Genomic DNA, 52475 nt, shown 5'->3' with positions numbered 1-52475 from the left:
AAGGGAGCGCCGCTGGCGCCGGAAACGTGTTTCTGGCAGCCGCCACGCGGCAGCGGGCGCATGGAAGGTCCGCCGGAGCCTACCGCACCCGCCGATCCTGCGCGCTTTTCAGCAGCCTGCTAGGCCAGCAGCGTCAGCGTGCGCGGGTCGGGCTCGCCACGGAAATAGCGGTCAAGGGCCGCCTGGAAGGGCGTCCCGCCCGGCCGCGCCGCCGCGAAAAGCGTCATGCAGGACCGGAACTTCATGTCGTCCGGGCTGCCGAAGATCGCATGCGCGGAGTGGCCCTGCACGGCGTTCACCAGCGCGGTGCATTCCTCCAGCCGCGGTCCCAGCAGCGGATGGGCCAGATAGGCCCGCGCCTCCGCCAGGGAGGCGAGGCCGTAGTGCTGCGCCATGGCGCTGTGTCCCAGGCCGCGCAATTGCGGGAAGATGAACCACATCCAGTGCGTGCGCTTGCGCCCTGCTGCCAGTTCCCGTCGCACCTGATCCAGCACGGGATCCTGCGCCACCACGAAACGCTCCAGTTGCATCGCATCCGACATGCGGAAGACCACCCCGAGGAAGCGGCCGGTCGCCATGGCGTACCAGCCTGGATCTGCGATCTGCCGGCCATTGCCTCCATGCGCGCCGGGCAGAGATCGGTCCGCGGCCGGGGGCGCGTCCTGCCATCCCGCCCTGTGATCAAGCCTGGCGCCGGCACGTGCCGGCGCGCATCTATGCCGGCTCCGTCCAGGCCGCCGCCGCCCCCAGCGTCAGCGCTGCCCCCTGGGCGAGGGTTGCCGGCAGGCCCAGCCCGGCCAGCGCCACGAAGCCGACGAACTGCCCGAGGAACACCGCCGCGCCCAGATTCAGCGCGGCTGCCGGCGCCGCCTCCTGCCGGCGCAGCGACAGCGCCGCGACCAGCCCGGCCAGCAGCGCAAGCGTCAGGAAGGCGCAGTGGGGCGCCAGCTCGTTGAGGAGATGCATGGCCCGGCAACGCCCGGGCCCGCCGCGGGTGCCCGGCCTCGCCGCCGCGTGACGCCCGGCCTATGCTCCCCGGAATGGCCCGCCGTCCCGCCGAGACCCCGCCCGCCGCCGACCTCTTCGGCGGCCCGCCCGAGCCACCGCCCGAACCCGCCCCGGACGGCCCGCGCCCGCTCGCCGATCGGCTGCGGCCGCGCAGCCTGGAGGAGGTGGTCGGGCAGGACCACCTGCTGGGACCGCAGGGCGCGCTCTCCGGCATGCTGGCGCGCGGCAGCCTGGCCTCGCTCATCCTCTGGGGGCCGCCGGGGGTGGGGAAGACCACCATCGCCCGGCTGCTGGCGCAGCGCGCGGGCCTCGTCTTCGTCTCGCTCTCCGCCGTCTTCTCCGGCGTCGCCGACCTCAAGCGCACCTTCGACGAGGCGAGGGCAAGGCGGCGGGCGGGGCAGGGGACGCTGCTCTTCGTCGATGAGATCCATCGCTTCAACCGCGCGCAGCAGGACGGCTTCCTGCCGGTGGTGGAGGACGGCACCGTCACGCTGGTCGGCGCCACCACCGAGAATCCGTCCTTCGCCCTCAATGGCGCGCTGCTCTCGCGCTGCCAGGTGCTGGTGCTGCGGCGGCTGGACGACGCGGCGCTCGACCTGCTGCTGGCGCGCGCCGAGGCGGAGGCCGGCCGGCCGCTGCCGCTGGATGACGCCGCGCGCGCCACGCTGCGCGCCATGGCCGATGGCGATGGGCGCTACCTGCTGAACCTTGCCGAGCAATTGCTGGCGCTGCCCGTGGATGCGGCGCCGCTCGACCCCGCCGGCCTTGCCGAGCTGCTGGCGCGCCGCGCCGCGCTCTACGACAAGGACCGGGAGGAGCACTACAACCTCATCAGCGCCCTCCATAAGTCGCTGCGCGGCTCGGATCCCGATGCCGCGCTCTACTGGTTCGCGCGCATGCTGCAGGGCGGGGAGGACCCGCGCTACATCGCCCGCCGCCTGACGCGCTTCGCCGCCGAGGATGTCGGCATGGCCGATCCGCGCGCCCTGCCGCTGGCGATCGCCGCCTGGGAGACCTATGAGCGCCTCGGCAGCCCGGAGGGCGAGCTGGCGCTCGCGCAACTCGTCGTGCATCTCGGCACCGCGCCCAAGTCGAATGCCGTCTATGCCGCCTGGGGCCAGGCGCGGCGCGCGGCGAAGGAGACCGGCAGCCTGATGCCGCCCGCGCACATCCTGAACGCGCCGACGAAGCTGATGAAGGAGCTGGGCTACGGCGCCGGCTATGCCTATGACCATGACGAGGCGGAGGGTTTCTCCGGGGCAAACTATTTCCCGGACGGCATGCCGCGTCAGCAATTCTACAGACCGACCGATCGCGGCGCTGAGGCCGCCATCGGCGAGCGGCTGCGCCACTGGGCCGCGCTGCGCGCGAGGAAGGCTCGTGGATGACGACGCTCACCTTCGGCCAGCTGCTGCTCGTCGCGGCCGGCGGCGCGCTCGGCTCCGTGCTGCGCTTCCTGGTCTCCACGCTGTCCGCCCAGGCCTTCGGCGCCGCCTTTCCCTGGGGGACGCTGCTGGTGAACCTGCTGGGCAGCGCGGCGATCGGGCTGCTGGGTGGCCTGGGCATCGGCGGCGCCTGGCGGCTGCTGCTGGTCACCGGCCTGCTCGGCGGCTTCACCACCTTCAGTGCCTTCAGCCTGGAGACCGGGCTGCTCTGGCAGCGCCACTGGTCGCTCGCCCTGCTCTATGTCGCGGCGAGCCTCGCGCTCGGCCTCGCCGGTTTCGCAATCTGCTACGCGCTGGCGCGCCGCATGGGAGGAATGGGATGAAGGAGAGGCTGATCGGCATCTGGCGCCTGGTGCAGGTGACGGCGCGGGATCCGGAGGGGCGGGTCATCCCCTCGGAATTCGGCCCGGCGCCGATCGGCACGGTGCAGTTCGGGGAGGAGCGGATGATGGCCGCCCTCGGCGACAGCCGTCCCCCGGCCGAGGGCGAGACGCGCTTCTGGGTGGCCTATACCGGCACCTGGCGCTTCGACGGCCAGGTCCTGTCCACGCGCGTGGACGCGGCCCATCCCCCGAACCGCATCGGCACGGACCAGGTGCGGCAGGTGCGGTGGGAGGGGGAGCGCGTGGTGCTGAGCCCGCCGCCGCGGATGGTGCAGGGGGTCATGAACCACCTGGAACTGGCCTGGGAAAGGGTGGGGTAGGGCGGGCCACCGTCACCCGCACATCCAGCGTCCTGCCAGTTGCAGGCCCGCCCCGAGCGCCTTAACGGACGGGCCGAAGCCATCGGTGACGACGGGGATGTGCCCGTACATCGGACACCCCCGCAGGTGGGGGCTCGCCGGGCATCCTGGACGCCTGCCCGCCGGGGCAGAACGGAAACCGCCGGAACCGGCCCTCGCCGCCCGTGCCGCCCGGCTCCCGCTCCCGGAACGCCTGCGGGTCAGCCCTCGGCGCGGGATGCGGCAGGGGCCAAGGCACCTCACAGGCGGGGCGGCGGCAGCCGGGGAGGGACGGGAGCGCAATTATCGTGCTGCCACCCGCTCGTCCCGATCCGGCACCTGCAGCGGCCGCACCTCCACCGGCACGGTGCCTTCGCGCTTCATGCCGAGTTGTTCCGCCGTGCGCGGGCTCACATCGATCACCCGTCCCGGCACGAAGGGACCGCGGTCTTCCACCTTCACCTCCGCGGTGCGGCCGTTCTGCAGATTCGTCACCTGCGCGGTCGTGCCCAGCGGCAGCGTCTTGTGGGCCGCGTTATTGGCGTTGGGGTTGAAGGGCCGGCCATTCGCCATGCGCCGGCCGTTGAATTTCGGCGCGTAGTAGCTCGCCTTCCCGCGCTGCGGCTTGGCCTGCTGTGCGCGCTGCGGCTGCTGCTGGGTTGCCGCCTTCCGCTCCGCCGCAGCGGCCTGGTTCATGGTGAGATCCGGGGCTCCGACGCCGAGGATCAGGAGGGCCGCGCCCGCGGCCAGAGATGCCATTCGCGTCATGGGGCGGCATGACGCTTGACGCCGGCAATGGTTCTACTTTGGCCCTGATCAGCCCACGTCGTCGTGACCGCCAGCGGCGCCCGGTACCCTGCCGCCCGGCCGGGCGCCACGCCATCTCCCGGACCGGAGCCGCTGGCCAAGGGGCGGAACCGCCCGGAGGCAGAAGCCGGCTCCGCCGACAACCCATGCGAGTGTCCTGATGCGCTTTGTCCGGCGTGAGGATGCCCGGCCCGCCCCGAGGTGGTAAGCCTCCCCCCATCATGACCATCGTCCATCGCATCGTGGCCCCCGCCGAGGCCGATACCCGCCTCGACCGTTGGTTCCGCCGCCACTTTCCCCAGCTTACCCAGGGCGCGCTGCAGAAGATGCTGCGCACCGGCCAGATCCGCGTGGACGGCAAGCGGGCGGAGGCCAATACGCGCCTCGCCGAGGGGCAGGAGGTCCGCATCCCGCCCCTGCCGGAGGGGCCGAAGCCCGAGCCGGGCCGCCGCCCGGTCTCCGAGGCCGATGCCCGGGAGCTGGAGCGGATGGTGATCTACCGGGATGCCAGCGTGCTGGTGCTGGACAAGCCGCATGGCCTGCCGGTGCAGGGCGGCCCGAACATCGCGCGCCACCTGGATGGCATGCTGGACGCCCTGCAATTCGAGGCGGAAGAGCGCCCGCGCCTGGTCCACCGGCTGGACCGCGACACCTCCGGCGTCCTGGTCCTCGGGCGGACGGTCCAGGCCGCGGCCTTCCTCGCCAGGGCCTTCCGCGGGCGGGATGTGGAGAAGACCTACTGGGCCGTGGTCACCCCCCAGCCGGAGATCCCCGAGGGCCGGATCGACCTCCCCCTCGCCAAGATCGGCGGCCCGCGCGGTGAGCGGATGGAGGCGGTGGAGGACCCGAATGAGGGCGCCCGCGCCGTTACCGATTTCCGCACGCTCGACGCCGCCAAGCGCCGCGTCGCCTGGCTGGAGATGAACCCGCTCACCGGCCGCACCCACCAGCTTCGCGTCCACTGCGCCGAGGGACTCGGGGCGCCGATCGTCGGCGACGGCAAGTATGGCGGCGCCGCGGCGCATCTGGACGGGCTGTCGAACCAGCTCCACCTGCATGCCCGTGCGCTCCGCCTGCCGCATCCGGATGGCGGGGTGCTGGAGGCGGCGGCGCCGCTGCCGCCGCACATGAAGGAGACCTTTGCCTATTTCGGCTTCGAGGCGCCGAAGACCCCGAAGCCCCGTCGCCTCGCCCCGCCCTCCCGGCGTTAGGCCCGCATGCCGCGCGAGACTGCTCTCCCCGAGCCGCAGCCCACGCCGCCCGCCCGGAGGCGCCGCTGGCCCTGGGTGGCCGCGGCCGTCATCGCCGTGCCGGTGGTGGCGGGCGCGGTCTTCCTCGCCAGCTTCGACCTGAACGACCAGAAGCCGCGCATCGAGGCCCTGGTGAAGGAGAGGACGGGCCGCGACCTGACGCTGGCCGGCCCGATCGGGATCAAGCTCTCCCTGGTCCCGACCATCACGGCGGAGGATGTCGCCCTCTCCAACATGCCGACCGGCAGCCGCCCGCAGATGGCGACAATACGGCGGGCGGAGCTGGAACTGGCCCTGCTGCCGCTGCTCTCGCGGCAGGTGGAGGTGCGGCGGCTGCGGCTGGTCGCGCCCGACATCCTGCTGGAGACGGATGCGGAGGGGCGGCCGAACTGGGTCCTCGCCCGCCCGGCCGCTGCGCCGGCGCCGGACCGGCCGCCACCCGGGCCCGCGCCGGCCCCCGCCCCGGCGCCGGAGGCAGCGCGGCCCCGCCCGGCCCTCGGCTTCGGCCGCATCAGCGTGGAGGAGGCGCGCCTCACCTGGCGCAACGGCATCAGCGGCGCCAGCCGCACGCTGGAAGCCCCCCGGCTGGAGGCGGAGGCCGGCGACGGCAACGGGCCCATCCGCGGCCGCGGGACGCTGGCGCTGGAAGGCACCCCGATCGCGGTGGAGGGAGAGACCGGCCCGCTGGCCGGCCTCATCAGCCCCACCCCCGGCACCCCCTGGCCGGTCCGCGGCACGGTGGAGGCCGCCGGGGCCCGCTTCGGGCTGGAGGGCAGCATCGGCCGCCCGGCCGAGCGGCGCGACTGGCAGGCGACGCTCACCGCGGAGGTGCCGGACACCCGGCGCCTCGTGCCGCTGCTGCCGGATGTCCCGATCCCGCCGCTGCGCGACGTGCAGGCGCGCGTCTCGCTGGCCGATGCCGGGCCGGGGCGGCAGGCGCTGACGGGCCTCGACGTCACCATCGGGTCCTCGCCGCTCGACCCCATGCTGCCCGGCCTGGAACTGGCCCGCTTCCATGCCGCGCTGGCCGGGGCGGAGGCGCCGCTGCGCTTCGAGGGGGAGGGGAGGCTGAACGGCCTGCCGCTGCGCCTCAGCGGCACCACCCGCTCCCCCATGCCGCCGCAGGGCGTCGCGGCGCCGGTGCCGGTGGACCTCACGCTGACGGGCGCCGGCGGCAGCGCGACGGTCAAGGGCATAATTGCCAATCCGCAGCGCATGAACGGGGTGGAACTGGCGCTGGCCGCCACCCTGCCGGACCTTGCCGCCCTCACGCCGCTCGCGGGCACGCCCCTGCCGCCGGTGAGGGACATCCGGGCCGAGGCGCGGCTGAACGAGCGGGGCGGCTACCGCTTCTCGGGCGGCGCCTTCCTGCGCGGCATCCAGGTCACCTCCTCGGCCGGCGACATCGCCGGGGACCTCACCTTCCTCGTCGCCATGCGGGCCGGGGTGCAGGGGGCGCTCACCTCCCGCCGGCTCGACCTCGATGCGCTGGTGCCGCCGAAGCCGCCGGAGGCCGCGCCCGCCGGCCCCGCCGCGCCGCCCCCGGCGCCGGATGGCCGGGTCATCCCGGACCTGCCGCTGCCGCTCGAGATCCTGCGCCTGACCGACAGCGATCTCCGCCTCGCGGTCGGGGAGCTGCGCAGCGGCGGCGTGACGCTGCGCGACCTCGCGGCGCATGCCGTGATCCAGGACGGCAGGGGGCGGATCGACCCGCTGACTGTCACCCTGCCCGGCGGGCGGCTCAGCCTCCGCGCCGCCGGGGATATCACCGCCAACCCGCCGGTCGTCCAGCTTGCGGCGCTGAGCGAGGGGATCGAGCTGGCGCCCCTGCTCGCCGCTCTGCGCGCGCCGGGCGGCACCACCGGGCGGGCCGAGCTCGATCTTGACCTGCGCGGCCAGGGGCGGGACCTGCGGGCGGTCGCCGCCACCGCCACCGGCCATCTTGGCCTGGCGCTGACCAACGGCCAGATGGAGGCCGGCCCCGGCAGCCTGCTCGGCCGGGCGCTGGGCGATCTCCGCCAGGCCCTGCCGCAGCTCGGCGCGCTGGCGGAGGGAGGCATCGCGCTCTCCTGCGCCGCCACGCGCTGGCGGGCGGAGAACGGCATCGCCCGCAGCGAGGTGCTGCTGCTCGATGGCAGCCTCGGCAAGGTCGGCGGCGGCGGCACGGCCAACCTGCGGGACGAGACGCTCGCCATGCGCCTCAATCTCGACCTGCGGCTGCCCATCCCGGGGCTGCCCCCGCTGCGTATCCGCGCGCCCGTGCCGCTGACCGGCAGCTTCGCCAATCCCCGGCCCGATTACCGCCAGGCGGTCGGGCGCGCCGCTGCCGGGGCGGTGGCGGAGGAGGTGCTGCGCGACCGGGCCGGCATCGCCGGCGAGGTGCTGGGCGCCCTCGGCGCCGGGCGCGGCGGGGAGGGGGGGGAGGCCGCCATTCCGGAATGCGGCCCGGCCCTCGCCCTGGCCCGCGGCGGCCGCCCCGGCCCGGTGCCGGCGCCGGGCGCCCCGCCGCCCGCCCAGGCGGCGCCTGCCACGCCTGCGCCTGCCACGCCCGCGCCGGCCCCGCTGCGGGACCTGCCGCGCGAGCTTCAGGCGCCGGCGCAGGAGCTGCTGCGCGGCCTCTTCGGGAGGGGCCGCTAGCCCGTGCCCGTGCCGCGACCCTGCGCCGTACCGAGGCCTCGCCCCTGTGCCGCGGAAACCTGCCGCCGCGGAGAGCAGCGTGACCCGCCTGGCGTCTCGCCCGCAGGCCGCTGCCAGGGCCGGCGCGGGCCGATCCCCCGTTCCCACCCGCCGGGCGCCCGCCGCCCGGCCCGACTTCGCCTGACGGCGCTCTGAGGATTGGAGCCATGAAACGCTTCTGGGACACCGCCGCAGCCGAGCCCGAACCGGGCGGCTTCCGCGTGCTGCTGGACGGCAAGCCGGTCCGCCTGCCCGGCGGCACGCCGCTGAAGGTCGAGGCCGCCGCCCTGGCCGAGGCGATCGTCGCCGAATGGGCCGCCGCCGGCGGGCAGAAGGGCGGCGAGATGTCGCCGGCCGACATCCCGCTGACACGCCTCGCCGGCACCGCGCAGGAACGCATTGCCCCCGACCCCGGCCCGACCGTGGAGGGGCTGGCGAAATTCGGCGAGACCGACCTGCTCTGCTACCGCGCGGAGGACCGCAAGCTGGCCGCCCTGCAGGCCGCGGAGTGGCAGCCCCTGCTGGACTGGGCCGCGCTGCAGCATGACGCGCCGCTCCGCGTCACCACCGGGCTGATGCCGGTGCCGCAGGACCCGGCGGCGATCGCGGCGCTGCGGCGTGCGGTCGCGGCCCTCTCGGCCGTCGAGCTCACCGCGCTCGGCGTGCTGGTCCCGGGCTTCGGCAGCCTGGTGCTCGGCCTTGCCGTGGTGCAGCGCCGGCTGGAGGCGGCGGAGGCGCACCGCCTGGCGATCCTCGACGAGACCTTCCAGGAGGAATTCTGGGGCCTGGACGAGGAGGCGGCGGCGCGCCGCCGGCGCATCGCCGCCGAGGCGGCGCAGGCCGAGCGGCTGCTGATCCTCGCCCGGACCGGCAGGGCATGAGGCCGCGGCACCTGCTGATCACCGGCCGGGTGCAGGGCGTCGGCTACCGCGACTGGATGGTGCGGGAGGCGACGCGCCTCGGCCTGTCCGGCTGGGTGCGGAACCGCGCGGATGGCGCGGTGGAGGCGGTGGTCGACGGGCCGGAACCGGCCGTGCTGGCGCTGCTCACGCTCTGCCGCCGCGGGCCGCTGCTGGCGCGGGTGGACGCGCTGGAGGAGACCTTCTGGGACGGGGAGGTGGCGCCGGGTTTCTCCAGGCGATAGAGCAGATCGCCGGAGGCCGTGAACGACCGAAGGCGTGAATCTGCTCGGAAAACAAGGAGCTACAGCGGATGAGCGTTCAGTTCTGAACGCCATCCGCTGTAGCGTCCTTCGCCGGCGATCCGCCCCGGCCGCCGGGCGGCCCTCAGCCCCCGTGCAGACGCGCCCAGCTCAGCAGCAGCAGCATCGCCAGTGCGGCGGAGACCATGCGCCAGAACAGCAGCGGGTCCCGGTCGTGCAGGGAGCGCGGCCGCGGCCGCGCCGGGGCACCGCCCGCCATGCCGCGCTCCAGCGCGAAGAGCAGTTCCACCGCATCGCCGAAGCGCTCCGCCGGATCGGCCGCCACGGCGCGCGCCAGCACCTCGTCCAGCCAGGCCGGCAGGTCCGGCCGGCGGGTCAGCAGCGAGGCCGGCGCGCCGAAGCGCGGGCGGGAAAAGGCCTCCACCTCCCCATAGGGGTAGCCGCCGCAGAACAGCCGGTAGAGCGTGACGCCGAGGGCGTAGAGGTCGGATCGCTCATCGCCCTGGGACGTGCCGGCCAGCAGCTCCGGCGCCATGTGGCTCGGCGTGCCGGGGATGTCGGCGGGCGCGGAGTCCTCGAGCCGCGGCAGCCGCGCGATGCCAGGATCGATCAGCCGCAGCCCGCCGCCCGGCGGCAGGATGACATTGTCCGGCTTGATGTCGCGGTGGATCACGCCGGCGCGGTGCAGGGCGGCCACCGCCTTGCAGAGGCCCGTCGCGATCCCGATCCCGGCGGTCAGCGAGGGCGGCGGCCCGCGCAGGATGCGGCGCTCCAGCGTCTCCCCGCCGTAATCGGGCAGCACGGCATAGAGGCAGCTCTGGCGCTCCGGCGGCGGTTCCAGCATCTCGCCCAGGAAGGGGCTGCGGATGCGCGCGGCGATCCAGCTCTCCCGCAGATGGGCCTGGCGGAAGCTCGCTTCCGCCGCGGCGCCGGGCTTCGGGAATTTCAGCACCACGGCGCGGCCCTCGGCCGAGAGGGTGTCGCGGCCGCGGAAGACCCGGCTGTACCGGCTGTCCGCCAGCATCTCCTCCAGCGCGTAGCCGTCCAGCATGGCGCCGCGCTTCGGCGGCGGGAGGATGGGGCGGGCCTCGATCGCCGCCTCCAGATCCGCCCGGTCGGGCACCGGCAGGTCCAGCAGGTCGAGCACGAGGGCGGTCGCATTGTCGCCGACCGCGGTGGCGAGGGCGGCCTCCACCAGCCGCCGCGCCGTGTCCTCCGGTGCGCCGCGGCGCGCCAGCTCGGCGGCGATCGCGGCGTCGGACAGGCCGCCATGCACGCCGTCGCTGCAGAGCAGCAGCCGGTCATGCGGCAGCGCCGCCTCCTCGGCATAGTCGACGCGCACGCTCTCCACAGCGCCGATGGCGCGGGTCAGCAGATTGGCGCCGCGTTGCGCATGGTCGGTGGTGAGCCGCGCCAGCCGGCCGTCGCGGAACCTGTAGAGGCGGGAATCGCCGACATGCAGCACATGCACCCGCCGCCCGCGCAGCACCACGGCCGTCAGCGTGCAGGCCATGCCGGCGAGTGCGGGGTCGGTCTGGCCCTTGGCATGGATCCAGCGGTTCAGCGCCTCGATCGCGCGGCCGGCGGTCCTGCGGGGGCCGAGCGCCTCGCTCTGGCCGAGCACGCCGTCGATCAGGCCGCGGACCGCAAGCTCGGCCGCCACCCGGCCGCCCCTGGCACCGCCCACGCCATCCGCCAGCGCGGCGATAGCCCCCTTGCGCCCGGGCTCGCCGAGCCAGGCGGCGGCGTAATCCTCGTTGTGCGCCCGGGCGCCGCGTTCCGAGCAGAGGCCGGCGCGCAGCGCCAGCCGGCCGGGTGGCGGCGCAGGCCGGTCAGGCGGCATGTCGCGCCGGCATGGGCGCGGAATCCGCCTCGGCCAGCGCCACCACCTCGCCGATCAGGGTCAGGGTCGGGCCCTCCACCGCGGCGTCCCGGATCGCCCCCGCGATATCGGCGAGGGTGCGGCGGATGCGGCGTTCGTTCGGAAGGGTCGCGTTCTCCACCGCTATGGCCGGGGTGCCCGGCGACATGCCGGCATGGAGCAGCGACTCCGCCACCTGCGGCAGGGTGCGCGCACCCATATACACCGCGAGCGTGCCGCCCGCAGCGGCCAGCGCCCGCCAGTCATGCTCCGGCACCCCTTCCCCGTCGCGGCCATGCGCGGTGATGAGGTGCAGGCTGCGGGAGGTGCCGCGATGCGTCAGCGGCATGCCGAGCCGCGCCGCGGTGGCGAGCGCCGCGGTGATGCCGGGCACCACCTCCACCTCGGCGCCGGCCTCGCGCAGGGCCGCCAGCTCCTCCCCGCCGCGGCCGAAGACGACGGGATCGCCGCCCTTGAGGCGGACGACATGCGTGCCGGCGCGCACCTGCTCCACCAGCAGGCGGTTGATCGCCGCCTGGCTCATGGCGTGGCGGCCGCAGCGCTTGCCGACATCGATGCGCCGCGCGCGGGCCGGCGCGAGGTCGAGCACGCGCGGGTCGATCAGCTTGTCATGGAGCACGATATCGGCGGATTGCAGCACGCGCACGGCCCTGACCGTCAGCAGCTCCGGATCGCCCGGCCCAGCGCCGACCAGGCTGGCGCGGCCGCGCGCGGCCCTGGCGGGGGCGGCGAGGGCATTCAGCAGGACGCCGCGGCGGCGCGCCTCGGCGGCGATCGCCTCGACCGTTGCCCCGCCCGGAACCCCGTCCGGCGCGACGAGGCAGAGGCGCATGCCGTCCAGGTCGGTTGCCTCGAAGGCGCGGCGGTGCAGCGCGAGGCGTCCCTCCGCCGCCAGGGTGGCGAGGGCCGCGTCGGGCGCGGGCGCCACCACGCGCAGCCTGGCGCCGGCCGCGAGCAGCCCTTCCGCGGTGGCCTGATCGCCACTGACGAGCAGCACCGGGATCTCCGTGAGGTCGAGCGAGAGGGCGAAGCCGCTCATGGCATCTCTCCTGCTGGCCTTCGGCGCCGGGCGACGGGGCGGCTTATGGCAGGCTGACGCATGTCCTGCCTCCGCCGGCGGACCTCCGGGCCTCGGCTCCGCGGCATCGGCCGCGGCGCGTCTTCGCGCGCCCGGTCCGCTCCGCGGGCCGCAGGACGGGACGTCATGCGCCAGGTATCAGGCCGCCGCTTCGGCACGGGCATCGCGCAGCACCTCCCTGATCTCCGGCAGGCAGGAGCCGCAATTGGTCCCGGCGCTCAGCGCCTCCCCCACCTCGGCGACGGTGGTCAGGCGCCGGTCCAGGATGCAGGCGCGGAGCGTCTGGATGCCCACGCCGAAGCAGGCGCAGACATTGCGCTCTGCCGGTCTCGCGGCCAGCGCCCGGCCGGCGAGCAGCCCGGGGCGCGCGGCCTCCGCCACCATCCCGTCCAGCAGCCCGGCCAGCGCGGTGCCGGAGGGCAGCGCGGCGCGGCTGCCCTCGCGCAGCAGGAAGAGGCAGGACTCCACCCGCCCCTCGGCCAGCGTGGCGAAGCGCCAGGCGCCGCGGGCGGGGTCGGCGATGTGCAGCAACTCGGCGCCCTCCGGCGCGGCCAGCAGGCGTCCGACCAGGGGCGCGATCTCGGCGGGCAGGGGTTCGGCGCCGGTCAGTTCCAGCACATGGCCGGCGGCGACCGGGGCGCGGGACCAATGGAGGCCCGGCTCCTCCGGCCGCACCGCCCGGCGGTGCAGCAGCAGGCCGCGCCAGCGCACCGGCAGGGCCTCGGCCCGCACTGGCGTCGCCTTCAGCTCCGGCTGGCCGGAGACCGGGTCCACCGCGGCGCCGACCAGCCGACCCACCGGGCCGGAGGAGGTGAAGGCATCCGTCCAGTGCATGGGCACGAAGACCTCGCCCGGGCGCTGGCCCGGATCGATGGCCACGCGCAGCACCGTCTCGCCATGCGGGGAGGCGAGGCGGAGCAGCCCGCCGGCCTCGGCGCCCAGCGCCTCTGCATCGCCGGGCGAGAGGGCGGCGGCCGGCACCGGCGCGTGTTCCGAGAGGCGCGGCACCTGGCCGGTGCGGGTCATGGTGTGCCACTGGTCGCGCAGCCGGCCGGTGTTCAGCAGCAGCGGGTAGTCGGCACCGGGCATGGCGGCGGGGCCGCGGAAGGGGGTCGGGACGAGGCGGGCGCGGCCATCCGGCGTCGGGAAGCCGCCCGCGGCGAAGAGGCGCCCGCCTTCCTCGGTGGCGCCGGCGGGCAGCGGCCAGCGGAAGGGGGCAAGCGCCTCGTAGCCCTCGTCGCTCAGCATCGCCATGGCGCCGATATCGAAGCTCCGGCTGCCGCCATTCTCGAAGCCGGAAAGGGCGGCGTGCTCGCGGAAGACCGCGGCGGGGCTCTCCCAGGCGAAGTCCTTCGCCCAGCCCATGCGGCGGCCGATTTCCGCCAGCATCCACCAGTCCGGCCGCGCCTCGCCCGGGGCGGCGCGGAAGGGACGCTGGCGGGAGATGCGGCGCTCGGAATTGGTGACGGTGCCGCTCTTCTCGCCCCAGCCAGCGGCGGGCAGGATGACGTCGGCATGGCGGGTGGTGTCGGTTTCCCAGCAATCGGAGACGACGAGGAAGGGGCAGGCCGCCAGCGCCTGCCGCACCCGGCCGGCGCGCGGCAGGCTGTCGGCGGGGTTGGTCGCCATGATCCAGAGCGCCTTCACGCGCCCGTCCAGCACCGCCTCGAACAGTTCCACCGCCTTGAGGCCGGGCCGGGTGGCGAGGTTCGGCGCCTGCCAGAAGCGACGGAGGCGGTCCGGCGCGCCCGGCATGTCGAAGCGCATATGCGCGGCAAGCTGGTTGGCCAGCCCGCCCACCTCCCGCCCGCCCATGGCGTTGGGCTGGCCGGTGACGCTGAAGGGCCCCATGCCGGGGCGGCCGATGCGGCCCGTCGCCAGGTGGCAGTTGAGGATGGCATTGACCTTGTCCGTCCCGGCCGAGGACTGGTTCACGCCCTGGCTGTAGACGGTGACGGTGCGCTCGGTCGCGGCGAACATCGCGTAGAAGCGCGCGATCTCCTCGGGCGAAAGGCCGGTCAACGCGGCGACGCGTTCGAGGGTCGGCGCCGTCTCGCGCGCCGCCGTCAGCGCCTCGTTGATCCCCGTCGTGTGCGCCGCGACCCAGCCCTGGTCCACGCGCCCAATGCCGGCGAGATGCGCGAGCAGCCCGGCGAAGAGCGCGACGTCGGAGCCGGGCGCCAGCGCCAGGTGCAGGTCTGCGCCGGCGGAGGTCGCGGTGCCGCGCGGGTCGATGACGACGAGCTTCGTCCCCCGCTCCCCGCGCGCCGCCTGCAGGCGGCCATGCAGCACCGGATGGCACCAGGCGAGGTTGCTGCCGACGAGGATGACGAGGTCGGCCTCCTCCAAATCCTCATAGAGGCCGGGCACCACATCGGCGCCGAAGGCGCGGGTGTGGCCGGCGACCGAGGAGGCCATGCAGAGGCGGCTGTTGGTGTCGATATTGCCGCTGCCGATGAAGCCCTTCATCAGCTTGTTGGCAACGTAGTAGTCCTCGGTCAGGCACTGGCCGGAGACGTAGAAGGCGACCGAGTCCGGCCCGTGCGCCGCGATGGTCTCGCGGAAGCGCGCCGCCACCAGGTCCAGCGCCGTGTTCCAGGAGGTGCGCGCGCCGGCAATGCCGGGGTGGAGGAGACGCCCGGCATCGGAGAGCGTCTCGCCCAGCGCGGCGCCCTTCGCGCAGAGCCGGCCCTTGTTGGCCGGATGCGCCGGGTCGCCCTTCAGGCTGCCGTCCGGCTGCGCCAGGACCCCGCAGCCGACGCCGCAATAGGGGCAGGTGGTCCGGACGGCCGCGGTCATGCCGCCGCCCCCGGCAGGGAGAGCAGGACGCGCCCGTCCTCGACCTTCACCGGGATGCGCTTCACGCAGCCCACATCCGGCGCTGCGGCCTCGCCGCTCTGCAGGTCGATGACCCAGTTGTGCAGCGGGCAGGTCACGGCATGGCCGTGCACGATGCCTTGCGACAGCGGGCCGCCCTTGTGCGGGCAGCGGTCCTCGATGGCGAAGACCGTGTCGTCCAGCGCGCGGAAGACCGCGATGTCGCCGATGCTGCTGGCGACGACACGGGCGCCCTGGCGCGGGATGTCCGTGAGGCGCCCGATCTCGGCCCAGCCGGAGGTCAGAACCATGCCGTCCATGTCGGTCACTCCGCCGGGACCAGGGTCTTGAAGGGCTCGGCCGGGGCGCCGCCCGCGGCGCGCTCGGCCCAGGGGTCGACCTGCGCGAATTGCTGGGAATAGAGGAACTTCGCGTGCAGCGCCTTTCGGCCCTCCGCGTCCCCGACGATCCGCTTCTTCACGTAGTCGATGCCGACGCGCTTCACCCAGGGGGCGGTGCGCTCAAGGTAGCGCGCCTCCTCCCGGTAGAGCTGGAGGAAGGCGCCGCAATATTCCAGCACCTCCGCCTCCGTCTCCACCTTGCAGAGCCTGTCGGTGGCGCGGACATGGATGCCGCCATTGCCGCCCACGCTCAGTTCCCAGCCGCTGTCCACCGCGACCACGCCGAAATCCTTGATGGTCGCCTCGGCGCAATTGCGCGGGCAGCCGGAGACGGCGAGCTTGACCTTGTGCGGGTGCCAGGAGCCCCAGGTCATCTTCTCCAGCTTCACGCCCATGGTCGTGCTGTCCTGCGTGCCGAATCGGCACCAGGTGGAGCCGACGCAGGTCTTCACCGTGCGCAGCCCCTTGGCATAGGCGTGGCCGGAGACCATGCCGGCGGCGTTCAGGTCCCGCCAGACGGCCGGCAGGTCCTCCCGCCGGATCCCGAACAGGTCGATGCGCTGGCCGCCGGTGACCTTCACCTCCCGCACCTGGTACTTCTCCGCCACATCGGCGATGGCGCGGAGTTCCTTCGCGCTGGTCAGGCCGCCCCACATGCGCGGGACAACGGAATAGGTGCCGTCCTTCTGGATGTTGGCGTGCATGCGCTCATTGACGAAGCGGCTCTGCGCGTCGTCCACATATTCGCCGGGCCAGGCGCAGAGCAGGTAGTAGTTGAGCGCGGGGCGGCAGGAGGCGCAGCCCTCCGGGTTCGTCCAGCCGAGGCGCGCCATCGCTTCCGGGATGGACTTGATCCTCTCCTCAAGGATCGCCTTGCGGACAACGTCGTGGCCATGCGTGGTGCATCTGCACATCGGCTTCTCGCCGGCGGCCTTCCGGAAGCCGTCGCCCAGCGCCAGGGCCAGCAGGCTCTCCACCTGCGGGGTGCAGGAGCCGCAGGAGGCGCTGGCCTTGGTGTGGGCGCGGACGGCGTCCAGCGTGGTCAGGCCCTTCTCGGCGATGGCCTTGCCGATCGCGCCCTTGCAGACGCCGTTGCAGCCGCAGATCTCGGCGCTGTCGGGCAGGGCGGCGACGGCCGCGTGCGGGTCCGGCGCCGCCGAGCCGAGCGCCGCGGTGGCGACGGCGCGGCCGAGGATGATCGTGTCCCGCATGGCGGAGACATCCGCCCCCTCCCGCAGCATCTGGAAATACCAGCCGCCATCGGCAACGTCGCCATACATCACCGCGCCGACGATCTTCTGCTCGCGCAGCACCAGCTTGCGGTACACGCCGCGGGCCGCATCGGCGAAGGTGATCTCCTCATCCGCCTCGTCCGCCGCGTTCAGGCTGCCCGCGGAGAAGACATCGATGCCGGTGATCTTGAGGCGGGTGGAGAGGGCGGGGGTGACATAGGCCGCCTCCTCCTCTCCGGCGAGCTGGGCGGCGCAGACCTTCGCCTGTTCCCAGATCGGTGCCACCAGGCCGAAGATCTGGCCGCGATGCTCGATGCACTCGCCGACGGCGAAGATGTTCGGGTCCTCGGTCGTCCGCAGGCCGTCATCGACGACGATGCCGCGATTCACTTCCAGGTTCATGGCGCGGGCGAGGTCGATATTCGGCCGGATGCCGATGGCGACGACGACCAGGTCGGCCTCGATCTCCCGGCCATCCGCCAGCCGCACACCGGTGGCGCGGTCCGTGCCGGTGATCTCCTCGGTCTGGCCATTGGTGAAGAAGGCGATGCCGCGCTTGTCCAGGTCGCGCTGCAGCAGCGTGCCGGCATGGGTATCGAGCTGCCGCTCCATCAGCGTCGGCATCAGGTGGACGAGGGCGACGGACATGCCGCGGCGCTTCAGGCCCCAGGCCGCCTCCAGCCCCAGCAGCCCGCCGCCGATGACCACGGCACGCCGGTGGGTCCGCGCCGCTTCCAGCATCAGCTCGACATCATGGATGTCGCGGAAGGCGCAGGTCCCGGGAAGCCCGAGGCCGGGGATGGGCGGCGCCAGCGGCTTCGATCCCGTGGCGATCAGCAGCCTGTCATAGCCGGCCGTGATGCCGGAGGCGGAGGTGACCGTCCGCCCCGGCCGGTCCACCGCCACCACGGGGTCGCCGGTGATCAGGCGGATGCCGTTCGCCGCATACCAGTCGCGGCTGTTGATGACGATCTGCTCCAGCGTCTTCTCGCCGGCCAGCACCGAGGAGAGGGCGATGCGGTCGTAGTTCGGATGCGGCTCGGCGCCGAAGACGGTGATCTCGTAGCGCTGCGGGGCGCGCTTGAGCAGTTCCTCCACCGTCCGCATGCCGGCCATGCCGTTGCCGATGACGACCAGGCGCTGGCGCCGGGGGGACATCATGTTCATGGGCGAGTGTCCTTCTGCGTCAGATGCGGGCGGAGGTGACGGCGGCGGCGCCCCAGGTGCTGCGCCAGCGGCGCTTCACGCCGGTGAGGCCCACCAGGGCGATGGCGGCGAGGGTGGCGAAGACCAGGAAGCCGGCCTGGTAGCTGCCGGTGACCTGCCTGGAGAGGCCGAGCGAGGAGGCGAGCCAGAAGCCGCCGATGCCGCCGGTCATGCCGACCAGGCCGGTCATCACCCCGATCTCGCCGCGGAAGCGCTGCGGCACGAGCTGGAAGACCGCGCCATTGCCCATGCCGAGCGCGAGCATGGCGAGGACGAAGACCGCCAGCGCGAGCCAGGCGGAGGGCAGGCCGAGGGAGATGATGCCGAGGGCGAGGGCCGCGACCGCATACATCGCGGTCAGCGACCGCACGCCGCCGACCCGGTCCGCGACCGCGCCGCCGACCGGGCGGACCAGGGAGCCGGCGAAGACGCAGGCGGCGGTGAAATAGCCGGCGACCACCGGGCTCAGCCCGTAGACGTCGTTGAAATAGATGGTGAGCGAGGCCGCGAGCCCGACGAAGCCGCCGAAGGTCACGCTGTAGAAGAACATGAACCACCAGGCATCGGCGTTGCGCAGCACGGCGGCGTACTGCGCCAGCGACTTCGCCGCCGGGCGGTCCGGCGCATCCTTCGCCATCACCAGATAGACGGCGAGGACGATGGCCAGCGGGATGGCGGCGAGGCCGAGGACGTTGTTCCAGCCGAAGGCGAGGGCGAGGCCGGGGGCGAGCAGCGCGGCGAAGACCGTGCCCGAGTTGCCGGCGCCGGCGATGCCGAGGGCGGTGCCCTGGTGTTCCGGCGGATACCAGCGGGAGGCGAGGGGGAGCGCGACCGCGAAGGCGGCACCGGCCATGCCGAGCACGACCCCGACCAGCAGCACCTGCGCGAAGCTGGAGATGCCGAACCACCAGGCGGCGGCGAGGCCGGCGATGACGATGCCCTGGCCGATGGTGCCGGTGCGTTTCGGCCCGATGCTGTCCACCAGCACGCCGTTGACCAGGCGCAGCAGCGCGCCGGCCAGCACCGGCACGGCCACCATAAGGCCCTTCTCCGCGGCGGAGAGCCGGAGGTCGGCGGCGATCTGCACGGCGAGCGGGCCGAGCAGCACCCAGACCATGAAGCTGACATCGAAATAGAGGAAAGCGGCGATCAGGGTGGGAAGATGCCCCGCCTTCAGGAAGCCCTTGTTCACGATGGGGAGCTCCGCGGACCAGCTGTCCGCGCGCGGGTCGCCTTTGGCCCGCAGGTCATGAACGGGACGGCGCCCTGGCCGCCCATGGCAGCGGCCCCCCGCCTTTGGGGTGCCTCCGGGCCGGCATCTGCGTCGGGGCTCGATCAGCGCGGCCGGCTATTGGGTAGCAGCATGCCCAGGCGGTGATCAATGCCCTTGTTTTAATCGAATATCAGGCCTTATCGCCTAATGATCATATATTGGGCATTAACTGCGCATAAATAAGCCAAATGGCGCAGGGTATGGGCAGAACTGGCCGGGTGCCTGCCGGCAGCCGGGCGCCACGCCACGCACTCGGGCACCGCAGGCCGGCCGGCACCGGCTGCGCCCAGGGGGGCCGCCCCGGTCCGGGCGGGCCTTGCCGGGCCTGCCGGAGGGCGCCTCAGCGCCGGGTCAGGCTCAGCGCTGCGGCAACTGCCGTGCCATGCGCAGATGCTCCTGCAGGACCGGCACATGGCGGGCGGCGAAGGCCCTCACATCCGGGTCGGTCCCTTCCTGGGCCTCGGTCTGGAAGGCCCGCAGGTCTTCCTCATGGTCCTGCACCATGGCCCGCGCATAGGCGCGGTCGAAGGCCGCCCCGCGGAGCTGGGCCAGGCTGTCATAGGTCGCCTGATGCTCCGCGCCCATCGTGCTCGGCGGTGTGATCTGCTTCTGCTGCGCCAGCGCCAGCATCTCCTGGTTGGCCCTGCCATGGTCCCGCATCATGGTCTGGGCGAAGCGCTTCACCGCCGGCGACCGCGAATTGCGCTCGGCCAGGCGCGCCATCTCCACCTCCGCCAGGCCGCCGCGCGTCGCGGTGGTCATGAAGGCCGCGTCGCTGGTCGAGAGCGTCGGGTTCACCTGCGCCTTCGCCGCGGCGACGGTGGTATCGGCCGCCCGCTGCGTCTCCGCGCAGCCCGCCAGCACAAGCAGGGCCAGTCCCGCGCCCCAGTATGTCCGCGCCATCCGTCTCCTCCGTTGCTGCAGGCGTCCCGGGGCAGCGGCAGCACTGCCCCATGGCGACAACGTTCGCAGGCGAAAACCGTTCAGCCCTGGCGCAGCCCGGCGCCCGGTTGACGCCGCGGCAATCCGGCTGCCAGCATCGCCGCAACGGGAGGAACGAGATGACGCAACGGCGCGGGACCTGTCGCGATGTGTGAGCCGGCACCCCCGCGCGGCACCGGCTGGCGCGGTTGGATCGATCTGCCGGAAGCGGCGCCGGTCATGCCGGACGGCCCCTGGATCGACCTCTCCCATCCGGTGGCGGAGAGCATGCCACGGGTGCCGATGTTCCCGCCGCCGACGATCCGCCGGCTGATGTGCCAGCCGGCCGATCCGATCAACGTCACCGAATTCGGGATGGTGGTGCATACCGGCACGCATCTCGACGCGCCCTTCCACTTCTTCAGCGACGGCCCGACCTGCGAGGCGATCCCGCCGGCGCGGCTCAACGGCCCCGGCGTGGTCTGGCGCCTCGACCTGCCGCCGGACAGCCTGATCGAGCCGGCGCATCTGGAGGCGGCGCGGCCGCAGCTGCGGCCGGGCGACATCCTGGCGCTCGATACCGGCTCCGCCGCGCTCGCCGGCACCCCGGCCTATGACCACCATCCCTGCCTGAGCCTCGCCGCGGCGGAGTGGCTGGTGGCGCGGCGGGTGAAGCTGCTGGCCTGCGACTTCCCGACGCCGGACCTGCCGGTGCATCGCCGCCCGGCCAGCGGCTTCGACTGGCCGGTGCATCGCAGGCTGCTGAGCGAGGGCGTGCTGATCGTCGAACATCTGCGCGGCGCCCGGCCGCTGGCGGGCCGGCGGGTGGAGGTCATGGTCGGCGCGCTGGCGATCGCCGGCAGCGATGGCGCGCCGGCCCGCATCATGGCGCGCGCCATCCAGGATCCCGCATGAGCAACACACCCACCCTGCTGGTCGTCGGCGCCAGCGGCGCCGCCGCCACCCGCGTGACCGAGCAGGCGCGGACCTCCCGCGCCTTCAACCTTGTCGGCCTCTCCCGCCGCGTGCCGGAGGGCGCGGGCGACTGGGTGCCGGCGGATCTGACGGATCCGGACGGGCTGCGCCGCGCCCTGGCGACGCGGCCGGACGTCACGCATATCGTCTATGCCTCCCGCGCCCCCTTCGGCGAGGGGGGCGTCGAGGACGTGCCCGCCAATCTCGGCATGCTGCGCAACCTGCTGGACGCGGCGGAGGCGAGCCTGCCGCGCTTCGCGCACATCCACATGATCCATGGCGGCAAGTGGTACGGGCTGCATATCGGGCCCTTCCGGACGCCCGCGCGGGAGGACGACCCGCGCCATCTGCCGCCCAATTTCTACTACGACCAGCAGGACCTGGTCGCGGCGCGGCAGGAGGGGAAGGCCTGGTCCTGGAGCGCGAGCCGGCCGAATTTCGTGCTGGATGTCGCGCCCGGCCGTGCCCGCAACATGGTCTCGACCCTTGGCGCCTATGCCGCGATCTGCCGGGAACTCGGCGTGCCCTTCGACTTCCCGGGCAAGCCGGGCGCCTGGGAGCGGCTGCACGAGGTGACGGATGCCGGGCTGCTCGCCCAGGGCGTGCTGTGGATGCTGACCGAGCCGCGCGCCGCCAACCGCGCCTTCAACATCACCAATGGCGATTGCTTCCGCTGGTGCGACCTCTGGCCCTTTCTCGCCGACCGGTTCGGCCTGCCCTGCGGCGTGCCGCGGCCGATGCCCATGCCGCGGTGGATGGCGGATAAGGGCCCGGTCTGGGAGGCGATCCGCCGGCGCCATGGTCTCCTCCTGCCGATCGAGCAGGTGGCGAGCTGGGACTTCGCCGATTTCTTCCTCGGGATGGAGTACGACGTGCTCGCCTCCATGACGGCGGCGCGCAAGGCCGGCTTCACCGGCTTCGTGGACAGCTGGGAGATGTTCGCGGCGCAGATCGAGGGCTATCGCGCGGCGCGGGTGCTGCCGCCGCGATAGCGATGCCGCATCCCGACTCTCCGCCGCGCCGGCGGGGGCGGGGCCTTGGCCCCTACGCCCCCGGCGCCAGCAGGGCCGAGAGCGCCTCGACCGTCTCCGCCTCCGGCAGGTTCAGGATGGCATCGCGCAGCCGCGCCGCCTGCGCGTCCGGCAGCACGCCCGCACAATTGCCGCGGAATTTCTCCTCCAGCTCGGCATCCGAGAGGGGAGCGCCCGGATCGCCCTTCGGCAGCAGCACCGTCTCGGTGAAGCTCTCCCCGCTGTCGAGGGTGATGGTGACGCGCGCCGGGAAATTGGCGGGGTAGAGCCGGTCCAGCGCCTCGTCGGCAATCACCTCGGTCCGGTCCAGCACCTGGCGCACCAGCGGGTCGGCGATCCGCGCCGGCGCGAATTGCGCCTGGCCCAGCGCCCGGTCCACCGCCGCGACCGCGATGCAATAGGGGACGGAGACGCGCGCGGCCATGGCCGAGCCGACCTCCTTCGCGGAGAAATGCGTCGTCACCGTTCGGTAGGTCTCGTTGGTGATGCGCGCGATCCGCCGCGGGTCGATCGGGTGCCTGTTCACGATCGCCAGGGTCGCCTGGATGGGCGAGTGGCTGGCGAGGATCGAGGGGAAATACTTGAACCCGTTCTGCAGGATCTCCCACTCCATCCCGAGGCCCGCCACCAGCGCCTCGGCCCGGGGCTCCAGCGAGAAGGCCGCGAGATAGCCCTTCGGATGTTCCAGGATCCCCGGCGGGCTGGTCATGCCGAGCCGGGCGAGCTGTGCCGAGAGCACGCCGTTGAGCGCCGCCTTCCCCGGATGCAGGCTCTTCGTCATGTCGCCGGATTCGAAGAAGGTGTTGAGCCCGGCCGCCTGGGTGCCGGCGAGGCCGAGGGTCCGCCGCACCCCATCCGCATCCAGGCCGAGCGCCTTGGCCGCCGTCGCCGCCGCGCCGAAAGTGCCGTTGGTCGCGGTGCTGTGCCAGAAGCGGTAATGCGTGGGCATCACCGCCATGCCGACGCGCACCGCCACCTCATAGCCCGCGACCAGCGCCAGGATCAGGTCGCGGCCGGAGAGCCGCCCGGCCTGCGCCAGGGCCAGCGCCGTGGGCACCACGACGGAGCCGACATGCAGCAGCGCGCGCTTGTGCGTGTCGTCATTGTCGGCGGCATTCACCAGGATGCCGTTGGCCAGCGCCGCGAAGGCCGGCTGCGCGGCGAGGCCCGCCACGCCGATCACGCCGGCGCCGGGGGAGGCCGGGTACATCGCCGCGATCCCGCGCGCGATCCGCGCTTTCTCCGGATCCTCCGCCCAGGCGGCAACGGCGCAGCCGACCGCGTCCAGGACCAACCGGCAGGCCTGCGCGACGACTGGCGCCGGCAGGTCCTCATGGCGCAGGCCGGCGGTGAACTCGGCCAGGGCCTTGGTGGTCATCGCCGGCTCAGCCCGGCAGGCGGAAGCGCTTCGCCTCCGCATCGTAATCGTCATAGCCCAGCAGGCTGCGCAGCGCCGCCGGCGGCAGCGCGCTCCCGGCCTCCGACTCGCCGGCCTGCAGCGCGGCGATGCCCGCCTGCATCCCTGCCGCGGCCGGGGAGAGCATGCCGGTCGGGAAGGTGCCGATCTTGAAGCCGAGCGCCGCCGCCTCGGCCTGGCTCGGCGTCGCCCGCGCGCCGCCGGGCGAGAGCACGACGAAGGAGGGCCGGCCCCGCGCCGCCTCGATCGCGCGGCGGATCTCCCCCTCATCGGCCGGGCTGTCGAGGAAGAGGATGTCCGCCCCTTCCTCCACATACATCTCGATGCGCGCGACGGCCTCGTCGATTCCCTGGGTCGGGCGGCAATCGGTGCGGGCGAGGACGAGGATGCCGCTCTCCTTCGCCGCCTCCACCGCGGCGCGGATCTTCATCCGCGCCTCCTCCCGCGGCAGGCAGGGCTTGCCGGCGGCGGTCAGTTCCCGCGGCGTGATCTTGTCCTCGATCAGGATGGCGGCGGCGCCGGCGCGGCCATAGGCGCGGACGGTGCGCTGCACGTTCATCGCGTTGCCGTAGCCATGGTCGCCATCGGCCAGGATCAGCGTCTCCGGTGCCGCGTTGCGCACCATCTGGAAGCTGTCGAACATCTCGGCGAAGGAGAGCAGGTCGAGATCCGGGCCGCCCAGCCGGCTGGCGGCGACGCAGGAGCCGGAGAGGAAGGCGGTGCGGAACCCGGCCTGCGCGGCGATCCTGGCGCTGAGCCCGTCCCAGGCCGCCGGCATCACGACGAAGCCCGGCTCGGCCAGCAGGGCGCGCAGGCGCTCGGGGGGTGTCATCACATCCGCTCTCCTCGGTCCGTTTCCGCCGCGCAGGATAGGGCAGTTCCGGATTCCGGCCAGGGGCGGTGTTGCAGCCCGGAGCGCAGGGCCCGGGACCGTATCTCAGGACATTGTTTGAAGGAGTGGATTCACGCCTCCGGGCGTTTCCGCCCTGCGGCGATCTGCTCTAGCCTGCCCCGGCCGGCGAGGCCCGCGGCCATCGGCCCGCCCGCCGGCGCAAGGGCGGCCGGCTTCGACCATGGCAGCCCCATCACGAACCGAAGGGAGATGCGCCATGGATGTCGGCATGATGATGATCTATGCCAGTTATGGCTGGGAGAACTGCCCGGACCAGCAGGTCTGGGACGAGGAGCTGCACCTCGCCAGCCTGGCCGCCGATCTCGGCTTCACCTGCCTCTGGTCGGCCGAGCACCATTTCAACGACTACTCCTTCGTCCCCGACAACATCCACCTGATGACCTGGCTGGCGGCGAAGCACCCGCATATCGATGTGGGCACCGCCGCCGTCATCCTGCCCTGGCACGACCCGCTGCGCGTGGCCGAGAATGCCGCGGTGCTGGACCTGCTGAGCAAGGGCAGGCTCCGCTTCGGCATGGGGCGCGGCCTGGCGCGGCGGGAATTCGCCGCCTTCCGCCTCAGCATGGATGAGTCGCGGGAGCGCTTCGACGAGGCGGCGCCGATGATCATCAATGCGCTGAAGACCGGCTTCATCGAGGGCGACGGGAAATTCTACAAGCAGCCCCGGGTCGAGATCCGCCCGCGGCCGCAGCGCAGCTTCGACGGCAGGATCTATGCCGTCGCGTCCTCGGAGGATTCGGTGAACTCCGCCGCCAAGCTCGGCGCCCATATGGTGATGTTCGCCGACCGCCCCTGGGAGATGCGCCTGCCCGTCATCGAGCGCGGGCGGGAGCTGCACCGGCAGTACCACGGCACCGAGCCGCCGCACCTGATGATGACCGAGTTCGTCATCTGCGGCGAGGACCTGGCGCAGTGCGAGGAGGAGGCGCTGCGGTACCAGGGCAAATTCGTGGAGAGCAATTTCTACCACTACGAGTTCCTGGGCGAGCATTTCGCCACCGTGAAGGGCTATGATTCCTACCAGCAGAAGGCCGACCTGGCGCGGAAGGCCGGCGGGCTGGAGGGCGCGGTGAAGGGCTTCATGCAGGCGGCAAGCTGGGGCACGCCGGACAAGATCCTGCGCGGGCTGGAGCAGCGGCGGAAGGTGATCGGCGATTTCGAACTGAACGTCTCCTTCCGCTTCGGCGGCACGCCGCTGCCGGTGGCGGAGCGCGGCCTGAAGCTTTTTGCGAAGGAGGTGCTGCCGGTGCTGAAATCCTGGGGGCCGGCGCGGGCGGCGCAGGCGGCGGAGTAGAGGCTGGCAGGAAGGGGGAGGTTGGGGGCGCTGCGGGGTCCCCATCGCGCGAGGCGCGAGGGGGTGCCCCTGCCTCCCAATCCCCCGCCAGCCCAGAACCCGGACCGGACCGGTGTGGGTTGGCGGGCTGCACCGCATCGCAGCGGAGGAGAATCTATTTTTTCCGCCTACTGCCTTGCTCTGAACCCAACCCTTGCTTTCGCACCTGCGAAAGCGCATATCGTCTGCGCCGGGGCCACCACGCCCCGGCGGTGCCCGGCCGCGTGAGCGGCCCGCGCAGCCGCCCCTTCCGGGGCCGCGCGGAAAAAGCCGAACTGCCGGCGCACGCGACAGCTTCCCACCGGACCGGCCCAGCCACGCGGGGTCTCCACCTGCAACACGCGGCGCGCCGCCCCCAAGCGGGCGCGCCTGGCGCCGCGCGACCGGAAATATCCTCACTCGTGACCACCTTCACCGATCTCGGCCTCGCCGCGCCCCTCCTGCGCGCGCTCGAGGAGGCCGGCTACACCACCCCCACCCCGATCCAGGCCCAGGCCATCCCCACCGTGCTGGCGGGCCAGGATCTGCTCGGCATCGCCCAGACCGGCACCGGCAAGACCGCGGCCTTCTCGCTGCCCATCCTGCATACCCTGAACGCCAAGGGCGGCCGCCCGCCGCGCGGCGGCTGCCGCGCCCTGGTGCTCTCCCCGACGCGGGAGCTCTGCTCCCAGATCGCGGAGAATGTCCGGGTCTATGGCGGGCATCTCGGCCTTTCGGTTGCCGTCGTCTTCGGCGGCGTGCCGCATGGGCCGCAGCGCCGCGCCCTCTCGCAGGGCGTCGATATCCTCGTCGCCACTCCCGGCCGGCTGCAGGACCACCTGGATGCCGGCACCGCCCGGCTCGACCGGGTGGAGGTGCTGGTGCTGGATGAGGCCGACCAGATGCTGGACAAGGGCTTCCTGCCCGCCATCCGGCGCCTGGTGAAGGCGCTGCCCAGCCAGCGGCAGACGCTGTTCTTCTCGGCCACCATGCCGACCGAGATCGGCCGCCTGGCGAATGAGCTGCTGCGCGACCCCGCGCGCGTCGAGGTCGCGCCGGTGGCGACGACGGCCGAGCGCGTGGCGCAGCGCATCATCCACCTGGAGCAGGGCAACAAGCGCCGGATCCTGGCGGAGCTGCTGCGCGGCGAGGGCGTCGGCCGCACCCTGGTCTTCAGCCGCACCAAGCACGGCGCCGACCGGGTGGTAAAGCAGCTCGCGCAGGATGGGCTGGCCGCGAACGCCATCCATGGCAACAAGAGCCAGGGCCAGCGGGAGCGGGCGCTGGCCGAGTTCAAGGACGGCTCGGCGCCGATCCTGGTCGCGACCGACATCGCGGCGCGCGGCATCGACGTGGACGGCGTGACCCATGTGGTCCAGTACGACCTGCCGGAAGTGCCGGAGACCTATGTCCACCGCATCGGCCGCACCGCCCGCGCGGGCGCCTCGGGCGAGGCGGTGGCGCTGGTCTCGGCCGAGGACCTGGACAAGCTCTGGGCGATCGAGAAGCTGATCCGCCAGGTGATCCCGGCCGAGGACAAGCGGGAGGACAAGTCCGGCTCCCTCGCCAAGCCCGGCCTGCTGCAGCGCCAGGGGGCGAATGCAGGCCGAGGGAATGGCGGCGGGCAGGGCAGGGGGCGTGGCCAGCCCGGCGGGCATGGCGGCCAGCGCCAGGGCCAGCCGCGGCCGCAGGGTCACGGCCAGGGCGCGCCGCGCCAGGGTCAAGGCCAGGGCGGACGCCCCCCGGCCGCCGCGAAGCCGCAGCATGCCGCGGGTGGCGAGGCGACGCGCCGCCGCAGCGCGGCCGGCGGCGGCGACGGCACCCGGCGGGACCGCGATGCCTTCCGCAGCGGCGATTTCCGCGACAACGCCCCGGCCTTCCTGACCCGCGGGCGGTAGCCTGCCCCGCCCCGGGCCCACGGACCCGGGGCGTGACCGGCGGCGCGATCTGCGCCGGGGGCGCAGGCTTCGCGCCCCCGGCCATACCGGCACGACGGTTGCCGCACAGCGCTGCCGGGCCCGGACAGGGCCGGCGCGTTCCGCTGGCGCCGGCCGCGCCGGCTCTGGCATCCTCCCGCGCAACAACACGCCTCGGGAGGCTTCGCCATGTCCATCCTCACCCGCCGGGCCGCGCTCGGCCTGCCGCTCGCGCTCGCCGCCGGCACGGGGGCAGCCCAGACCGGCTCCTGGCCGGACCGGCCCATCCGCATCATCGCGCCCTATCCGCCGGGCGGGCAGACCGACCTGGTCTCCCGCTGGCTGGCGGACCAGCTCCGCACCGTGCTGCCGCAGCCGATCGTCATCGAGAACCGCGCCGGCGCGCAGGGAATCATCGGCACCCAGGCCGCGCTGCAGGCGCCGGCGGACGGCTACACGCTGCTCTACGTCAATGCCTCCACCACGCTGATCAACCCGGTGGTCCATGCCAATCCGGGCTACGACACCTTCCGGGACATGGCGCCGGTGGTGCAGTTCGGCACCGCCGCGCTGGTGCTGACGCTGCGGCCGGACCGCGGCATCCGCAGCCTGGCGGAGCTGCTGGCGGAAGCGCGCCGCCGGCCGGGCGAACTGACCTATGCCAGCTTCGGCATCGGCTCGGCCAGCCATCTCTATGGCGCGATGCTGGAGAAGGTGGCCGATGTGCGGATGAGCCACGTGCCCTATCGCGGCTCCGCCCCTGCCGTGCTGGATGTGGTGGCGGGCAATGCCTTCCTCTCCATCAATGACGAGGCGGTCAGCGTGCCGCAGATCCGCGATGGCCGGCTGCTGCCGCTGGCGGTGACCGGGCCGCAGCGGGTCGACACGCTGCCGGAGGTGCCGAGCTTCGTCGAGCTCGGCTATCGCGGCGGGCTGGAATTGCTGGGCTTCAACGGCCTGGTCATGCGCGCCGGCACGCCGCCCGCCATTGTGGAGCGCTTCGCCCAGGCGGTGCTCGGCGTGCTGCGGACGCCGGAGGGGCGGGCGAAGATCCGGGAGCTCGGCCTAGTGCCGACCGCGCTGGGCCCGGCGGAATTCGCGGCGCAGCTCCGCGCCGATGCGCCGGTCTGGGCCGCGGCGGCGCGGGCCAGCGGGGCGAGGGTGGAGTAGCGTGCCGGCCCGTGCCGGCTGGTGCGCGGCCGTGGTCATGGCATGGTGCGGCCCAAGGACGCCCAAGGAGGAACCGCCATGCGCCGCCGCCACCTGCTCGCCAGCCCCGCCCTGTTCGCCGCGCCTGCGCTCGCGCAGGGCCAGTTCCCTGACCGCCCGGTCACCATGGTGGTGCCCTTCGCGCCCGGCGGCTCGCCCGATATCGCGGGGCGGCTGGTGGCCCCGAAGATGGCGGAGGTGCTCGGCCAGCCCGTGGTGGTGGAGAACCGCGCCGGCGCCGGCTCCACCATCGGCACCCGCAGCGTGCTGCAGGCGCGGCCGGACGGGCATACGGTGCTGATGGGCAGCATCAGCTTCATGATGGCGCCGCTCACCATGGACCCGCCGCCCTTCGACAGCGCGGCGGGCTTCCGCGTCATCAGCCTGCTGGCGACGGTGCCCTATATCCTGGTGGTGCGCGCCGATGCGCCGCCGCGCGACATCGCGGGCTTCCATGCCTGGGTGCGGGACAATCCGGGGAAGCTGAACTACGGCTCGGCCGGCAACGGCACGCCGCTGCATCTGGGCGGCGCCATCTATTCGCTGCTGACGGGGGCGCAGATGACGCATGTCGCCTATCGCGGCACCGGCCCGGCCATGGCGGACCTGCTGGGGGGCAATGTCCAGATGGTCTTCGCCGATCTGCCGGGGGCCGCACCGCATATCCGCGCCGGCACCGTCCGCCCGCTCGCCTCGCTGGTGCAGCAGCGGCTGTCCGGCTTCCCGGACCTGCCGACCATGGCGGAGAGCGACCCGCGCCTGGCCGAGTACGAGATCTACACCTTCACCATGCTGGTCGCGCCGAAGGCGACGCCGGACGGGCCGGTGAACCGGCTGCATGAGGCGCTGGCCACCGCCGCGCGCGCGCCGGAACTGCAGCCGCGCTTCGCCGATCTCGGCTTCGACATCGTCATGAACAGCCCGGCCGAGGGCGACGCCTATCTGGCGCGGGAGCAGGCGAAATGGGCCAGGCTGATCCGGCAGGCCGGCATCAGGGCGGATTTCTGAGCCTTTCGCCGACGCACCCCCCAACGCCGGCCGGCAAGGGGTCGCCCTGTGCCGGGCCGGCGGTGGCCCGGCCAGCGGCGGAGAGTGGCGGGGGAGGCCATCCGCCCATCGCGGCCTGGCTTCGCATCGCAACGCCGATCCGCAGTCAGAACAGCGTCACGCCCTGCCGCGATCCGGGCCGGGCCGCGGCATCCGCCCTTCATCCAGGGCTGGATGTTTCCAGGACGTTTCGTGACCGCACCTGGATGGGCACAATCAGAACGGAACGAATACGCCGTCCCGCCGGACCTGCCGGCGGTGCAGGCCGGGCCGGAGCTTCGCCAACGCCGCCCGGCGAACCCGGGCGCCCCGCCGGCGTTCGGCCGCCATGCGGGAAACGATTCTGGAGAAGGCGGGCGACCGCCGCGTGATGCGCACCGACGATGCCGGCACGATGGTGCTGGACGAGGCCGGCATGGTCGCCGCCCGGCACGGCACCGACATGCATGAGACGCTGCTGGCGTCGCTGCGGGAGGAGGGCTGGCAGGTGACGGCCGATGGCGACCGTGTCCCGCCCGGCGGCCCCGCGAACTCCCCCGGCGCCGTCGCCGGCGACAGCGGCGCGCCGGGGCTGAAGGCGACCGAGAACGACGCGATTTCGAGCTGACGCGCCGTCCTCGCCAGGCCTGCGCGGAGCCGCTTCCGCCGGGCGCCCGGCCCGCGGCGGACGGCGTTCACGACCGAACGCCCGTCCGCTGGTGCTCCTTGTTTCTCGGGCAGCCCCACCTGCCTGGCCGATCGCGGCCTTTCGCGATCCGCTCTACGCCGCCAGCGAGGCCAGGGCCGCGTCCACGCCGCCCGGCTGGTGCGGCACGCCGCCGACCTTTATGGCCAGTTCCACCGTCGCCAGCGTGCCGAGGATCATCGGCTCGTTCAGGTCGCCGAGATGGCCGATGCGGAACAGCCTGCCCCCCAGCGGCCCGAGCCCGCCGCCGAGCGAGAGGTTGAAGCGCTGCATCGCCACGCGCCGCAGCGCATCCGCGTCATGTCCCTCCGGCATCAGCACCGCGGTCACGCTGTCCGACATGCGCGCGGGATTGGTGCAGAAGAGCTGCGGGCCGTTGTTGCCGGACCAGTGCTGCACCGCCGCGCGCACCGCCCGCGCCAGGCGGGTGTGGCGGGCGAGGACGTTGTCCAGACCTTCCTCCTGCTCCATCAGCCGCAGGGATTCCTGCAGGCCGAAGAAGAAGCTGGTCGGGACGGTGCCGAGGAAGCTCTTCAGCGGGCGCTGCATCATGGCGCCCCAGTTGAAGTAGTGCTTCGGCAGGCGCGCGGTCTCATGCGCCTTCAGCGCCTTGCGCGAGACGCCGGTGAAGCTGAGCCCGGTGGGCAGCATCAGCCCCTTCTGGCTGCCGCCGACCGCCGCATCCACGCCCCACTCATCCATGCGGAAGTCGAGGCTGCCGAGGGAGGAGATGGTGTCGGCCAGCAGCAGGGCCGGGTGGCCGGTGGCGTCCAGTGCCGCGCGCACCTCGGGCAGCGGGATCATCATGCCGGTCGAGGTCTCGTTGTGCACCACGCCGACGGCCTTGATGGCGTGCTCGCGGTCCGCCGCCAGCGCCGCCTGCAGGTCGGCGATCTCGACGCCGCGCCGCCAGTCCGCCGCGACGGTCCGCACCTCGAGCCCGAGATCCTTCGCCATGCGGCCCCAGGACTGGGAGAAATGGCCGCTCTCCAGGATGAGGATGACGTCGCCGGGCGAGAGCAGGTTGACCAGGCTCGCCTCCCAGGCCGCATGGCCGGAGCCGGTATAGAGGAACACCTCCTGCCCGGTCTTCAGCACGCGCTTGAGGCCGGCGATGCAGGCCCAGTAGACCTCGGCGAAGGCCGGGTCGTTGAAGTCCACGGTGTGATGCGCGGTCGCCAGCAGCACGCTGTCGGGAATGTTGGTCGGGCCGGGATTGGCGAAGAACTGGCGGCCCCGGGGCTTCGGCGGCGTCTGGCTGGCGCTCATCTCATGGTCCTTGATCCGTCACGACGGCAGGCTAGACCGGGAAGGGATGCTTGCGGAGATAGGGCATGTAGCTCTCCTCCACATCCACCTCCAGCGAGGCCAGCACGCGCACCACGGCGCAGTAGAAGCCCGCGGTGACGGTCAGGTCGACGATGCTTTCGTTGTCCAGCGCCGCGCGCAGGGCGGCGAAGGTCTCGTAGCCGATTCCCGGGCCGGCATAGACCTCCCGCGCCGCCTTCAGCACCAGGCGCGCCAGCGGCTCGAGCGCCGAGACCTCGCCGCGGCTCTCCTGCTTCACCGCCTCGATATCGGCATCCGTCACGCCGAAATCGTAGCCGATCTTGACGTGGTGCGACCATTCATAGGGGGAGCGGGCGAGCCAGCCGATCTGCAGGATCGCCAGTTCGCGCAGGCGCGGGTCGAGCTTCGCGCCATGGCGGATGTACTGGCCGAGCGCGCCGAAGGCGCGCGCCGCGCCCGGGCTGTTCACCAGCGCCTTGTGCAGCGTGATCTCGCGCTTCAGCAGGTCCTGGTCCTCGGGCTTGAGATCGGATTTCTCCAGATAGGGCAGGCGGGCCATGGGACGTCTCCGTGGTCTTGCTCAGAGGAATTTGTAGTCGAAGCCGGCGGCGCGGCCGGTGATGCGGCCGGCGGTCGTGCCGGGGAAATGGATGGGCAGCACCACGGTTGGCGTGTCCACGACATCGGCGAGGAATTGGCGGCGGGACTCGGCCGCCATCGCCGGGTCCCAGTCGAAGATGGTGGACCAGCCCGGCTCCCGCACCTGCAGCGCATGGTGCATCAGGTCGCCGGTGACGACGGCGCGCTGGCCGCGGGAGTGGATGTTGATGCAGCAATGGCAGGGCGCATGGCCCGGCGTCGGCGTCAGGGAGATGGTGTCGTCGAGCTGGAAGCCGTCATCCACCAGCAATGCCTGGCCGGCCGCGACGACGGGTTCGCAATTATAGCGCCAGACATTGCCGGGTGGGTTGGCGCCGCGCCGCGTCGCCTCTTCCCAGAATTCGTATTCGCGCTTGTGGAAGACGTATCTGGCCCGCGGGAAGGTCGGTACCCAGCGGCCGTTCACCAGCCGCGTGTTCCAGCCGCAATGGTCGATATGCAGGTGGGTGCAGAAGACGTAGTCGATGTCCTCGAAGCGCAGCCCCTGCGCGGCGAAGCCCTTCAGCCAGGGGGCCTTCGGGAAATCCATCGGCGGCGGGTAGCCCTTGTCCTCGCCGGTGCAGGTATCGACCAGGATGGTGTGCCGCGGCGTGCGCAGCACGAAGGTCTGGTAGGTGATGACCATGCGGCCCGAAGCGGGGTCGAAGACCACCGGGTCGAGCTCCGCGAGGTGGCGCGCGCCGGCCTCGGGGTCATAGGCCGGGAACATGTCGGCCGGGCGGCGCCAGGGGCCGTCACGCTCGACGATGCTGGTGATCGTGACGTCGCCGATCGCGAGCGGCCGCATGCTTGCTTCCCCCTTTTGCGGCCAGCCTAGAGCAGAATGCAGGGGGGCGTGAACGACCCGGGGTGCCAATCTGCTCGAAAAACGGAGAGCCGCGGCGGGTTGGCATCCAGTCTCGGGCGCATTCCGCCGTAGCGCCGGCCGCGGTGGCAGGCCAGGCGCAGCGGATCGGCCCGGCTGCGGTCCCGTACCGGCCTCACCGCACGGCGGGCGTCCTCCGCGCTCAGGCGTCCAGATGCTCCGTCGCCTGGACGGAGGGGCGGCGGGTGAAGCCGGCATGCCATTCGGCCAGCGCCGGATGCGCCGCCCGCCAGCCCGCCTGCGGCCAGCGGAAATCGACATAGGAGAGGGCGCAGCCGATCGCGATCTGGCCGATGCCGAAGGGCCCGGCGGCGAGCGCCGGCGCCTCCCGCTCCAGCGCCGCCAGCACCGCCGCATGCTTGTGCGCGAAGCCGTCCAGGATGCGGCGGTCCGGCTGCTCCCGCGCCATCTCGCCCCGCCAGAGCAGCAGGAAATCCATGAAGCCGTTGCCCAGCGCATGGCGCCGCAGCGCCTCGATCCGCGCCGGGCCGGGGGCGGGGAAGAGCCGGGGGGTGCCGCCCAGCCCGTCCAGGTATTCGCAGATCACCACCGAGTCGTAGAGGGCGCTGCCGTCCTCCAGCACCAGGGTCGGGATCTTCCCCAGGGGGTTGAGCGGCAACAGGTCCAGATCGGGCCTGGTCAGGGCCACCAGGGTCGGCACGCGCTCGATCCGGTCGGCCAGGCCCGCCTCATGCGCGACGACCATGACCTTGCGAACGAAGGGGGAGCGGGAGGACCAGTGCAGGCGCATCATGGCGCGGCGCCCCGTCCCCTGCCGTGATGCTGTTCCATGGGCGCTACCTCCCTTGTCGTCCGGCGCATCCTGCGCCGGGCCGACCGTGGGATGAAGCCCCCGCTCCGGACCTGCCGGCAAGGCCGGCCCCGGAAAAAGCGAAGCCGCGGCCCGCGGGTTCACCCCGCGCCGCGGCTGCTTCGGTCATCGTCGCCCGCCGGGATGGCGGGCGGGGTCGGCTCAGAAGCCCTCACGCTCCAGGCGCTTGCGCTCGACCTTGCGGGCGCGGCGGACGGCCTCGGCGGCCTCGCGGGCGCGGCGCTCGGACGGCTTCTCGTAATGCCGGCGAAGCTTCATCTCACGGAACACACCCTCCCGCTGCAGCTTCTTCTTGAGCGCCTTCAGCGCCTGGTCGATGTTGTTGTCACGGACGACGACTTGCACGCGGCCCAACCTCCTATCGCTGTGGGACAAAAGCAAACAGCCGCAGAAGGCAGGGGGTTCCGGCTGGCCCCGATCGCCGGGACCCCGCGCGGTACCCCCTACCGAAATGCGGAGACGGCGCGTCTAGCACGATTATGGGGGCGGCAGGAAGCCCTCGCCGCGGCCGCAAACCGATCCTATGTGCCGGAACGGCAAGAGCCTCGGCCCGGAGATCCCCATGCCCATCCTGAAGATCGCCCGCATGGGCCACCCCGTCCTGCTGCGGGAGGCCGAGCCGGTGGACGACCCGACCCATCCCGAGATCCGGCGGCTGATCGCCGACATGGCCGAGACCATGCAGGACGCCTCCGGCATCGGCCTGGCGGCGCCGCAGGTGCATGTGCCCCTCCGTCTCTTCGTCTGGCGGGGCACCGCCGGCGTCTCGGTGCTGGTGAACCCGGAGCTGGAGCCGCTCGGCGAGGAGACCGAGAGCGCCTGGGAGGGGTGCCTCTCCATCCCCGGCCTGCGCGGCTGCGTGACCCGGCCGAAGCGGATCCGCTTCCGCGGCCTGGATGCCGAGGGCAATCCCGTCTCGGGCGAGGCGGAGGGGCTGACCGCCCGCGTCATGCAGCACGAGACGGACCATCTGGACGGAGTGCTCTATCCCATGCGCATGGAGGATCTCTCCCTGTTCGGCTTCACCGAGGAACTGGCCCGCGCGGCCGGGGGGACCACGCGATGACCGAGCGCAGCGACATCCGCGACCGGGCGATCCGCGCCATGCTGCCGATCGCCGGGGAGCAGGGCTGGAACTGGGGCACCCTCCGCGCCGGCCTGCGCGCGATCGGGGAGGACCCGGCGCTGGCGGAAAGCCATTTCCCCGCCGGGCCCGTCGGCGCCGTGCGCGCCTGGATCGACCTGCTGAACCGGGAGATGGAAGCGGCGGCGGCGGCCGAGGGGGTGACGGCGCTGCGGGTACCCCAGCGCATCCGCCGGGTGGTGGAACTCCGCCTGATCGCCATGGCGCCGCACAAGAAGGCGCTGCGACGGGCGCTCAGCCTGCTGGCGCTGCCCTGGAATGCGCCGCACGGCCTGCGGGCCACGGCCGAGGCGGTGGATGCCATGTGGCATGCCGCCGGCGATACCTCGGCGGATTTCTCCTGGTACACCCGGCGGGCGACTCTGGCGGGCATCTACACCGCGACCATCGCCTGGTGGCTGCGGGACGAGGATCCCTCGATCTTCGGCGCCATGGAGTTCCTCGACCGCCGCCTGGCCGAGCTCGGCCGGTTCCAGAAGCTGAAGGGCCGGCTGCGGCGGCCCGGCTCGGCCGCCGCCTGAACCCTGCCGAACCCCGCCCCGCCTGCCGCGCTTTGGCCGCGACGGGGCGGGGCGAAGGTCGATGGTTACAAGGCGGGCGTGGCGATGGGGGCTGGGGCTCGGGCTGCCGCTGGCGGTGCTCGTGCTCTTCCTGGCGTTGTTCCGCTGGGACTGGCTGATCCCCATCATCGAATCGCAGGCCGCTGCCCGGCTCGGCCGGCCGGTCACGCTGCAGCACCTGCATGTCAGCCTCGGCCGGACCATCACCGTCACGGCGGAAGGGCTGCGGGTCGGCAATCCCGAGGACTTCCCCGAGGACCCGCCGCTGGCCTTCCTGCCGCGGACCCGGATCGATGTCGCGCTGAAGCCACTGCTGCGCGGCGACATCGTCATCCCGGCGATCGAGCTGGAGGAGCCAAGGGTCGAGCTGATCGGGCGTGAGGATGGCCGCACCAACTACGCCTTCGACACCGGCGGGGCGGGCGGCGGCGGCGAGGAGGCGGGCGGACCGCAGATCGGCGCGCTCCGCATCCGGGATGGCCAGGTCCATGCGGCCATCGCCGGGCTGCAGGCCGATTTCAACATCGCCCTGAATACCGAGGACCCGCCGGAAGGCGAGCCGGCGCTGCTGGCCGAGGCACGCGGGACCTATGCCGCGCAGCCGATCACCGCCCGGTTCCGCGGCGGGGCGGTGCTGAACCTGCGGGATGCCGAGCGGCCCTGGCCGGTGAAGCTGACCCTGGCGAACGGCCCGACCCGCATCGCCCTGCGGGGCACGGTGCGGGACCCGATCAAGCTGGCCGGCGCCGACCTGCGGCTCGACATCCAATCGCCGGACGCGGCGCGGCTCGGGCCGCTGACCGGGGTGTCCATCCCGCCCACGCCGCCCTTCCGGGCGACCGGCAGGCTGGACTATGCCGAAGGCCGCTTCCGCTTCACCGATATAGAGGGGCGGCTCGGCAACAGCGACATCGCCGGCACCACCACCATCAGCCTCGGTGGCCGGACCGTCCTCACCGCCGATCTGCGCTCCCGCCGGGTCGACCTGGCCGACCTCGCCGGCGTGATCGGCGGTACCCCGGGCCGGGCCGGCACGCCCGGGCAGACGCCGGAGCAGCGCCGTGCCATCGCCGAGCGCCAGGCGAGCCCCCGCCTGCTGCCGACCTCACCGATCAGCATTCCGCGCCTGCAGAAGGCCGACATCCACGCCCGCTACCACGCCGACCAGATCCGCGGCGAGGGCATGCCGTTCGACGGGCTGGAGGCGATCGTCGACATCGAGGACGGCGTCATCCGCCTGCATCCCGGCAAGTTCCGGGTCGGCCGCGGCGAGATCACCGCCGATGCCACCCTGACGCCGCAGGAGAACGGCATGCTCCGCGCCAAGGCCGATATCGAACTGCGGCGCGTGGACATCTCCCGGCTCATGCAGGCGGCGGGGGCGGGGGGCGCCGGCACCATCGGCGGCGTCGGGCGGATCGAGACGGCCGGCCGGTCCGTCTCCGAGATGGCCGGCAATGCCGATGGCGAGCTGACCATGGTGACGGTGGGCGGCAATATCAGCTCGCTGCTCGCCGATCTCTCCGGCCTGCAATTCGGCAAGGCGCTGCTCTCGGCCCTCGGCATCCCCGAACGCGCGCAGATCGAGTGCCTGATCGGCGATTTCGGCCTGACCCGCGGCGCGCTGCGGATCCGCACCCTGTTGCTCGACACCGACAGCCATGTGGTGACCGGCAGCGGCGTGGCCGGGCTGGGGCGGGAGGTGCTGGACCTGCGGCTGCGGACGGAGAGCAAGCGCTTCACCATCGGCTCCCTGCCCACTACCATTGCGATCACCGGCAGCTTCAAGGACCCCACCATCGCGCCGGAGGTGGGGGAGCTGGCGGCGCGGGCCGGCGCCGCGGTCGGGCTCGGCGTGCTCTTCGCGCCGCTCGCGCTGCTGCCGACCATCCAGCTCGGCGTCGGCGAGAACAGCCAGTGCGAACGCCTGACCGAAGCCGGCCGGGGACAGGAGGCGGAGCGGCTGCGTTGACCGCATGTCGCGGCAAGTTGTCTGTCGAGGCATGCAACCAGAGGGCAGGGTCCGCCTAACGTCATTTCGTCTTTAGTCCCGATCCGCCCCTGCGATGAGATGCGATGAGCCCTATACCTACCGAGAAGTCAGTCGGCGGCACCATGCCGGCCCTGCAGGACGGCCTGCCCTTCGATCCCGGCAACCGCCACAGCGAGGTCTTCTTCGCCGCGGTCGAGACGACGCGGATGCCGATGATCGTCACCGACCCGCACCGGCCGGACAACCCGATCATCTTCGCCAACCCGGCCTTCCTGGCGATGACCGGCTATGGCTGGGACGAGATCGTCGGCAGCAATTGCCGTTTCCTGCAGGGGCCGCAGACCGACCGGGATACGGTGGATGCGATCCGCGAGGCGGTCGTGACCCGGACCGAGCTGGCGACCGAGATCCTGAACTACCGCAAGGACGGCTCCTCCTTCTGGAACGCGCTCTACATCTCCCCGGTGCACGACAAGGATGGGCGGCTGCTCTACTTCTTCGGCTCGCAGCTCGACGTCTCCCGCCGGCGGGATGCCGAGGACGCGCTGCGCCAGGCGCAGAAGATGGAGGCCCTGGGCCAGCTCACCGGCGGCATCGCGCATGACTTCAACAACCTGCTGCAGGTGGTGCTGGGCTATCACGAGCTGATGCTGCAGGGGCTGGACCGCACGCCGCTCGATATCGCCCGGCTGAAGCGCGGCCTCGCCAATGCCCAGGCGGCGGCGGAGCGGGCCTCAATGCTGACGCAGCAATTGCTGGCCTTCGCGCGCAAGCAGCGGCTGCACGGGCGGGTGCTGAACCTGAACCAGGCGATGCGCGGCATGCACGACATCGCCAGGCGCACCCTGGGCGATGCGGTCGAGCTGCACCTGGCCCTGGCCGAGGATCTCTGGAACTGCCGCGTCGATCCCAGCCAGTGCGAGGTCGCGCTGCTGAACGTGCTGATCAATGCGCGCGACGCGCTGGCCGGCCAGCCGGTGCGGCGCGTCACCGTCGAGACGGCGAATGTGACGGTGGGGCCGGAGGATGTGGCGAATTTCGCCGGCCTGCCGCCCGGGCGGTATGCCACTATCGGCATCACCGATACCGGCTGCGGCATGCCGGCGGAGGTGAAGGCCCGGGTCCTGGAACCCTTCTTCACGACCAAGGAGGAAGGCAAGGGGACCGGCCTCGGCCTCTCCATGGTCTATGGCTTCACCAAGCAGTCGGGCGGCGCGGTGCGGATCTATTCCGAGGAAGGGGTCGGCACCACGGTGCGGCTGTATTTCCCGGCCGCCGAGGCGGAGACGCGGCCGGCGGCGGAGCCGGCGGCCCGTGCCATGGACCGCCAGGGCTCCGAGACCGTGCTGGTGGTGGACGACCGCATCGATGTGGGCGACGTCACCCAGGCCTTCCTGGAAGGCTTCGGCTATCGCGTGCTGCGCGCCGGCAATGGGCGGGAGGCCCTGGCGGTGCTGGAGGGCGGGGAGCCGGTGCAGCTCCTGCTCTCCGACCTCATCATGCCCGGTGGGATGAACGGGGTGGTGCTGGCGCGCGAGGCGCGCCGTCGCCGGCCCAGGCTGAAGGTGCTGCTGACCACCGGCTATGCCGAGGCCTCGATCGAGCGGGTGGATGCCGGCGGCTCGGAATTCGAGGTGATCAACAAGCCCTATCGCCGCCTGGAGCTGGGTCGGAAGGTGCGGCTGGTGCTGGACGGGCCGACGGGCGTGGGGTGAGGGCGCGCGGCCTTGTGGCCAGCGGCCCGGATGCGTGACCGCATCCGGGGCCGGAGCGCCGCACTGGCGGCCGGGAGCACCGAGCGAAGCGGAACTCCGTTGGATACCCTGAGCGGCCGCGGCGCAGGGGGGGGCGATGATCGGCGCTGGTGGTGTCATCCCGCCGCGCGCTTCGCCAGGCATTCCTTCATGAAGGCCTTGCGTGGATCCGCCCGCAGTCCCTGCTGCCTTGCCGTCGCGCTGCACTGGCGCATGCGTTCCTGCTGCGCCTGCTGGGCGGGGCTCGGCTGCCGGCGCGTCTCGGCGGCGGCGGGCAGGGCGGCGAGCGACAGCAGGGCGAGGGACAGGGCGAGGGGGCGCATGACGGGACCTCCTGGTCGATCGTGGACGAATAAGTTCCGATTCCGAGTCGGTTCAACCCTTGCGTGCGGGCGCCAGGCAGGCACGGGCTTTGCTACCCTCCCGCCGGAGGCGCCGCCCCTGGCGCCGCTGCCGGAAGGGAGTGCCATGCCGACCGAACCGCAACTCGTCCTACCGACCATGGAGGCGATCAGCCGCTGGAGCGGCATCGCCGTGCCGAATGCCGCGGCGCGCCATGGCCTGGCGGATTTCGCCGCGCTGATCGCCGAACTGGAGGCGCTGCGCGGCACCATGCAATTCGAGGAGGAGCCGAGCGGCTTCGAGGCCGCGCTGCGCGACTGCCAGGAGCCCGGCCAGGGGGGCGCGGCATGAACGCCCCCGTCGCCGCCGCCAGCGACCTGGCCGCCCTCTCCATGACCGAGGCTGCCGATGCCTTCGCCCGCGGCGAGGTGAAGGCCGAGGCGCTGGTGCGCGCCTGCCTCGCCCGCATTGAGGCGCATGACGGCAGGATCAACAGCGTCATCCGCCTGGACCGGGAGGCGGCGCTGGAAGCCGCCGCGGCGCAGGACAAGGCGCGCGCCGCGGGCAAGCCGCCCGGGCCGCTGGCCGGCGCGCCGATGATGCACAAGGACATGTACTACCGTGCCGGCAAGGTGAGCACCTGCGGCTCGAAGATCCGCAAGGACTTCGCCCCGAAGGTCACCGCGACGGTGCTCGAGCGGCTGGACGCCGCCGGGGCGATCGACATGGGCACGCTGAACATGGCGGAGTTCGCGCAGAACCCGACTGGTCACAACGCGCATGTCGGCCATTGCCACAACCCCTGGAACCTCGACTACTGCACCGGCGGCTCCTCCTCCGGCTCCGGCGCGGGGGTGGCGGCGCGGTTCTTCACCGCCGCGCTGGGCAGCGATACGGGCGGCTCGATCCGGCTGCCGGCGACGCTCTGCGGCGTGACGGGGCTGAAGGCGACGCAGACCCGCGTCTCGCGGCACGGCGTCATGCCGCTCTCCTTCTCCTGCGACAATGTCGGGCCGCTGGTGCGGACGGCGCGGGATGCGGCGCGGTTCCTCCGGGTGACGGCGGGCAGGGATCCGAAGGACCCGACCAGCGCGCCCGAGCCGGTGCCGGATTACGAGGCGGCGCTGACCGGTTCGGTGAAGGGGATGCGGATCGCGGTCTGCGAGACCTATTTCCTCGACGGCGCCGATGCGCCGGTGGTCACGGCCTTCGAGGCGGCGCTGGACGCGCTGAAGGCGGCGGGGGCCGAGGTCACGCGGGTGCAGGCGCCGAGCCTGCGCGCCGTCAGCGCCTATGTCGCGCTGATCAGCCGGGTTGAGGGGGCGGCGATCCACGCCAATTGGATGCGCGAGCATCCCGGCGACTATGCCATCCACCTCTCCGCCCGCCTCTATGGCGGCTATGCCATCCCGGGGCATCTGTATGTGGAGGCGCTGTCGCGCCGCGGCCCGCTGCTGCGGCAGTTCGTGGCGGAGACGCTGACGGGTTTCGACCTGGTGGCGACGCCGACCCTGCGCACCCGCGTGCCGACGCTGGCGGAGACCGATATCGACGCCGACCCGGCGAACTGGTCGCGCTTCATGGCGGTCTCGGCCAATACCCGGCCCTTCAACTATCTCGGCCTGCCGACCATCAGCATCCCCTGCGGCTTCGATGACCGTGGCCTGCCGGTGGGGCTGCAACTGGCCGGGCGGCCCTTTGCCGAGGCGACCGTGCTTCGGGCGGCGGATGCCTATCAGCGCATCACCGACTGGCACCTGGCGTCGCCGGTCCTCTGATCCGGGCCGAGGCAGGCCGGCCACCGGCCTGCCGCAGGGGGGGTGGCGTTCGGAACCGATCGCCGATCCGCTGCGGGTTCCTGCTTGCCGGGCAGGGATCCGCTCCGCGGCCTTCACGCCCGTCCGCGATCCGCTGTAGGCCATGGATTGTAGAGCAGATTCACGCTTCCGGGCGTTCACGCCCGTCCGCGATCTGCTCTAGCGGGTCATGATGACCGCGACCTGCTGGTGCGACGGGACGAGGGACAGGTACTCATAGGCGCGGCCGGTTTCGGCCACGAATTCCTGGAAGGCCCGGAACTCATGGCCGCGCCAGCCCGGGTAGTTGAAATACTCGTCGAAGACGAGGACCGTGCCCCTGCGGATCCGGGGCGCGCAGGCGCGCAGCACCGTCCTGGTCGAGGAATAGAGGTCGCAGTCGATGTGCAGGAGCGACATGTCCTCCCGGTGCCGCGCCAGGAAGTCCGGCAGCGTGTCCTCGAACAGGCCGACAATGAGGCGGACATTCGGCCGTACCACCGGGACGTCGCGGCTGAAGGTGCCGCGGGGGAAGCCCGGTCGCCAGTCCTCCGGCAGGCCCTCGAAGCAGTCGAAGCCGAAGACCGTCTCCCGCGTCTGCTCGGCGATGAAATTGATGGTGCGTCCCTCGAAGACGCCGAATTCGGCGATCATGCCGTCGCAGCGCCTCGTCTCCAGCGCTTCGCACAGAAGGGCGTATTTGTCCGGGTGGGGCCTGGCCCGGCCCATCCGTTCCGAGAAATAGTTTGCGGCATCGATCGAGGCGGCAAGCTCCGCAAGCCGGTCGACCGGGAAGCAGTCGGCCTCCCCCGGCGTCGCGCCGCGGACGACCCGGTGGAGGAGCGCGTCCAGGGGCGATCCTGGTGCCGCCGTGCCGTCCGATGGTGCCATGTCACCTCCCCATGCCCTCGCGCTGCGACGGCCCTGCTCGGTTGCCCGGGCGGCAAGCGGCGCGGCGCCGGCCCGGTTGCAACGGATGGCGCAGCGGTGATCGAAGTGGCGACAACTCGCCCTGCAATTTCACTCACTTTTGAGTAATGAATGCCGAGTGTATACGATCCTCTCCCAGGTCGCGCGAAGAGGCAGGACATGCAGGGCGGGGTGGAACAGCAGGGGCCGGCACTGGGCCATGGCGGGGCGCGGACCCTTCCGGCCTTCATGTTCGCGACCGGCATCGAGAACAGTGCGCCGACCATCGAGGGCGGCCGCGTCCGGCGCGACCAGATGGCCGAGCTCGGCCATTACCAGCGCTGGCGGGAGGATTTCGCCCTGGTGCGGGAGCTCGGCATCGATGTGCTGCGCTACGGGCCGCAGCTCTACAGCACGCTGACCGGTCCGGGGCGTCAGGACTGGCGCTTCGCCGATGAGACCTTCGCCGAGATCCGCCGGCTCGGCATCACCCCGATCGTCGATCTCTGCCATTTCGGCGTGCCGGACTGGATAGGCGATTTCCAGAACCCGGATTTCCCGGCCCTCTTCGCCGACTATGCGGAAGCCTTCGCGCGGCGCTTCCCCTGGGTGCAGCTCTACACCCCGATCAACGAGATGTTCATCACCGCCGTCTTCTCCACGAAATACGGCTGGTGGAACGAACAGCGCCACGACGACCGCAGCTATGTCACCGCCATCAAGCACATCGTCCGGGCCAACCTGCTGGCCATGCAGGCGATCCTGCGCGCGCGGCCGGATGCGATCTTCGTGCAGAGCGAGAGCACCGAGCATTTCCACCCGGAATGCCCCGCGGCCATGCCGCATGCCGAGCGGCGCAACGCCGAGCGCTTCCTCACCCTCGACCTCAATTACGGCCGGCGCGTGGACAGCGCGATGTACGAGTTCCTGGCCGACAATGGCATGACCCGTGCCGAATACCACTTCTTCCTGCGGGAGGCGCCGCGGCTGAAGCGCCACTGCATCATGGGCAATGACTGGTACGTCACCAACGAGCACCTGATCGGGGCCGATCGCCACAGCCGCGCGGCGGGCGAGGTCTTCGGCTACGACACCGTGACGCGCGAGTACCATGTCCGCTACGGCCTGCCTGTCATGCACACGGAGACCAACTGCATGGAGGGGCCGGCGGGCGACGAGGCCGAGCGCTGGCTCTGGAAGCAGTGGTCCGGCGTGATGCGGCTGCGGAGCGAGGGCGTGCCGGTGCTGGGCTTCACCTGGTATTCGCTGACCGACCACATGGACTGGGACGTGGCGCTGCGCGAGGTGCGGGGCCGGGTCAACCCGCTCGGCCTCTGCGACCTCGACCGCCGGCCGCGTCGCGTCGGCCTGGCCTACAAGCGCCTGATCGAGGCGTGGCGCCCGGTGGTCGCGGCGCAGGCGAGCTGCCTCCGCCTGCCGGTCGCCGCCTGACCGCGGCCGCCGAGGCAACCCGCCGCGTCATCCCGCCGGCCGCCCCGGGCGCAATGGGCCCGCCCCCCGGGCCCATCCAGTGTCGGTCAGCCGGCGCGGGCGGATCGAGGCCCCCGCGCCGGGCGGTGCCCGGGGCGGCGGCAGGGCACTCCGCCCGCGTCCCTGCCGCGCTCCGGCCCGCGGCAACCCGTCCCGGGCCATGGCCTGTCAGGGCGTCGCCGTGCCCGGCCCATCCTGCCCCGGCATGCCGATGCGCCCGAGTCCCGGCAGCTTGAGGGCCGGCCGCCGCAGGTCGAGGCCCGCTACGGCGCCGAGCAGGTTCAGCTCGATTCCCTCCACCCAGGCCAGGGTCAGCCCCGCATAGCCCCCGAGGGTGAGGCGAAGGCCGGTGCCGGAATGCGTCGGCCTTATCCAGCGCCCGTCATAGGGGTAGTCCTTGCCGATCGCGGTCGGCGGCAGCGCGACGCGGATGCCGGGCGCGGCATCCAGCACCGCGGCGACGAAGGTGTTGGAATTCGGCCCCGGCCAGGGGCGGTAGTCGCCATGGTTGCGCCAGGCATAGCCCTCGATCGCCGCCAGCATGGGCGGGATGAGGGCGGCGGCCGCCTTCCCATCCGCGGCGAAGACCACCTCCGGCACCTGGCCGAACCAGCGGCCATCCGGCTCGAAGCCGTTCATGCGGATCGGCGCGCCCCAGGCGGTGTAGTCGTAGCGCGTGTAGCGCGCGGCGCCTTCCGGCTTCAGGACGAGCCAGCAATGCACCGCGAAGATGCCGCGCCAGCGGACGGTGCGCGCCGCGAAGACGCGGACGACGGCGGGGCTGTGCTGCGCGGCGGGCGGCAGCAGCCCGGCGCTGGAGCGGTCGGCGGCCCACCAACCATCCCCGTGGCCGGCCATCCGGTGGCGGGCGGCGGAGAGGCCGAGAGGCAGGAGGAAGAGGAGGAGGAAGAGGAGCAGCGAGGCTTTCAGGACCGGCATCGTCCGGAAGCATGTTTGGTGCCGCAGCGGCGACCGCAACCGGCTCGAGGCACCCGCGCGCATATGGGCGCGGCCGGGCTGCCGCCATGCCTGGCCGGAGGCGGGACGGGGCGCGGATGGGCCCGGCATCCGGGAAAGCCCCGTCAGGCTCCCCGGACCTTCGGCGCCCCACGGCGCGGCTTGCATCCCATCCGGCCTGCCCCATATCTTTGCCTGTAACAGGGTCAAATCACGGGGCAGCCATGAGCGTCGCAGTCGGACATGCCCTCATCGAGACGCTGGAGGCGGATGGCCGGGTGCGGCCCGACCGGCTGAGCGACTGGCTCGGCACCAGCCGGCAACAGCTCGCCGCCGCCGCCGGGCTCTCGCGCGATGCGGTCTCCAAGACCGCTCGGCTCCAGGCGCCGGCGACCCAGCAGCGCCTGCGCGACCTGGTCGAGATCATCAACCGCATCCGCGGCTGGGCCGGCACGCCGGAGGTCGCCTTCGCCTGGTACCGCTCCGAGCCGATCCCGGGCTTCGGCGACCTGACGGCCGAGGACATGGTCCGGCAGGGCCGGGCGGAGGCGGTGAAACGCTACCTCTCCCGCGTCGCGGCCGGCGGCTACGCCTGATGCGGCGTGACGGTCGGCACGGCCCATCGCCGGCACCGTCCCGGCCCGGCCGGCGGGACCGCCCGGCGGGCGCCTTCGGCTGACCTTGCGGCTGACCACCACCGTCTATCGCGCGCACCATCCCGGCTGGGCCTGGGCGCCGGATTCGGGGGAGGGGGCGCGGATCCATGGCGGGCGCTTCAACCCGCCGGGCATGGCGGCGCTCTATACCTCCCTGCGGCTGGAGACCGCCTGGCTGGAGGCGCAGCAGGGCTTCCCCTTCAAGGCGCAACCCATGACGATCTGCGCCTATCGCGTCGATTGCGCCGACATGCTCGACCTGACCGATGCCGCGGTGCGGGCGGCGGAGCGGATCGACGCCGCCGACCTCGCCTGCGCCTGGGAGGCGCTGGCCGATCGCGGCGAGAGGGTGCCGGGCTGGGAGCTGGCGCGCCGGCTGCGCGCGGCGGGCCGGGCCGGGATCGTCGTCCCGAGCTTCGCGCGTGGCGCCGGGCCGCGCGACATGAACGCGGTGTTCTGGGACTGGTCGCCCGAGCCGCCGCACCAAGTGCTGGTGGTGGACGATTTCGGCCGGCTGCCGCGCGACGGGTCCTCCTGGCGGCGCTGATCAGTACATCTGCGCCCTGATCCGCGCCTGGTACTCCGCCTCGTACTGCTCCGGGTCGATCCGCCCGCCCGCGCTGTGCGCCGCGATCATCTGCCCGTTGGTCGGCACGCCCGGCGGCCTCTCCCGCCCGCCCCAGAGCTGCGCGCGCAGGATCGACTTGGCGCAATGCGCATAGACCTCCCGCACCGCGACCAGCAGCACCGTGGCGGGCTCCTTCCCATCCACGGCGAAGCGCGCCCGCAGCGCCGGGTCGGCGGTGATGCGCGCGCTGCCCTGCACGCGCAGCGTCTCGCCGACCCCGGGGATGAGGAAGAGCAGCGCGACCTCCGGATTCTCCAGGATGTCGTGCAGCCCGTCGAGCCGGTTGTTGCCGCGCCGGTCGGGCAGGGCGAGGGTCCGCTCGTCCAGCGGCACCACGAAGCCCGGCGCGTCGCCGCGCGGCGTCGCATGCGGGCCGCGCGATCCGCTGGTCGCCAGGATGCAGAAGGGGGAGGCGGCGATGAAGGCGACCGAGGTCGCCTCCAGCCGGTCCGTCACCTTGGCGAGGAAGCGCGGATGCGGCGGCTCATAGGCCGCCGCCAGCTTCTCCGGCGTGTCGATGACGAAGGGGTCCGTCATCCCCGCAGCGCCTTGATCTGCGCCGGATAGCTGCCGGGATCGACCCGCACATCCACCAGCGCCGGGCCGGGCGCCGCCAGCGCCTCGGCCAGCGCCGCATGGTATCCCGCCGTATCCGCCGCCCGCAGCCCGATGCCGCCGAGCGAGCGCATGACGCCGGCGAAGTCGGCCAGCGGCCAGCCCAGCGCGCCGCCCGGCAGGTCGCGCCCGCCCTTCTTGATGTCGATCAGCGAGAGCGTCGCATCATTGAAGACGACGATGGTCAGCTTCACGCCGAGGGTCGTCGCGGTGGCCAGCTCGCCGAGCGCCATGAGCAGGCCGCCATCGCCGGTGAAGGCCAGCGCGCCGCGCACCGGGTCGTGCAGCGCCGCGGCAATGCCGGCCGGCAGGGCGAAGCCCATGGTGGCGAGGCCGTTCGAGATCAGCAGATCGCCCGGCCGCTCCGCCTGCCAGAAGGTGGTGCAGGGGAACATATGCGCGCCCGCATCCACCGAGATGCGCGGATCCCGCCCGGCCGCGCGGCAGGCGGCCTGGGCGATCTCCACCACCGCCTGGGGCGAGAGGCCCTGGTTGCCGCCGGGGGCATTGGCCAGGCAGGCGAGCCAGGCGGCGCGGCGCGCCTCGATCACGCCAGCCTCCCAGGCGCCCCGTGCCGCAACGGCCGCCAGCGCGCCGAGCGCCGGGGCGAGCGGCCCGTAGAGCGCCACCGCCGGCGCGCGGTAGTGCAGCGGCCGCGGCGCGGTGCCGAGATCGATGACCGGCGCCGCAAAGCGCCAGGGCTGCGGGATGAACTCCACCGGATCGGCCCCGGCCAGCAGGATCAGGTCGGCCTCGCGCAGCAGCGGCGCCTCGGCCTCACCGCCGGTGAAGACGCCGCCGAAGAGCGGATGCGCATCCGGCAGCACGCCCTTGGCCTTGTAGGTGACGAGGACGGGGCAGCCGAGCCGTTCGGCGAGGTCGCGCAGGGCGGCGCAGGCCTCGGGCTCCGTCGCTTCCAGCCCGGCGACCAGCACCGGGCGGCGCGCCCCGGCCAGCAGGCGGCGGGCGGTCTCCAGCGCCGGGCCCTCCGGCACCATCGCCGCCATGGCCTGGGCGATGGCCGGCAGCGGCGCGGCCGGGGCGCGCGCGGCGCCCCCCGAGACCTCCAGCAGCACAGGGCCGCGCGGCGCGGCCAGGGCCGTCTCCAGCAGGCTCGCGGCGATCGCGCCCGGCGCGCCGCCCGGCTCGGTCGCGCGCGCGGCGGCCTTGGTCACCGGCGCCAGCATGCCGGCATGGTCGAAGAACTGGTGGTTGGCATAGGCCCGCTCGGCACCCGTGAAGCCATCCGCCAGCAGCAGCACCGGCGCGCGGTCCAGCGAGGCCTGCGCCATGCCGTTCACCGCATTGCCGACGCCCGGGCCGCGCGTGACCACCACGGCGCCCGGCCTGCCCGAGAGCTCGGCCTCGGTCGCCGCCATGATGACGGCTGCCGTTTCCTGCCGCGCCAGCACGAAGGGGATGCCGCGGGCCGCCGCCGCCTCGATCAGGTCGAGGCTCGACCCGCCGCCCGGCACGCCATAGAGCCGCGGCACCGCCGCCGCGCGCAGCGCTTCCGCCACCGCCTCCGCCCCGGTCAGCGCGCCCTGTCCCTGCTGCGGCATGCTCATGCCGTTCCCCTCCCGATCCGTGACCGGGACGCAGCATAGGGCGGATCGGTCGGCTGCCCAGCCCGGCCTCCGCCGAGGATTGCCGCCTGCATGGGCGCCCCTGGTCAGGTCTTGGGCAGCGCTGGTCACCCCGCCCTATTTCCTGGCGCATCGCGGCTTGCGGCCCGGCAGGCGCCGTGCTGCTTTCCGGTATCGGACCATGGAGCAGGGGGCCCGAGCCGCGTGTCGCTATCGAAACCCGCCGCATTCGACGAAATGCGCGCCGAGGACGGGGTCCGGCGCGCCTATGCCGAGATCGAGCGCTGGCTCCGCGCCACGCCGCGCGAGATGCTCGACCGGAAGCGGCACGAGGCGGAACTGCTGTTCCGGCGCATCGGCATCACCTTCGCGGTCTATGGCGAGGGCGGGGATCCGGAGCGGCTGATCCCCTTCGACATCATCCCCCGCATCATCCCGCGGTCGGAGTGGGAGCGGCTCTCGGGCGGGCTCAGGCAGCGGGTGCGGGCGCTGAACGCCTTCCTCGCGGATGTCTATGGCGGGCAGAAGATCCTGCGGGCCGGAAAGATCCCGCGGGCGCTGGTGCTGGAGAATGACGGCTACCGCAAGGAGATGGCCGGCATCCTGCCGCCCGGCGGGGTCTATACCCACATCTCGGGCATCGACATGGTCCGCACCGGGCCGGACCAGTTCTATGTGCTGGAGGATAATTGCCGCACGCCCTCGGGCGTCTCCTACATGCTGGAGAACCGGGAGGCGATGCTGCGGCTCTTCCCCCGCCTCTGCGCCCGGCACCGGATCGCGCCGGTGAGCCGCTACCCCGAGGAGTTGCTGGAGACGCTGAAGGCGGTGGCGCCCGCCCGCGCCGGCGCCGACCCGACCGTCGTCCTGCTGACGCCCGGCCCCTACAACAGCGCCTATTACGAGCATTGCTTCCTGGCCGATGAGATGGGCGTGGAGGTGGTGGAAGGCGCCGACCTCTGCGTGCAGGACCAGGTGGTCTACATGCGCACCACCGCCGGGCCGAAGCGGGTGGACGTGATCTATCGCCGCATCGATGACGAGTTCCTCGACCCCGAGGCCTTCCGCCCCGACAGCCTGGTGGGCGTGCCCGGGCTGATGGCGGCCTACCGCGCCGGCAATGTGGCGCTGGCCAATGCGCCGGGCGGCGGCATCGCCGACGACAAGGCGATCTACCCCTATGTGCCGGAGATGGTGCGCTTCTACCTGGGCGAGGAGCCGCTGCTGGCCAACGTCCCCACCTGGCTCTGTGAGCGCGCCGATGACCGCAAATACGTGCTGGAGAATCTCGACAAGCTGGTGGTGAAGCTGGCCAAGGGCTCGGGCGGCTACGGCATGCTGATCGGCCCGCATGCCAGCCGGGCGCAGCGGGAGGAATTCCACGCCCGCATCCTGGCCAGGCCCGCCGACTACATCGCGCAGCCGACCCTCGCGCTCTCGACCGTGCCGACGGTGGTGGAGCAGGGCATCGCGCCGCGGCATGTGGACCTGCGGCCTTTCGTGCTCTCGGGCAGGGAGATCCGGATCGTGCCCGGCGGGCTGACCCGCGTGGCGCTGAAGGACGGCTCGCTGGTGGTGAACTCCTCCCAGGGCGGCGGCACCAAGGATACCTGGGTACTGGAGGATGAGGGGCCCGATTCCGGCCCGGACCAGAGCCAGAGCCAGAGCCAGTCGGCCTCCCTCGGATGCTGAGCCGCACCGCCGACAGCCTGTTCTGGCTGGCCCGCTACACCGAACGTGCCGGCAATGTCGCGCGCGGCCTCGCCGTCGCCTCCCGCATGGCGGCGATCTCGGCCCGGCTCGGCGACGAGGTCGCGGAATGGCGCGACCTGCTGACCGCCTCCGGCGGCGATGCCGGCTTCTACCGGAAGTACGAGGCGCCCACGGCGGAGTCCGTGGTGCACTGGCTGGTCTTCGACCCCGACAATTCCTCCGGCATCCTCTCCTGCTTCGAGGCGGCGCGGCGCAACGCCCGCGCGGTGCGCACCGCGCTGACGGTCGACATGTGGGAGGCGCTGAACGACAGCTGGAACCATCTGCGCAACCTCTCGCCCGACGCGACCGAGGGCGAGAACCTGGCCGACTTCCTGGGCTGGGTGCGGGAGCGGGTGACGCTGTTCAACGGCGCGGCGCATGACACCATGCTGCGCAACGAGCCCTGGCGCTTCGTGCATCTCGGCACGATGCTGGAGCGCGCCGACAACACCGCGCGGCTGCTCGACGTGAAGCACCAGCTCTTCGCCCCGGGAGAGGAAGGCGCGGTGGACTATGTCCAGTGGCAGGCCGTGCTGCGCTCGGTCTCCGCGCTGCGCTCCTACCAGTGGATCTACCGGGACCGGCTCTCCGCCCGGAGGATCGCCGAGCTGATGATCCTACGGCCGGAACTGCCGCGCAGCCTGGCGGCCTGCCATGCCGAGGTCTCCGACACGCTGGAGGCGATCGCGGTGGAGCAAGGCGGCCGCACGGGGGAGTGCCACCGCATTGCCGGGCTGCTGAAGGCGCAGCTCCGCTACGGGCGCATCGAGGACATCTTCGCCGAGGGCCTGCACGAGTACCTGACGGGGATGATCACCCGCACGGCGGAGCTCGGCGCGGCAATCGACGCCTTCTACATCCGGCACTGATACCAACGGCCCGGATGCGTGACCGCATCCGGGCCAGAGCGCCGCAGTTGCGGCGGGCCGCAGAAGCGGCCTCGGCGTGGGCTCGCGCCCACGCTGCAGGGGGCCATGATCGGGGCCGGTCGTATGATCCTCAGCCCGGGTCCTTCCGGTAGAGCCGGATGACCGAGACGCTGTCGGCCATGGCATGGCCCTGGCTGACATAGTCGTCCACGCGCCCGGCCGCGGCCCCGACCACCGGCAGGTCGAGGCCCAGGCCGCGGGCGAAGTCCTCGACCGCATGCATGTCCTTCTGCAATTGCCGGGCATAGCCGAGCGGCGGGTCGAAGGCGCGGCGCTGCATCAGCGGCCAGATGCGCTGCAGCAGCGCGCTGTCGGCGAAGCCGCCGGCCAGCGCCGCCGGCACCGCGGCGGCATCCAGCCCCGCGGCCTCCGCCATGGCCAGCGCCTCCGCCATCACCAGGAAGCCGGTGCCGACGATCGCCTGGTTGATCATCTTGGCGGCCTGGCCGGCGCCGACCTCGCCGAGGCGGGTGATGTTGGTGCCAAGCTCCCGCAGCAGCGGTTCGGCCACCGCGACGTCCTCCGGCGTGCCGCCGGCCATGATGGTCAGCGTGCCCGCGCGCGCGGCTGGCGGGCCGCCCGAGACCGGGGCATCGACGAAGCCCATCCCCGCCTCCGCCCGCAGCCGCGCCGCGAACCCCCGCGCCGCCTCGGGCGGGATGGTCGAGAGGTCGATCAGCAGCCGGCCGGCAGAGGCCGGGGCGGCGGTCGCGACGCCCCCGGGGCCGAAGAGGCAATTCGCCACCGCCTCGGCATGCAGCACGCAGGAGAGCACGATGTCGCTCGCCGCCGCGACCGCGGCCGGGGAGGGGGCGGCGATGGCGCCATGCGGCACCACCCGCTCCAGCCTCTCGGGCTCCAGGTTCCAGGCGGTGACCTGGTGCCCGCGCTCCAGCAGGCGGCGCACCATGGCCTCGCCCATCAGCCCGATGCCGAGGAAGCCGATCCGCGCCATGCGCCTCAGCTCCGGTAGATGCGCTGGGCGCGGCGCTCGGCGCGGGCGGCGGCCTCGCGCGGCGTCGCCTGGCCGCCCACGGCCTCGGCGAACATGTCGGCCACCACGCTGTCGGCGAGTGCCGCCGAGGCCTCCGGCCCCAGCCTCCCGGCATGGGAGACCGGCCGGCCGCGCGCCGCCACGTCGCGGAACAGCCTCACCTTCGGGTCGCGCCTCCAGACCGGGCTGTCGTCATAGGCGTGCAGCCCCTGGCTCAGTGTCCGTCCGGGAACAGATCGCCTGATTTGAATGGGTTGTGACTGGCCTGCGGGCGGCTGAGGCGGGCAGACCTGCGGTCATGTGGACGCAGGAGAACCGGGCTCGGTACGACCGCA

General features: G+C 72.7%; 49 protein-coding genes. 25 read left to right on the top strand and 24 right to left on the bottom strand.

What is annotated here, in order from left to right:
* Positions 1–119: 119 nt before the first annotated feature.
* Both LHA35_RS21880 and LHA35_RS21875 read right to left on the bottom strand, forming a co-directional pair.
* Entirely contained in the window at positions 120–578 is a 459-nt protein-coding gene (locus LHA35_RS21880) for a DUF1810 domain-containing protein (RefSeq protein WP_226612023.1), read from the bottom strand.
* Between the two features lie 136 nt (positions 579–714).
* A complete protein-coding gene (locus LHA35_RS21875; protein WP_226612021.1) occupies positions 715–966 on the bottom strand; it encodes a hypothetical protein in 252 nt (83 codons plus the stop codon).
* Positions 967–1040: 74 nt separating this feature from the next.
* On the opposite strand from LHA35_RS21875, the gene LHA35_RS21870 reads away from it, so the two are divergent.
* From LHA35_RS21870 to LHA35_RS21860, 3 genes are read left to right on the top strand one after another with little or no spacing between them, the layout of a single operon-like run.
* Positions 1041–2396, top strand: a complete 1356-nt coding sequence (locus LHA35_RS21870; RefSeq protein WP_226612019.1) for a replication-associated recombination protein A — start codon at positions 1041–1043, stop codon at positions 2394–2396.
* On the top strand, positions 2393–2776 hold the full coding sequence (gene crcB, locus LHA35_RS21865; protein ID WP_226612017.1) for a fluoride efflux transporter CrcB: 384 nt from the start codon (positions 2393–2395) through the stop codon (positions 2774–2776). The genes LHA35_RS21870 and crcB overlap by 4 nt, the downstream gene beginning before the upstream one ends.
* A complete protein-coding gene (locus LHA35_RS21860; RefSeq protein ID WP_226612011.1) occupies positions 2773–3156 on the top strand; it encodes a lipocalin-like domain-containing protein in 384 nt (127 codons plus the stop codon). Before crcB ends, LHA35_RS21860 begins: the two co-directional genes overlap by 4 nt.
* Before the next feature lie 321 nt (positions 3157–3477).
* Here the strand turns inward: LHA35_RS21860 and LHA35_RS21855 are convergent, their stop codons facing one another.
* Positions 3478–3870: a septal ring lytic transglycosylase RlpA family protein gene (locus tag LHA35_RS21855; RefSeq protein ID WP_226612009.1), complete on the bottom strand. Its 393-nt coding sequence runs from the start codon at positions 3868–3870 to the stop codon at positions 3478–3480.
* A gap of 332 nt (positions 3871–4202) precedes the next feature.
* Between LHA35_RS21855 and LHA35_RS21850 the strand changes: the two genes are divergently transcribed.
* The 4 genes from LHA35_RS21850 (at position 4203) to LHA35_RS21835 (ending at position 9051) form a co-directional block, all read left to right on the top strand.
* A complete protein-coding gene (locus tag LHA35_RS21850; protein WP_226612008.1) occupies positions 4203–5192 on the top strand; it encodes an RluA family pseudouridine synthase in 990 nt (329 codons plus the stop codon).
* A gap of 6 nt (positions 5193–5198) precedes the next feature.
* Positions 5199–7868 carry an AsmA family protein gene (locus tag LHA35_RS21845; protein WP_226612006.1) on the top strand — a complete coding sequence of 890 codons (2670 nt, stop codon included), beginning with the start codon at positions 5199–5201 and terminating at the stop codon, positions 7866–7868.
* A 206-nt stretch (positions 7869–8074) separates the two neighbouring features.
* Positions 8075–8788, top strand: coding sequence for an ATP12 family protein (locus LHA35_RS21840; RefSeq protein ID WP_226612004.1), 714 nt, complete (start codon positions 8075–8077; stop codon positions 8786–8788).
* Positions 8785–9051: an acylphosphatase gene (locus LHA35_RS21835; RefSeq protein ID WP_226612003.1), complete on the top strand. Its 267-nt coding sequence runs from the start codon at positions 8785–8787 to the stop codon at positions 9049–9051. Before LHA35_RS21840 ends, LHA35_RS21835 begins: the two co-directional genes overlap by 4 nt.
* A gap of 142 nt (positions 9052–9193) precedes the next feature.
* Here the strand turns inward: LHA35_RS21835 and LHA35_RS21830 are convergent, their stop codons facing one another.
* From LHA35_RS21830 to LHA35_RS21800, 7 genes are all read right to left on the bottom strand, one after another.
* Positions 9194–10912 (bottom strand): bifunctional protein-serine/threonine kinase/phosphatase, encoded by a 1719-nt coding sequence (locus LHA35_RS21830; protein WP_226612001.1) that lies wholly within the window; start codon positions 10910–10912, stop codon positions 9194–9196.
* A complete protein-coding gene (gene cobA / locus LHA35_RS21825; protein WP_226611999.1) occupies positions 10902–11990 on the bottom strand; it encodes a uroporphyrinogen-III C-methyltransferase in 1089 nt (362 codons plus the stop codon). Before cobA ends, LHA35_RS21830 begins: the two co-directional genes overlap by 11 nt.
* 177 nt (positions 11991–12167) lie before the next feature.
* Positions 12168–14828 carry a nitrate reductase gene (locus tag LHA35_RS21820; protein ID WP_226611997.1) on the bottom strand — a complete coding sequence of 887 codons (2661 nt, stop codon included), beginning with the start codon at positions 14826–14828 and terminating at the stop codon, positions 12168–12170.
* Positions 14825–15166 (bottom strand): nitrite reductase small subunit NirD, encoded by a 342-nt coding sequence (nirD, locus tag LHA35_RS21815; RefSeq protein WP_226611995.1) that lies wholly within the window; start codon positions 15164–15166, stop codon positions 14825–14827. The genes LHA35_RS21820 and nirD overlap by 4 nt, the downstream gene beginning before the upstream one ends.
* A gap of 5 nt (positions 15167–15171) precedes the next feature.
* Complete coding sequence (nirB, locus tag LHA35_RS21810; RefSeq protein ID WP_408902393.1) at positions 15172–17646, bottom strand: nitrite reductase large subunit NirB; 2475 nt, start codon at positions 17644–17646, stop codon at positions 15172–15174.
* 19 nt (positions 17647–17665) lie between these two features.
* Positions 17666–18877: a nitrate/nitrite transporter gene (locus LHA35_RS21805; RefSeq protein WP_226611994.1), complete on the bottom strand. Its 1212-nt coding sequence runs from the start codon at positions 18875–18877 to the stop codon at positions 17666–17668.
* 438 nt (positions 18878–19315) lie between these two features.
* Entirely contained in the window at positions 19316–19861 is a 546-nt protein-coding gene (locus LHA35_RS21800; protein WP_226611992.1) for a DUF4142 domain-containing protein, read from the bottom strand.
* 186 nt (positions 19862–20047) lie between these two features.
* Here LHA35_RS21800 and LHA35_RS21795 point away from each other — a divergent pair, with 186 nt between their 5' ends.
* Positions 20048–20794, top strand: a complete 747-nt coding sequence (locus LHA35_RS21795) for a cyclase family protein (protein WP_226611990.1) — start codon at positions 20048–20050, stop codon at positions 20792–20794.
* Positions 20791–21846: an SDR family oxidoreductase gene (locus LHA35_RS21790; RefSeq protein WP_226611988.1), complete on the top strand. Its 1056-nt coding sequence runs from the start codon at positions 20791–20793 to the stop codon at positions 21844–21846. Before LHA35_RS21795 ends, LHA35_RS21790 begins: the two co-directional genes overlap by 4 nt.
* A 52-nt stretch (positions 21847–21898) precedes the next feature.
* Here LHA35_RS21790 and LHA35_RS21785 read toward each other — a convergent pair whose 3' ends face one another.
* Together LHA35_RS21785 and LHA35_RS21780 are read right to left on the bottom strand one after the other, a co-directional pair.
* Entirely contained in the window at positions 21899–23263 is a 1365-nt protein-coding gene (locus LHA35_RS21785) for an MmgE/PrpD family protein (RefSeq protein WP_226611986.1), read from the bottom strand.
* 7 nt (positions 23264–23270) lie between these two features.
* A complete protein-coding gene (locus LHA35_RS21780) occupies positions 23271–24134 on the bottom strand; it encodes an isocitrate lyase/PEP mutase family protein (protein ID WP_226611985.1) in 864 nt (287 codons plus the stop codon).
* Positions 24135–24411: 277 nt separating this feature from the next.
* Here LHA35_RS21780 and LHA35_RS21775 point away from each other — a divergent pair, with 277 nt between their 5' ends.
* From LHA35_RS21775 to LHA35_RS21755, 5 genes are all read left to right on the top strand, one after another.
* On the top strand, positions 24412–25509 hold the full coding sequence (locus tag LHA35_RS21775; RefSeq protein ID WP_226611983.1) for an LLM class flavin-dependent oxidoreductase: 1098 nt from the start codon (positions 24412–24414) through the stop codon (positions 25507–25509).
* Positions 25510–25949: 440 nt separating this feature from the next.
* Positions 25950–27425, top strand: a complete 1476-nt coding sequence (locus tag LHA35_RS21770) for a DEAD/DEAH box helicase (RefSeq protein WP_226611981.1) — start codon at positions 25950–25952, stop codon at positions 27423–27425.
* 207 nt (positions 27426–27632) lie between these two features.
* Positions 27633–28613: a Bug family tripartite tricarboxylate transporter substrate binding protein gene (locus tag LHA35_RS21765; RefSeq protein ID WP_226611979.1), complete on the top strand. Its 981-nt coding sequence runs from the start codon at positions 27633–27635 to the stop codon at positions 28611–28613.
* A 78-nt stretch (positions 28614–28691) separates the two neighbouring features.
* Positions 28692–29660, top strand: a complete 969-nt coding sequence (locus tag LHA35_RS21760; protein WP_226611977.1) for a Bug family tripartite tricarboxylate transporter substrate binding protein — start codon at positions 28692–28694, stop codon at positions 29658–29660.
* 367 nt (positions 29661–30027) lie between these two features.
* Positions 30028–30306: a hypothetical protein gene (locus LHA35_RS21755; RefSeq protein ID WP_226611975.1), complete on the top strand. Its 279-nt coding sequence runs from the start codon at positions 30028–30030 to the stop codon at positions 30304–30306.
* 153 nt (positions 30307–30459) lie between these two features.
* Here LHA35_RS21755 and LHA35_RS21750 read toward each other — a convergent pair whose 3' ends face one another.
* The 5 genes from LHA35_RS21750 to rpsU form a co-directional block, all read right to left on the bottom strand.
* The gene (locus LHA35_RS21750; RefSeq protein WP_226611974.1) at positions 30460–31653 is read right to left on the bottom strand and encodes a pyridoxal-phosphate-dependent aminotransferase family protein; all 1194 of its coding nucleotides are present in this window, start codon (positions 31651–31653) and stop codon (positions 30460–30462) included.
* Between the two features lie 31 nt (positions 31654–31684).
* Positions 31685–32233, bottom strand: a complete 549-nt coding sequence (locus LHA35_RS21745; RefSeq protein ID WP_226611971.1) for a carboxymuconolactone decarboxylase family protein — start codon at positions 32231–32233, stop codon at positions 31685–31687.
* 21 nt (positions 32234–32254) lie between these two features.
* Complete coding sequence (locus LHA35_RS21740) at positions 32255–33121, bottom strand: MBL fold metallo-hydrolase (RefSeq protein WP_226611970.1); 867 nt, start codon at positions 33119–33121, stop codon at positions 32255–32257.
* A gap of 220 nt (positions 33122–33341) precedes the next feature.
* Entirely contained in the window at positions 33342–33953 is a 612-nt protein-coding gene (locus LHA35_RS21735) for a glutathione S-transferase family protein (protein ID WP_226611968.1), read from the bottom strand.
* Positions 33954–34172: 219 nt separating this feature from the next.
* Positions 34173–34376 carry a 30S ribosomal protein S21 gene (gene rpsU / locus LHA35_RS21730; RefSeq protein ID WP_007006360.1) on the bottom strand — a complete coding sequence of 68 codons (204 nt, stop codon included), beginning with the start codon at positions 34374–34376 and terminating at the stop codon, positions 34173–34175.
* Between the two features lie 217 nt (positions 34377–34593).
* Here rpsU and def point away from each other — a divergent pair, with 217 nt between their 5' ends.
* From def to LHA35_RS21710, 4 genes are all read left to right on the top strand, one after another.
* Entirely contained in the window at positions 34594–35097 is a 504-nt protein-coding gene (def, locus tag LHA35_RS21725; protein ID WP_226611966.1) for a peptide deformylase, read from the top strand.
* Positions 35094–35696, top strand: a complete 603-nt coding sequence (locus LHA35_RS21720) for a COQ9 family protein (RefSeq protein WP_226611964.1) — start codon at positions 35094–35096, stop codon at positions 35694–35696. Before def ends, LHA35_RS21720 begins: the two co-directional genes overlap by 4 nt.
* 61 nt (positions 35697–35757) lie before the next feature.
* Complete coding sequence (locus tag LHA35_RS21715) at positions 35758–37707, top strand: AsmA family protein (RefSeq protein WP_226611962.1); 1950 nt, start codon at positions 35758–35760, stop codon at positions 37705–37707.
* 104 nt (positions 37708–37811) lie between these two features.
* On the top strand, positions 37812–39443 hold the full coding sequence (locus LHA35_RS21710; RefSeq protein WP_274708152.1) for a histidine kinase famiy protein: 1632 nt from the start codon (positions 37812–37814) through the stop codon (positions 39441–39443).
* Positions 39444–39598: 155 nt separating this feature from the next.
* Here LHA35_RS21710 and LHA35_RS21705 read toward each other — a convergent pair whose 3' ends face one another.
* Positions 39599–39805, bottom strand: a complete 207-nt coding sequence (locus tag LHA35_RS21705) for a PsiF family protein (protein ID WP_226611960.1) — start codon at positions 39803–39805, stop codon at positions 39599–39601.
* Positions 39806–39950: 145 nt separating this feature from the next.
* On the opposite strand from LHA35_RS21705, the gene LHA35_RS21700 reads away from it, so the two are divergent.
* Together LHA35_RS21700 and LHA35_RS21695 are read left to right on the top strand one after the other, a co-directional pair.
* Positions 39951–40175, top strand: a complete 225-nt coding sequence (locus LHA35_RS21700; RefSeq protein ID WP_226611958.1) for a hypothetical protein — start codon at positions 39951–39953, stop codon at positions 40173–40175.
* Entirely contained in the window at positions 40172–41602 is a 1431-nt protein-coding gene (locus LHA35_RS21695; protein ID WP_226611956.1) for an amidase, read from the top strand. The genes LHA35_RS21700 and LHA35_RS21695 overlap by 4 nt, the downstream gene beginning before the upstream one ends.
* Before the next feature lie 198 nt (positions 41603–41800).
* On the opposite strand, the gene LHA35_RS21690 is transcribed toward LHA35_RS21695, so the two are convergent.
* Positions 41801–42511: a class I SAM-dependent methyltransferase gene (locus LHA35_RS21690; protein ID WP_226611954.1), complete on the bottom strand. Its 711-nt coding sequence runs from the start codon at positions 42509–42511 to the stop codon at positions 41801–41803.
* 267 nt (positions 42512–42778) lie between these two features.
* Here LHA35_RS21690 and LHA35_RS21685 point away from each other — a divergent pair, with 267 nt between their 5' ends.
* Entirely contained in the window at positions 42779–43981 is a 1203-nt protein-coding gene (locus tag LHA35_RS21685) for a family 1 glycosylhydrolase (protein WP_226611952.1), read from the top strand.
* Positions 43982–44188: 207 nt separating this feature from the next.
* On the opposite strand, the gene LHA35_RS21680 is transcribed toward LHA35_RS21685, so the two are convergent.
* Positions 44189–44959: a DUF3750 domain-containing protein gene (locus LHA35_RS21680; protein ID WP_226611949.1), complete on the bottom strand. Its 771-nt coding sequence runs from the start codon at positions 44957–44959 to the stop codon at positions 44189–44191.
* A 242-nt stretch (positions 44960–45201) separates the two neighbouring features.
* On the opposite strand from LHA35_RS21680, the gene LHA35_RS21675 reads away from it, so the two are divergent.
* Both LHA35_RS21675 and LHA35_RS21670 read left to right on the top strand, forming a co-directional pair.
* Entirely contained in the window at positions 45202–45573 is a 372-nt protein-coding gene (locus LHA35_RS21675) for an antitoxin Xre/MbcA/ParS toxin-binding domain-containing protein (protein ID WP_226611947.1), read from the top strand.
* An 85-nt stretch (positions 45574–45658) separates the two neighbouring features.
* Positions 45659–46180 carry an RES family NAD+ phosphorylase gene (locus tag LHA35_RS21670; RefSeq protein WP_226611945.1) on the top strand — a complete coding sequence of 174 codons (522 nt, stop codon included), beginning with the start codon at positions 45659–45661 and terminating at the stop codon, positions 46178–46180.
* On the opposite strand, the gene LHA35_RS21665 is transcribed toward LHA35_RS21670, so the two are convergent.
* Both LHA35_RS21665 and LHA35_RS21660 read right to left on the bottom strand, forming a co-directional pair.
* On the bottom strand, positions 46181–46798 hold the full coding sequence (locus tag LHA35_RS21665; RefSeq protein WP_226611943.1) for an MSMEG_1061 family FMN-dependent PPOX-type flavoprotein: 618 nt from the start codon (positions 46796–46798) through the stop codon (positions 46181–46183). It abuts the gene before it with no gap.
* A complete protein-coding gene (locus LHA35_RS21660; protein WP_226611941.1) occupies positions 46795–48444 on the bottom strand; it encodes a thiamine pyrophosphate-binding protein in 1650 nt (549 codons plus the stop codon). Before LHA35_RS21660 ends, LHA35_RS21665 begins: the two co-directional genes overlap by 4 nt.
* Before the next feature lie 255 nt (positions 48445–48699).
* Here LHA35_RS21660 and LHA35_RS21655 point away from each other — a divergent pair, with 255 nt between their 5' ends.
* Positions 48700–50154, top strand: a complete 1455-nt coding sequence (locus LHA35_RS21655) for a circularly permuted type 2 ATP-grasp protein (RefSeq protein WP_226611934.1) — start codon at positions 48700–48702, stop codon at positions 50152–50154.
* The gene (locus LHA35_RS21650) at positions 50148–51086 is read left to right on the top strand and encodes an alpha-E domain-containing protein (protein ID WP_226611932.1); all 939 of its coding nucleotides are present in this window, start codon (positions 50148–50150) and stop codon (positions 51084–51086) included. The genes LHA35_RS21655 and LHA35_RS21650 overlap by 7 nt, the downstream gene beginning before the upstream one ends.
* 130 nt (positions 51087–51216) lie before the next feature.
* On the opposite strand, the gene LHA35_RS21645 is transcribed toward LHA35_RS21650, so the two are convergent.
* A complete protein-coding gene (locus LHA35_RS21645; RefSeq protein ID WP_226611930.1) occupies positions 51217–52101 on the bottom strand; it encodes an NAD(P)-dependent oxidoreductase in 885 nt (294 codons plus the stop codon).
* A 5-nt stretch (positions 52102–52106) separates the two neighbouring features.
* Positions 52107–52301 carry a hypothetical protein gene (locus LHA35_RS21640; RefSeq protein ID WP_226611928.1) on the bottom strand — a complete coding sequence of 65 codons (195 nt, stop codon included), beginning with the start codon at positions 52299–52301 and terminating at the stop codon, positions 52107–52109.
* Positions 52302–52475: the final 174 nt, after the last annotated feature.

It is taken from the genome of Roseicella aerolata, assembly GCF_020523605.1.
GTDB classification, from domain to species: Bacteria; Pseudomonadota; Alphaproteobacteria; order Acetobacterales; family Acetobacteraceae; genus Paracraurococcus; species Paracraurococcus aerolatus.
This window is presented reverse-complemented; position numbering and strand designations above follow the sequence as displayed.

Excerpts from the sequence above, each read along its gene's own strand:
- LHA35_RS21835 (WP_226612003.1), top strand. The coding sequence starts at position 8,785 with ATGAGGCCGCGGCACCTGCTGATCACCGGCCGGGTGCAGGGCGTCGGC.
- LHA35_RS21845 (WP_226612006.1), top strand. The coding sequence starts at position 5,199 with ATGCCGCGCGAGACTGCTCTCCCCGAGCCGCAGCCCACGCCGCCCGCC.
- LHA35_RS21855 (WP_226612009.1), bottom strand. The coding sequence starts at position 3,870 with ATGAACCAGGCCGCTGCGGCGGAGCGGAAGGCGGCAACCCAGCAGCAG.
- LHA35_RS21700 (WP_226611958.1), top strand. The coding sequence starts at position 39,951 with ATGCCGACCGAACCGCAACTCGTCCTACCGACCATGGAGGCGATCAGC.
- LHA35_RS21820 (WP_226611997.1), bottom strand. The coding sequence starts at position 14,828 with ATGACCGCGGCCGTCCGGACCACCTGCCCCTATTGCGGCGTCGGCTGC.
- LHA35_RS21680 (WP_226611949.1), bottom strand. The coding sequence starts at position 44,959 with ATGCCGGTCCTGAAAGCCTCGCTGCTCCTCTTCCTCCTCCTCTTCCTC.
- LHA35_RS21705 (WP_226611960.1), bottom strand. The coding sequence starts at position 39,805 with ATGCGCCCCCTCGCCCTGTCCCTCGCCCTGCTGTCGCTCGCCGCCCTG.
- LHA35_RS21665 (WP_226611943.1), bottom strand. The coding sequence starts at position 46,798 with ATGACGGACCCCTTCGTCATCGACACGCCGGAGAAGCTGGCGGCGGCC.
- LHA35_RS21755 (WP_226611975.1), top strand. The coding sequence starts at position 30,028 with ATGCGGGAAACGATTCTGGAGAAGGCGGGCGACCGCCGCGTGATGCGC.
- LHA35_RS21795 (WP_226611990.1), top strand. The coding sequence starts at position 20,048 with ATGTGTGAGCCGGCACCCCCGCGCGGCACCGGCTGGCGCGGTTGGATC.
- cobA (WP_226611999.1), bottom strand. The coding sequence starts at position 11,990 with ATGAGCGGCTTCGCCCTCTCGCTCGACCTCACGGAGATCCCGGTGCTG.
- LHA35_RS21790 (WP_226611988.1), top strand. The coding sequence starts at position 20,791 with ATGAGCAACACACCCACCCTGCTGGTCGTCGGCGCCAGCGGCGCCGCC.
- LHA35_RS21675 (WP_226611947.1), top strand. The coding sequence starts at position 45,202 with ATGAGCGTCGCAGTCGGACATGCCCTCATCGAGACGCTGGAGGCGGAT.
- LHA35_RS21685 (WP_226611952.1), top strand. The coding sequence starts at position 42,779 with ATGTTCGCGACCGGCATCGAGAACAGTGCGCCGACCATCGAGGGCGGC.
- LHA35_RS21720 (WP_226611964.1), top strand. The coding sequence starts at position 35,094 with ATGACCGAGCGCAGCGACATCCGCGACCGGGCGATCCGCGCCATGCTG.
- LHA35_RS21800 (WP_226611992.1), bottom strand. The coding sequence starts at position 19,861 with ATGGCGCGGACATACTGGGGCGCGGGACTGGCCCTGCTTGTGCTGGCG.
- LHA35_RS21740 (WP_226611970.1), bottom strand. The coding sequence starts at position 33,121 with ATGCGGCCGCTCGCGATCGGCGACGTCACGATCACCAGCATCGTCGAG.
- nirB (WP_408902393.1), bottom strand. The coding sequence starts at position 17,646 with ATGAACATGATGTCCCCCCGGCGCCAGCGCCTGGTCGTCATCGGCAAC.
- def (WP_226611966.1), top strand. The coding sequence starts at position 34,594 with ATGCCCATCCTGAAGATCGCCCGCATGGGCCACCCCGTCCTGCTGCGG.
- LHA35_RS21830 (WP_226612001.1), bottom strand. The coding sequence starts at position 10,912 with ATGCCGCCTGACCGGCCTGCGCCGCCACCCGGCCGGCTGGCGCTGCGC.
- LHA35_RS21690 (WP_226611954.1), bottom strand. The coding sequence starts at position 42,511 with ATGGCACCATCGGACGGCACGGCGGCACCAGGATCGCCCCTGGACGCG.
- LHA35_RS21710 (WP_274708152.1), top strand. The coding sequence starts at position 37,812 with ATGAGCCCTATACCTACCGAGAAGTCAGTCGGCGGCACCATGCCGGCC.
- LHA35_RS21775 (WP_226611983.1), top strand. The coding sequence starts at position 24,412 with ATGGATGTCGGCATGATGATGATCTATGCCAGTTATGGCTGGGAGAAC.
- LHA35_RS21860 (WP_226612011.1), top strand. The coding sequence starts at position 2,773 with ATGAAGGAGAGGCTGATCGGCATCTGGCGCCTGGTGCAGGTGACGGCG.
- LHA35_RS21715 (WP_226611962.1), top strand. The coding sequence starts at position 35,758 with ATGGTTACAAGGCGGGCGTGGCGATGGGGGCTGGGGCTCGGGCTGCCG.
- LHA35_RS21780 (WP_226611985.1), bottom strand. The coding sequence starts at position 24,134 with ATGACACCCCCCGAGCGCCTGCGCGCCCTGCTGGCCGAGCCGGGCTTC.
- LHA35_RS21750 (WP_226611974.1), bottom strand. The coding sequence starts at position 31,653 with ATGAGCGCCAGCCAGACGCCGCCGAAGCCCCGGGGCCGCCAGTTCTTC.
- LHA35_RS21785 (WP_226611986.1), bottom strand. The coding sequence starts at position 23,263 with ATGACCACCAAGGCCCTGGCCGAGTTCACCGCCGGCCTGCGCCATGAG.
- LHA35_RS21840 (WP_226612004.1), top strand. The coding sequence starts at position 8,075 with ATGAAACGCTTCTGGGACACCGCCGCAGCCGAGCCCGAACCGGGCGGC.
- LHA35_RS21645 (WP_226611930.1), bottom strand. The coding sequence starts at position 52,101 with ATGGCGCGGATCGGCTTCCTCGGCATCGGGCTGATGGGCGAGGCCATG.
- LHA35_RS21850 (WP_226612008.1), top strand. The coding sequence starts at position 4,203 with ATGACCATCGTCCATCGCATCGTGGCCCCCGCCGAGGCCGATACCCGC.
- LHA35_RS21695 (WP_226611956.1), top strand. The coding sequence starts at position 40,172 with ATGAACGCCCCCGTCGCCGCCGCCAGCGACCTGGCCGCCCTCTCCATG.
- LHA35_RS21870 (WP_226612019.1), top strand. The coding sequence starts at position 1,041 with ATGGCCCGCCGTCCCGCCGAGACCCCGCCCGCCGCCGACCTCTTCGGC.
- LHA35_RS21660 (WP_226611941.1), bottom strand. The coding sequence starts at position 48,444 with ATGAGCATGCCGCAGCAGGGACAGGGCGCGCTGACCGGGGCGGAGGCG.
- LHA35_RS21880 (WP_226612023.1), bottom strand. The coding sequence starts at position 578 with ATGGCGACCGGCCGCTTCCTCGGGGTGGTCTTCCGCATGTCGGATGCG.
- LHA35_RS21650 (WP_226611932.1), top strand. The coding sequence starts at position 50,148 with ATGCTGAGCCGCACCGCCGACAGCCTGTTCTGGCTGGCCCGCTACACC.
- LHA35_RS21765 (WP_226611979.1), top strand. The coding sequence starts at position 27,633 with ATGTCCATCCTCACCCGCCGGGCCGCGCTCGGCCTGCCGCTCGCGCTC.
- crcB (WP_226612017.1), top strand. The coding sequence starts at position 2,393 with ATGACGACGCTCACCTTCGGCCAGCTGCTGCTCGTCGCGGCCGGCGGC.
- LHA35_RS21655 (WP_226611934.1), top strand. The coding sequence starts at position 48,700 with ATGCGCGCCGAGGACGGGGTCCGGCGCGCCTATGCCGAGATCGAGCGC.
- LHA35_RS21760 (WP_226611977.1), top strand. The coding sequence starts at position 28,692 with ATGCGCCGCCGCCACCTGCTCGCCAGCCCCGCCCTGTTCGCCGCGCCT.
- LHA35_RS21735 (WP_226611968.1), bottom strand. The coding sequence starts at position 33,953 with ATGATGCGCCTGCACTGGTCCTCCCGCTCCCCCTTCGTTCGCAAGGTC.
- LHA35_RS21875 (WP_226612021.1), bottom strand. The coding sequence starts at position 966 with ATGCATCTCCTCAACGAGCTGGCGCCCCACTGCGCCTTCCTGACGCTT.
- nirD (WP_226611995.1), bottom strand. The coding sequence starts at position 15,166 with ATGGACGGCATGGTTCTGACCTCCGGCTGGGCCGAGATCGGGCGCCTC.
- LHA35_RS21745 (WP_226611971.1), bottom strand. The coding sequence starts at position 32,233 with ATGGCCCGCCTGCCCTATCTGGAGAAATCCGATCTCAAGCCCGAGGAC.